Consider the following 56,771-nt stretch of genomic DNA (forward strand, 5'->3'; position numbering starts at 1 on the left):
GCGTGGCCGGAATGTTGGGCGATCTCCTGCGCCAACGCCATCGCGGCCGGCAGCAGCGCCTCCTGGCTGAGCACCTGCGAAACCAGTCCCATATCGAGCGCCTGGGCGGCATCGACGCTGCGGCCGGTAAACGCCAGTTCGCAGGCGCGCGACATGCCGACCACCCGCGGCAGCAGCCAGGCGCCGCCGTCTCCCGGCGTCAGGCCCAGCTTGACGAAGCTCTCGGCAAAACGCGCTTCTTCGGCGGCCAGGCGCATATCGCACATGCACGCCAGATCGCAGCCCGCGCCGATGGCCGGTCCATTGACCGCCGCGATCGTCGGCACTTCCAGATTGCACAGGGCCAACGGCACGCGCTGAATGCCGTCGCGGTAGGCCTGACGGCTGCGCACCGGCTCCCCCAGCCCGGCGCCGACCGCCGCCGACAAGGTCTTGAGATTGCCGCCGGAAGAGAACACGCCGTGTGCGCCGGTAAGCACCACGGCGCGCACCGACATGTCCGCATTGATCTCGGCGCAGACATCCACCAGCGCGTCGATCGCATCGGGATCGGACAGCGCGTTGCGCGTGGCTGCGCGGCTCATGGTCAGGAGCAGCACGGCGCCATGACGCTCGCGTTTCAGGAAATCAGTCATGGGCAGCTCCGATCACTGCGGCAGCGTCGGCCGCCATCGAGGTCACACCATCCCGCAGCAGCGCGGCAATGGTCTCATCCGGGTAGCCCGCCTCCTTCAGCACTTCGACACTGTGCTCACCCAGCCGCGGCGCGGGCCGCGACGGAGCGGGCGGCGTGCCGGACCAGCGCGACGGCACCGCCATGGTGCGCAGCTTGCCCTCGCTGGGATGCTCGACGGTGTTGAAGAATCCGACGGCCTCCAGCTGCGGATCGCGCAGCAGCGACTCCACGGTGTGCATGGGCATGGCCGGAATATCCGCCGCCTCGAACGCTTCCAGCCATTCCTCGGTGGTGCGCTTGGCGATCTCATCCGACACCAGGCGGTAGATCGCATGGATGTGCTGGGTGCGGGTGCCGATGTCGCGGAATCTGGGGTCGGCGGACTCGCGCCCAGGCTGCCCGATCAGTTCAAAAAATGCCGCCCATTGCTTGTCCGCATAGATCAGCACGCAGATGTGGCCGTTCAGCGTCGCATAGGGGCGCCGGTCCGCGTTCAGGATCCGCGGATATCCGGCAGGCCCCAGCGGCGGCTCGAAGGACTGGCCCGCCATGTGGTCGCCCAGGATCAGTTGCGCCATGGTCTCGAACATGGGCACGTCGATGGCCTGGCCCTGGCCCGTCCGCGCCCGGTGGTACAAGCCGGCGCTGACCGCATTGGCCGCGCTGATGCCCACGATGCGGTCGGCGATGGCGCTGGGCGCGTAGCGCGGCGTTTCGCCGCCAGCCTGGACCGACAGCGCCGGTATGCCCACCGCGCCCTGGATCAGGTCGTCGTATGCGGCGCGCGCTGCATAGGGGCCGCGCTGATCGTAGCCATACACGCCCACGTACAGGATGGCGGGGTTGACCTGCGCCAGTTCCTGGTACGACAGCCCCAGCCGCGCCATCGCCTGGGGCCGCACGTTGTAGATCAGGACGTCGCAGGTGGCCGCCAATTTCAGCAGCGCGTCGCGGCCCGCTGGCTGCTTCAGGTCCAGCACCACGCTGCGCTTGCTGCGGTTGGCATGCAGAAAGATGCCGCCCATGCCTGGATGGCGCGCCGGGCCGATGCCGCGCACGTTATCGCCGGCCGGGGGCTCGACCTTGATCACATCCGCGCCCAGGTCTCCCAGTATCTGCGTGGCATAGGGACCCATCAGCACCGTCGTGACATCGAGGATGCGCACGCCTTCCAACGGGCCGCTCATGCGCCGCTCCCCGAACGCCCTGCCAGGACACGCGGCCCGGATATCCTGCAAGCACCACTTTCAAACATGACAGCTCCCATTCCAGAATGCCTTGCCGGACATCCTAGGTAAGAACCGCGCACGCCGGAAATACTATATTTGGGTCAGCCGATACATCGAAAATATTGGTGCGGATCCCTCCCCGGGCCGCGTCGCGACGCCCGCAAGCATCAGGGCGAGCCGCCGCCGACCAGGCGCGCCAGTTCCCCATATCGCACCGCCTCGGCCTGTATCGTCCGCGTAAACTCCTTGCTCCCGGCGCCCACCACCTCGCCGCCGCTCTGCTGGGCAAGCTGCGCGCGTAGCGCCGGATCGTCCATGACCTGCCGCATCATGTCTTCAAGCTTGCCTGCCACGGCAGGGGGCGTTTTGGCATGAATGGCGAAGCCTATGAAAATGTATAGGGAGTAGCCCGGATAGCCGGCTTCCTGCACCGTCGCCACCTCGGGCAACAGCGGATGACGCTGGTCCCCCGCCACCGCCAGCGCACGGATTTTTCCCGAAGCGACCAAGGGCGCGGCGCCGGCAATGTCGATCAACGCCAGGTCCACCGATCCCCCCACCACATCCGCCACCGCCTGCGCAGCACCCTTGTACGGCACCTGATTGAAGTCCACACCCGCGCGTCTGGCCAGGTCGAGCGCGCCTAGGCGATAGCTGTTGCCGTAGGTAGCCAGGCTGACACCGCCCTTGTCGCGACGGGCTGCAGCCACCACGTCGCCCAGGCTCTTGTAGGGCGAGCTCTCGGACGCGACCAGCACGGCCACGTGACGGGTCACGTTAAGCACGGGCAGCAGATCCTCGGGCCGGTACGGCAAGTCCTTCACGAACAAGGGGTTGATCACCGTCGCGCTGGGGCTGATCAACACCACCGTATAGCCGTCGGCCGGCGCGCTCAGCGCCACCTGGGTGCCTAGCGAGAGCTCGGCGCCGGGCCGGTTCTCCACCAGCGTGGACTGGCCCGCCACCTTGCGCAGGTGCTCGGCGAAGGTACGCGTCATCGTGTCGCCGCTGCTGCCGGGACCGATGGGCACGATGAAACGTATGGGACGCGAAGGATAGGCATCGGCGGCTACGGCGGACATCGAAGCGAGCAGTGCGACGCAGGCGAGCACGGCTGCGCGCCACGCGGTTCTGGCAACGGACATGGTTTCGTCTCCTGGGGTTCTTGTGGCCTGTCACGATAGCGACAAGAACTCCGCCGTGCCATGCGGGAACCGACGATCAGCTATGCACGGTCTGGACAGCCGTCTGCCATGCCTTGGCCCAGCGCGCTTCACGCATCTGCGCGGCCTGCTGCAATCGGACGAAGTGCTCTCCCAGCACCGCAACCAGGCAGCGCTCGACCGCGAGGCTGGCGCGATTGATGCGGTGCTTGGCGCCGGTGGCGCAGAAGGTATGCAGCGTGAGCGCCGGTTCGACGATGCGGGAAATCGCCAGGTCGCCCTCGTCCAGGTAGTCCTCGATGCGATGCACCTGGGTGATGGCATGGCGACCGCAACGGCGCACTACCTCGCGGATCATCGCGCCAGAGTTGATCTCCAGTTCCGCGCGCAGCTCCAGCTGCATGTCGCGGGTGCGTTCGCGCACCACGGCCTCCACCGGATTGGGCGAAGGCGGCATCACGATGGACAGGCCGTTCAATGCGGCCAGCGGCACGGTGGGATCGCGCAGCAGCGGCGAGTCGCGCCGGCCCAGCAGCACCAGGTCGGACGAGAACAGGCGCTGCGCCTGGGCGGGCGGCTCGGCTTGATAGCTGTTGAAAACGCCGATATCGAGCTTGCCCGCCGCCAGCCTGTCCATCACGTCGCGGCTGTAGCTCTCGTGTATGACCAGGTGGATGCGGGGAAACTGCGACGAGATGCGGTTCACCAGCATCGACACGGGACCTTCCGCGGCCCAGCGCGGCAGCGCGATCTCGACAGTGCCGGAGGGCTGCTCGTTGGTGGAGGACGCCAGTTCCAGGAAGCCGGTGGCGCCGTCCAGCAGCCCCCGCGCCACGGGCAGCAGCGCCATGCCCAGTTCGGTCAACAGCACGCCGCGGCCGGTGCGGTTGAACAGACGCCCGCCCAGCAGTTCTTCCAGTTCCAACACGCGCCGGCTCAGCATGGACTGCGAGCATCCCCGCAGAACCGCCGCCTGCGAAAAACTGCCCGACTCCGCCGTCGCGACGAAAGCGGACACGTTCTCTATCTTCAGCTCATCGGCTGCGCGGACCACCAGTTTCACTTTCTGTCTCCTGCCAGGACGGGACAGCCTGCGTTCACTTTTTTTGATCATATCAGGGCGTCTCGCGGCCGCTCGCCCTGGCGCGGCGCCGGGCTGCGGGTGCTGCGGCGCGCCATGGCGGGCACGCCCTTGCGCTCAGCCATGGCGGATCGGGATCAACCCGGAGCCGGTCCGGGATCGTTCTTGCTGCCGCGCAACACGGACCGGATCGCGAAGGATATGCCTCAGCGTTGCCGATCCTGCATACCTGCCATCCGCTGCGCGTGCTTACCCGGTTTGCCTGCCATGCCTACAGTTGGCGCATCCCGATTCCGGGTGGATGCATCAACCTGCCGAGGAGATGAAATGGCTGGAGTTCTTGAAGGGAAAGTCGTGCTTGTGACTGGCGCCGGCCGCGGCGTCGGCCGCGAAATTGCCTTGCTGGCGGCGCGCGAAGGCGCGGCGGTCGTGGTCAACGACCTGGGCGGCAGTCCGAACGGCGAAGGCGCGGGAACGCTGGATCCGGCCTCCGAAGTGGTCGCGGAAATCCGCCAGGCAGGCGGCCGCGCCGTCGCCAACGGCGACAGCGTGTCCGATCCGGAGGCGGCGGCGCGCATGGTGCAAGCCGCTGTCGATAACTTCGGACGCCTGGACGGCGTGGTCAACAACGCCGGCATCCTGCGCGACCGGATGTTCCACAAGATGAGCAGCGTGGACTGGCAGCAGGTCATCGACGTGCATCTGCAAGGCGCCTACAACGTCAGCCGCGCCGCTGCGGCGATGTTCCGCGAACAGCAATCCGGCGCTTACGTGCACATGACCTCGGCGGCCGGTCTGGTAGGCAACATCGGCCAGGCCAACTACTCGGCGGCGAAGCTCGGCATCGTCGGCATCTCGCGTTCCATTGCGCTGGAAATGGAGCGTTGCAACGTACGTTCCAACTGCGTGTCGCCGTGGGCCTGGAGCCGCCTCATCGGCACCCTGCCCGATGAGACCGAAGAGCAGAAGCGCCGGCTGGAACGCTTCAAGCAGATGACCGCCGACAAGATCGCGCCCATGGTTGTGTACCTGCTGTCGGACCTGGCCGCCGGCGTGAGCGGCCAGATCTTCGGCGTGCGCAAGAACGAAATCATGCTGTTCAGCCAGCCGCGGCCGGTGCGCAGCGTGCATCGCTCGGAAGGCTGGACCGTCGAGACCATCGCCGAACATGCGATTCCGGCGATGCAGCCCAGCCTGGTGCCGCTGGAAAGCGCGCGCGAGGCTTTTGCCTGGACTCCGGTATGAGGCCCGCCATGAGAATCGACCCCGACCAGCTGATGCAGCGCCGCTTCGAACCGGTGGAGCAGACCTATACCTCCAAGGACTCCATCCTGTACGCGCTGGGATTGGGCCTGGGCCGCGACCCGCTGGACGCGCGCGAACTGCCTTTCGTCTACGAGGATCGCCAATTGGCGGTGCCGACCCAGGCCGCGGTGCTGGGATACCCCGGCTTCTGGATGAAGGAGCCGGATACCGGCATAGACTGGCGCCGCGTGCTGCACGCCAGCCAATCGGTGCAATTGCATCGTCCGTTGGCGCCGGCCGGCACCGTCATCGGCCGCACCCGGATCAAGGACATCCTCGACAAAGGACCGGACGTGGGCGCGCTGTTCTTCGTGGAGCGCACGCTGGAAACGCGCGACGGCGCCCTGCTGGCCACCGTGGAACAAGCGGTGATGGCGCGCGGCAATGGCGGCTTCGGCGGCGCCAGCGGCCCATCGCCGGCGGCGGTCAAGCTGCCTGAAAACACACCCGAGCATGTCTGCGACCTGCCCACGCTGACGTCCCAGGCCTTGCTCTACCGCCTGTCGGGCGACTTCAATCCCCTGCACGCGGATCCCGAAGTCGCCCGTGCGGGCGGCTTCGACCGGCCCATCCTGCACGGCCTCTGCTCTTACGGCATTGCCTGTCACGGGCTGCTGCGCATGCTGTGCGATTACGAGCCGGCCCGGCTGAAGCGCATCGACGTGCGCTTCAGCGCGCCGGTCTATCCCGGCGAGACCATCCGCGTCGAGGCCTGGGGCGCCAGCGGCGAGGTGCGTTTCCGCGCCACGGCATTGGAGCGCCAGAAGGTAGTGCTCAACAATGGACTGGCCATCATCGACCCGCCGCAAGGAGCCCGCGCATGAGGGGCATACTTTCCTTCGGCGCCTACATCCCGCGCCTGCGCCTGCAGCGCGAGGCGATCGTGCGCAGCCATTCCTGGTACGACGCGTCGCTGGCGGCGCATCGCGCCGGCCAACGCGCCATGTGCGGCTTCGATGAGGACGCCGTCACCATGGCGGTGGAAGCGGCGCGCGACTGCCTGAGCGGGACCGAAGCACGCGAGGTCGACGACCTGCTGCTGGCCTCGACCTCTCTGCCCTATGCCAGCCGGCTGAACGCCAGCATCGTGGCGCAGGCCTTGAATCTGGCCGAGGACGTCGGCGCCATCGACGTCGCGTCCTCGCAGCGCGGCGGCACCTCTGCCTTGATGCAGGCGCTGCGCGGCGGCAGCGGACGCAATGCGCTGGTCGTGGCCAGCGATCGCCGCAAGGCCAAGGTGGCCAGCGCGCAGGAGCTCCTGTATGGCGATGCCGCCGGCGCGGTACTGGTGGGCGACGGCGCAGCCATCGCCGAGCCCCTGGCGCTGGAGAGCCGCACCATCGACATGGCCGACCACTATCGCGGCGCCGGCGCGGCCACCGATACCTATTGGGAAGAGCGCTGGATACGCGAGGAAGGCCACGGCGCGCAGATTCCGCAGGCCATTTCGGCGGCGCTACGCCGGGCCGGCCTGGAGCCCGGCCAGGTGGATACGCTGTGCGTGGCGCTGCCGCAAAAGGGCGCGGCGCAGCGGATCGCCAAGCTGGCCGGCATCGCCCCCGAACGTGTGCACGACACGCTGGCGGCCACGGTGGGCAACGCCGGCTGTGCCCATCCGTTGCTGATGCTGGCGCATGCGCTGGGCGCGGCGGAACCAGGCCAGGTGCTGGTGCTGGTCGCATTCGGCCAGGGGGTCGACGTGCTGGTGCTGCGCACCACCCCGGCCCTGGCCGACCTGCCCCGCCGCCTGGGCGCGCAAGGCTGGCTGGCGCGTGGCAAGGTCGAGGACAACTACATGAAGTTCCTGGTGTTCAACGACCTGCTTCCTCTGGAGCGCGGCATGCGCGCCGACAACGACAAGCTCACCCCGCTGTCGGTCGAGTACCGCAACCGCAAGGCGGTGCACGGTTTCCTCGGCGGACGCTGCGGCGCTTGCGGCACGGCCCAGTGGCCGCGCACCGACGTATGCGTCAACCCCGCCTGCGGAGCCATCGGCACTCAGGAGGATCTGCCGTTTGCCGACACGCCGGCCCGGATCATGAGCTACACCGCGGACCGGCTGGCCTATACGCCCAATCCGCCGGCTTGCTACGGCATGGTGCAGTTCGAAGGCGGAGGCCGTCTGATGATGGACTACACCGACATGGACGAAGACGAACTGGCGGTAGGGCTGGCGCTGCGCATGAGCTTTCGCATCAAGGCGCAAGACGCCGCACGCGGCTACACCCGCTATTTCTGGAAGGCGATGGTCGCCGACCTTACGGAGAACAGGCATGGCAACAGGCATTCGTGACAAGGTGGTGATCCTGGGGATGGGCTGCTCGCACTTCGGCGAGCGCTGGGACCGCAGCGCGGAGAACCTGGCGGTCGAAGCCTTCGACGAATGCCTGCAGGACGCCGGGATCGGCAAGGAGCAGATCCAGGCGGCGTGGCTGGGCACCGGCATCGAAACCCAGCACCTGGGCAGCGGCGGCGTGCCGCTGGGCGTCGCCCTGAGACTGCCGAACATCCCCGTCTCGCGGGTCGAGAACTTCTGCGCGTCCGGATCGGAGGCGCTGCGCGGCGCCGCCTATGCGGTGGCGTCCGGCGCCTGCGACTTCGCGCTCGCCTTCGGCGTGGAGAAGCTCAAGGACACCGGCTATGGCGGCCTGCCCCAACGTCCGCGCGGTCCGCTCAACGATATCGTGTGGCCGAACATCAGCGCGCCCGGCTCGTTCGCGCAGCTTGCCAGCGCCTACCGCGCCAAGCACGGCGTCGATGCGCGGGACCTGAAGCGCGCCATCGCCCACATCTCGGTGAAAAGCCACGCCAACGCCGGCCGCAATCCCAAGGCCCATCTGCGCAACCCGATCAGCATGGAAGACGCGATCAACGCGCCGATGATCGCCGAGCCGCTGGGCCTGTATGACTGCTGCGGTGTTTCCGACGGCGCCGCCTGCGCCATCCTGACCACCCCGGACATCGCACGCGGCCTGGGCAAGCATGACCTGGTGGCGATCAAGGCGCTCCAACTCGCCGTATCCAGCGGCAGCGAAGCCGGCCACGACAGCTGGGACGGCAGCTACTTCCAGACCACGCGGGTGGCATCGGCCCGCGCCTATGAGGAGGCCGGGATAGGACGGCCGCGCGAACAGATCGACCTGCTGGAGGTGCACGACTGCTTCTCCATCACCGAACTGGTAACGATGGAGGACATGCACATCTCGGCCGAAGGCCGCGGCGCCCACGACGTGCTGGACGGGTTCTACGACGCCGACGGCACCATCCCCTGCCAGATCGACGGCGGTCTCAAGTGCTTCGGCCACCCCATCGGCGCGACCGGACTGCGCATGGCCTATGAGATGTACCTGCAGATGCTGGGGCGCGCCGGCGCCCGCCAGCGCGCCGACGACCCCGCCATCGGCGTGATCCACAACCTGGGCGGCTTTCCCTGGCAGAACGTATGCAGCGTCTCTGTGCTGGGCAAGTACGGCGCCTGAACAGCGCCGCAACGGACGACAAGGAGACACAACATGTTGATGGACGACTACCAATCACCCTGGCGCACGCCCGAGATCGAACAATTCCAGCAAACCGCCCGCCGCTACTGGAACGCCGAACTGCTGCCGCGCCAGCCGGCCTGGGAAGCACAAGGCGGCATCGACCGCGAGGTCTGGAACCAGCTCGGCGCAATGGGCTTCCTGCTGGCGGACCTGCCGTCGGAATACGGCGGCGGCGACGGCGACTACGCCCATCTGGCGGCGCTGGTCGAGGTCAGCGCGGAATGCGGCTTCGGCCCCGGCTTCGGCCCGCATTACATCGTCGCCCACTATCTGCATCATTACGGCAGCGAGGAGCAGAAGCGGCGCTGGCTGCCGGGCATGGCCAGCGGCGACATCGTCGCGTCCATCGGCATGACCGAGCCCGGCGCCGGTTCCGACCTGCAAGGCATCAAGACCCGCGCACGGCGCGATGGCGACAGCTATGTGATCACCGGGTCCAAGACCTTCAACACCAACGGCCACCACGCCGACCTGGTAATGCTGGCGGTGAAGACGGACGCCAGCCTCGGCGCCAAGGGCGTGTCGCTGCTGATGGTGGAAACCCGCGACCTGGCAGGTTTTCGGCGCGGCGAGCCGCTGGACAAGATCGGGCTCAAGGCGCAGGACACCGTCGAGCTCTTCTTCGACGAAGCCAGAGTGCCTGCCGCCAACCTGCTGGGCGCCGCGGAGGGCCAGGGATTCTCCCAGATGATGGCGCAACTGCCCTATGAGCGGCTGCTGATCGGCATACGCGCCGTCGGCAGCATCGAGCGGGCCTTGCGCCTCACGCTGGAACACGTGCACCAGCGGCAGGCTTTCGGCCAGCCGCTGTTCAAGCTGCAGAACACGCGCTTCGAGTTTGCCGAGATGAAGACCGAGGCCGCGCTGGCGCGGGTCTTCATCGACCAGTGCATCGCCTGGCAGCAGCAGGGGCGGCTGGACGCGGCCACCGCCGCGATGGCGAAATGGTGGGGCACGCAGAAAGAATGCGAGACGGTCGACCGCTGCCTGCAGCTCTTCGGCGGATATGGATTCATGCGCGAATACCCGATAGCGCGCATGTACATGGACTCGCGCGGCCAGAAGATCTATGGCGGCGCCAACGAGGTGATGAAGGAGATCATCGCCCGTCAACTGGCGCCGCGATGATGAACGCAAGCGACGCCAAGACAGGCCCCCTGGCCGGGCTCCGGGTACTGGACATCGCCACGGTGCTGGCCGGCCCCTTCGCCGCCACCTTGCTCGCCGACTACGGCGCCGACGTGCTCAAGCTGGAGTTGCCGCGCAAGGGCGACGGCATGCGCGCCTTTCCGCCATTCAAGGATGGCAGGAGCATCTGGTGGAAGACCGCCCAGCGCGGCAAGCTCTTCGCCACGCTGGACCTGCGCACGCCCGAGGGCGCCGGCATCTTCAAGCAGCTATTGCCGCAATTCGACGTGCTGATCGAGAACTTCCGGCCAGGCACGCTGGACCGCTGGGGCCTGACCAAGGAAGTGCTGTGGTCGCTGAAGCCGAACCTGGTGATCCTGCGGGTCACGGGATTCGGCCAGTCCGGCCCCTACGCAGAGCGGCCGGGTTTCGCGCGGATCTTCGAAGCCATGGGCGGATTGACCACCATCACAGGCCATGCCGATGACGAGCCCATGCACGCAGGCATGCCGCTGGGTGATTCCATAGGCGGGCTATTCGGCGCCATCGGCATCCTGACGGCGCTATGGCCGCGGGCGCGCGACCCCGACCGGCCCGGCGAGGAAATAGACCTGGCGCTGACGGAGTGCATTACCCGGCTGCTGGACTTCATGCCCGGGGTCTACCAGCAGCTCGGCACGGTGCCCGCCCGTAACGGCAACCGCAGCCCCTACTCCGCGCCTTCCGCGGTCTACCGGACGCGCGACAACCACTGGGTATCCATGGCGGGCTCGATCGATTCCATGTTCGCCAACAACTGCCGCGCCATCGGCCGCCCGGACCTCGCGCAAGACCCGCGTTTCGCCGACAACGCCAGCCGGGTCCGACATGAACAGGAATTGAACCGCGTCTTCATCGACTGGTGCGCCGGGCACGACCTGGAGCAGGTCCTGGCCGCCTTCGAACAGGCCAACGGCACGCTGGCGCCGATCTATGGCATCGACCAGGTGGTCAAGGATCCCCACGTGGTGGCGCGCCGTTCCATCGTCGACGTCCCCGACCGCGACTTCGGCATGCTGCAGATGCCCGGCGTCGTGCCGCGCTTCACGCGCGATCCGACGGAGCCCACACACGCCGGCGCGGAGCTGGGACAGGACAACGACGCCGTCTACGCCGATCTGCTGGGGCTGACGCCGGACAGCATTGCCCGGCTGCGCGCGGCAGGCGTGATCTGAGCGTTCTACATGCACAAGGGAGACAAGGAATGCAAAAAGCCATCCGCCTGACCGCGTTTATGATCGCCGCGCTGGCGGCGTCCGGCGCCCGGCCCACCACCGCGGCCGCGGCCGCCCCCTACCCCGACCAGCCGGTGCGGTTGATCGTGCCGTATCCGGCGGGCGGCGCGGTCGACGGCGCCGCCCGCATCCTGGCCGAACGCTTGAGCTCGCTATGGAGCCAGACCGTGATCGTCGAGAACCGCCCCGGCGCGTCCGGCCGCATCGGCCTGGCCTTGGCCGCCAAAAGTCCGCCCAGCTACACCTTGGTCGCGGCCACCAATTCCACGTTGAACGAACAACTGGCCCGCGGCCAGGAAGGCGCAGCGCCTGCGGCCGCGACCCTGCTGCCCGTCTCCACCCTCTTCACCACGCCGGTCGCGTTGCTGGTCAACCGACAGGCGGTTCCGGCGGAAAGCCTGGCGCAGTACATTGCGCTGGCCCGCGAAAAGCCGGGTTCGGTGAGCTTCGGCTCCAGCGGCGAAGGCACGAGCACCCACTTCTTCGGCGAACTCCTCAAACGCGACAAAAGCATCGACATCACCCACATTCCCTTTGCGGGAGAAGGCCCCAATCTCAGCGGCCTGATAGGGGGGCACGTCGGCAGCGCCTTCCTCAGCGCATCCGGCGCCACCAAGGCGGCCCAGACCGGCAAAACCCGCGTGCTGGCCGTCACCACGCCCGCGGGTTCCGCGCTGCTGCCCGGCGTGCCCAGCTTCGCCCAGCTGGGCATCGCCGGCCTGGACCGGGACACCTGGGTCGGCCTCTACGCGCCTCCCGGCACACCGCAGCCCGTGGTCGATCAAATCACGAAAGATGTTGCAACCGTGCTTGCGTCGAGCCAGGTGCGCGAACGCTATGCGCAGCTGGGGTTGATCGCCGAAGGCGGCTCGTCCGGCGATCTCGCCGCGCGGATGGAAGACGACAGCCAGTATTGGGCCCGGGTTGTGCAGCAGACGGGGATCACCCTGAGGTAGCCATCCCGGCCGCCTCCATCTTCCGTAAGGCTCTGAATAAATTGGCGAAAGTAGTACTCTGGACATAGCAGCAGCGCCGCCCTGCCGTCCGGCGCCGCGCGTCGGAGGAAACCTGCTCATGGCCGCCCCGATCCTGAGCCTGCTGTCCCGAAGCTGTGCCATGCTACGCAAGCTGCGCCGCGTGGCGGTGCTGTTGGCGGCGGCGGCAATCTGTTCGGGCGGCGCGGGCGCGCAGCCTGCCGGCGGCCCGCAAACCGCTGTGGTGCTGTCCCTGGACGGCATCGTCGGCCCCGCCACGGCGGACTACGTCATCCGCGGCCTGGAGGCGGCGCGGCAGCAGAATGCGGCGGCGGTCGTGCTGCGCATCGACACGCCGGGCGGACTGGACGCCTCCATGCGCGACATCATCCGCGCGATTCTCGCGTCGCCGGTTCCCGTGATTTCCTACGTGGCGCCCAACGGCGCGCGCGCCGCCAGCGCCGGCACCTACATTCTTTACGCCAGCCACGTCGCTGCCATGGCCCCCGCCACGAATCTGGGCGCGGCCACGCCCATCGCCCTGGGCGGCAGCCCGCCCCGGCCGGCCGACAGTCCTTCCGGACCGGCTGACCCGGCAGACAAGAAGCCCCCCGCGGACAAGACCGCACCCGCCGCGCCGAAGGACGCAGGCGAAGCCAAGGCCATCAACGACGCCGTGGCCTATATCCGCTCGCTCGCCGCGCTGCGCGGCCGCAATGCCGACTGGGCTGAACAGGCCGTGCGCGCCGCAGCAAGCCTCACGGCCGGCGAAGCGCGCGCGCAGAACGTGATCGACCTGATCGCGGACGACGTGCCCGACTTGCTGGCCAAAGCCGACGGACGCCGCGTCCGGGTCGGCAGCGCCGAGACCACCCTGCACACCCGCGACTTGCGCCTGCTCGCCCGCGAGCCCGACTGGCGCACCCAGGTGCTCAGCGTGATTACGAATCCCAATCTGGCGCTACTGCTGTTGATGGCGGGCGTGTACGGCTTGATCTTCGAGTTCATGAGCCCTGGCGCCCTGTTTCCGGGCATCTTCGGCGCCATCTGCCTGCTGGTCGGCCTGTACGCCCTGGCGGCGCTGCCGCTGACTTATGCCGGAATCGCGCTGGTCCTGCTAGGCACGTCGCTCATGGTGGCGGAGATATTCGCGCCTACGCTGGGCGTGCTGGGCGTGGGCGGCGCGGTCTCCTTCGTGCTCGGCGCCATTCTGCTCATCGACACGGACACGCCGGCCTTTGGCGTGTCCGTGCCGCTGATGGCGGGAATCGCCGCAGCCAGCCTGGGGATGACCTTCCTGATCGGCCGGCTGGCCTTGCGCTCGCGCCGCGCGCCGGTCGTCAGCGGCGCCGAAGCGCTGATCGGACTGCGGATCAAGGTGCTGAGCTGGACGGACGGGCAAGGCTACGTGGCGGCGGTGGGAGAACGCTGGCGCGCGGTGGGACCGGCCGGACTCGCGGCTGGCGATAGCGTGGTGATCACGGCCGTCCGGGGGGTGACCTTGCATGTGCAGCCAGACACCGGCCTGCCGCCGTCCCAGCGGTGACGCCCTCCCGTCGGGCCATGCCGATACCCTACTCAAGCGGAGTCAGCCATGTTGATGAACCTCGCCTTCTACGCCCCCATCCTGGCGCTGGCCGTCGCGCTATTCGCCCTGTCGGTCCGCATCCTGCGCGAGTACGAGCGGGGCGTGATCTTTACGCTGGGCCGCTATACCGGGGTCAAGGGTCCGGGGCTGATCCTGCTGATTCCCGTGGTGCAACAGATGGTGCGCGTGGACCAGCGCATGACCGTGTTCGACGTGCCCAGCCAGGACGCGATCTCGCGCGACAACGTGTCGGTCAAGGTGAATGCCGTCATCTACTTCCGCGTGATCGATCCGGAGCGCTCGGTGATCCAGGTGGAGAACTTCCGGCAGGCCACCAGCGAACTGGCGCAGACCACACTGCGCTCCGTGCTGGGCAAGCATGATCTGGACGAGCTGCTCTCGGAACGCGACAAGGTGAACAATGCGGTGCAGAGCATTCTGGACGCGCAGACCGACGCCTGGGGCATCAAGGTGGCGAATGTGGAAATCAAGCACATCGACCTGAACGAAGGCATGATCCGCGTCATCGCCCGGCAAGCCGAGGCGGAGCGCGAGCGACGCGCCAAGATCATCCACGCCGAAGGCGAGGAGCAGGCCGCACAGATGCTGCTGAACGCGGCGCGCACGCTCTCGGAACAGCCCGAAGCGATGCAGCTGCGCTATCTGAGCACGCTCGCCATGATCGGTGCGCAAAACAGCTCGACCATCGTCTTTCCCTTTCCGGTCGAGTTCAGCCGCCTGCTCAAAGGGCTGGCGGGGAAGGACCAGGAGCCACCTGCCGGCCCCTGACCTTGCGCTAGGCCGCCGCCTTGCCCGCCTCCTGCAACTGCCGCCACTGGATCTTGCCAGTGCTGGACTTGGGTAAGGCATCCACGAATTCCACGATGCGTGGCGCCTTGTAGGCCGCCATGCGGGTCCGGGCCCACGCGATCACGTCTGCTTCGCGCACGCTGCCGCGCGCCTCGTCGCGCAATACCAGCAGGGCCTTCACCGTTTCACCGCGGCAGGCGTCCGGCACCCCGATCACGCAAGCCTCGTGCACTGCCGGGTGCTCGTACAGGGCGTTCTCCACTTCCGCCGGCCAGACCTTGTAGCCGGATGCGTTGATCATGCGCTTCAGGCGGTCGGTCACGTAAAAATAGCCGTCTTCGTCCACCCGGCCGAGGTCGCCGGTGCGGAAGTAGCGTTGACCATCCAGCACGAAGAAGGCATCGGCGTCGGCCTGCGGGTTGTTCCAGTAGCCCAGCATGACCTGCGCGCCGCGCGTCACGAGTTCACCGGTCTCGCCTTGGGGCAGCTCGGCCAGCGTGGCCGGATCCACGATCCGCGTGTCCACGCCGAAGGTGGGCACGCCTATGCATTGGCGCTTGTTGCGGTCCAGTGGATTGCAATGCAAGAACGAGGCGGTTTCCGTCAGGCCATAGGCCTCGTTGTAGGTGATGCCATAGCGCTTGGCCAGCATGGCCGAGACCGCTTCGGGCATGGGCGCGCCGCCGCCGCACAGCTGCGCCAGGCCGGACAGGTCCAGTTCTTCGATGCCCGGCTGCGCGAAGAAGTCCACGATCATCGCGGGCGGCGCGGCCCAGACGCTGACGCGATGGCGCGCCATCAACCGGGCGGCCACCTGGCGGTCCCAGCGCGGCAACACCACCACCGTGGCGCCCAGCAGGATGGGCGTGTTCATGCAACTCTGCATGCCCAGCAGGTGGAACATCGGCGCCACGCCCATGATGACCGCCTCGGACGTCAGGCCGCGCCATAGCTGCGAACCGGCCAGGGACGCGCCCATGGTGCCGTGGGTATGGCGGCAGCCCTTGGGCCGGCCGGTGGTGCCGGATGTGTAGGGCAGCAGGCAAAGATCTTTCGCCCGCGCCCGGTGCGGCAAGGGCTGGGCATTGACCGCCAGCGCGCCGTACCAGGGCACGCCAGCACGCACATCGGGCGCGCGCCGGGGCGCGGCGACCCAGTCCGGCGCGTCGGGAACCGGGCCATCCAGATAGTCCGAATAGGTGTGGACGATGACACGATCCAAACGCTTATCCTCGACAAAGCCGTTCAGCCGCGCGCACAGTTCCTGCGCGGCGAAAGCCACCTGGGCACCGCTGTCGTCCAGGTAATGCGCCAACTCCTCCGGCGTGCTCATGGCGTTGACCGGTACGACCACGGCATCGGCGCGGAGGATGGCGTAGTACGCGATGACGAACTGCGGGCAGTTCTGACTCAGCAGCAGGACACGGTCGCCCGCCTTTACCCCCGCACTGTGCTGCAGGTATCCGGCCATGGCGTCGACCTCGCGCCTAAGTCGCGCGTAGTCGATCACGGTTTCGTAGAACACGATGGCCGGCTTGTCCGGATAGCGCGTGGCGGATGCCTCCAGGTTGAAGTAAAGGCTGGACTGCGGCGGGGTGATTTCCTTCGGCAGGCCCTTGGGCCAAAACCGATAGTGCGCTTGCTGCATCTTGTCTCCTCGTGCTTGTTCTGGTTCCTTCCCATGCGCCTCAGGCGGTCATGGCGCGCGCGATGATTTCCTTCATGATTTCGTTGGAACCGCCGTAGATCTTGCCTACCCGCGCATCCGCGTACATCCTGGCTATCGGGTATTCCAGCATGTAGCCGTAGCCGCCGTGCAACTGCAAGCATTCATCGATCACCTGGCAGTTCATCTGCGTGGTCCACCACTTGGCCATGGCCGCCGTGGACAGGTCCAATGTGCCCGCCAGTTGACGTTCGATGCAATCGTCGACGAAGCGCGCCGCGATGGTGGCGACCGTCTCGCACTCGGCCAGCTTGAAGCGCGTGTTCTGCAGCTCGATGAGCGCTTGGCCGAAGACTTGACGGGTACTGGCGTAGGCGACGGTTTCCTCGATGGCGCGCCGCATGGTGGCTACCGCCCCCACCGCGATCAGCAGCCGTTCGCGCGGCAGCTGCTGCATGAGCTGGGCAAAGCCGCGGCCCTCGATGCCACCCAAGAGGCAGTCCTGGCCCACGCGCGCGCCATCGAAGAACAGTTCCGCCGTGTCCAGGCTTTTCTGGCCCAGTTTCTCCAGCAGCCGCCCGCGCCTGAAGCCGGCCAAGTCCTGGGTTTCCACCATGATCAGCGAAACGCCCCGCGCACCCGCTTGCGCGTCGGTCTTGGCCACCACGCAGACCAAGTCCGCATGCAGGCCGTTGGTGATGAAGGTCTTGGAGCCGTTGAGCACGTACTCGCCGCCGTCCTTGGTAGCGGTAGTGCGCACGCTCTTCAGGTCGGACCCCGCACCCGGTTCGCTCATGGCGATGGCGCCCACGAGTTCACCCGTGGCCATGCGCGGCAGCCAGCGTTGCTTTTGCGCTTCGGTGCCGTAGTTCAGGATGTAGTGCGCCAGGATGGCGCTATGCACGTTGTTGCTGAAGCCATGGACCATGGCGCGCGCCTGCTCCGCCCCCACGATGGCCTCGTGAGCGAAGCTGCCCCCGCCGCCGCCATAGGCCTCGGGCATGCTCACGCACAACAATCCCAGGCGGCCCGCCTTGTTCCAGACCTCGCGGTCCGCGTGCTGCTGCTTGCGCCAGCGCTCTTCGTCGGGCACGAACTCCTTTTCGAAGAGGCGCCGCGTCGAATCCTGGAACAGCGTCAGGTCCGCGTCCATCCAGCCTTGCCGTGGCGTGTCCATGCTCTTTCCTCCTGTCCTCAAGGACGGCCGCCGCCCACGACCAGGACCTGGCCGCTGACGTAGTTGGACTCGGGCAGGCAGAACAGGTACACCGCCCCCGCGGCTTCCGCCGGCGTGCCGGCCCGGCCGATGGGGATCAGGCTCTCGGCGTTCTTCAGCACCTGCGGATTGACGCCCACCTTGATCTGCCGGCCTTCGATATCCAGCGTGGCGTCGCCGTCGGCGGACGCTTCCGTCAGGCGCGTCTTGATCAGCCCGAAAGCCACGCTGTTGACGTTGACCTTATAGCGGCCCCATTCCTTGGCCAGCGCGCGCGTCAGGCCGTTGATGCCGGCCTTGGCGGCGGAATAATTCGCCTGGCCGGCATTACCCATCACGCCGGAAGTGGACGAGATGTTCACGACCTTGCGGAACACCTCCTTGCCTTGTTCCGCTTCGGCCTTGGCGGCCACGCGGATGAAGCCGGACGCGGCGCGCAGGATGCGGAACGGCGCGGACAGGTGCACGGCCAGGATCGCGTCCCATTGTTCGTCCGTCATCTTCTGGATCACGTTGTCCCAGGTGTAGCCAGCGTTGTTGACGATGATGTCCAGGCCGCCGTAGGTGTCCACGGCGGTGCCGACGAAACGCTCGGCGAAGCCTGTTTCGATCACGCTGCCGGCGCAGGCCTGCGCCTGGCCGCCCAGCTTGCGGATCAACGCGACGGTTTCCTCCGCCGGCCCCGCATCCAGATCATTCACCACCACGCTGGCGCCTTCGCGCGCCAGCTTCAGCGCAATCTCCTGGCCGATGCCGCGTCCTGCGCCCGACACCAGCGCCACCTTGCCTTCCAATGTACCCATCGCACTCTCCTTCTTTTGATTTACCGGACCGCCAGTACCGCCACGCCGCTCAGGCGCAGTTCTCCGGTCTGGCTGCGCGCATGCAGTTCCACCCGCAGGCGGGCTTCTCCCTGCGCTTCAAAGCGTTCCACCACGCGGCCCGTGCAGCGGACCTCGTCGCCCACATGCGTGATCGCCACGAAACGCACTGCGTACTCGCGCAGCGCCGATTGCGGCGCCCAGTTCGTCAGCAGGCGGGCCAGATAGGCGGCTGACAGCATGCCGTGGGCGAAGACGTCGTCCATGCCGGCGGCGCGGGCGAAATCCAGGTCTACGTGTATCGGGTTGTGGTCGCCCGAGGCGCCGCAGTACAGCGCCAGCGCCAGCCGGCTGACCGGCCCGGCGGTAAAGCCGGGCAGCTCGTCGCCGGCCCGGGCGTCATGGTTCATGGCTGTGCTCATCGCGCGCTCCTCAGGCATTGCGCACGACCGTGGTCGCGCGCAGTTCGGCGACCAGGCGCCCGGCGGCGTCGGTAACCCGGGTTTCACGCACGACGAACTCCAGCGCGCCGCCCTTCTTGGCGTAGATGTCGGCAATGCGCGGTTCGAAATGCAATTCGTCGCCGGCATGCGCCATGGTGTGGTAAACGAAAGCCTGCTCGCCGTGCAGCACCCGGGCGATGTCGATGCCCAATAGTTCACGCATGGCGGCAGGACGGGGACTGGCCATCTCCAGGCAGAAGAGGAAGGTCGGCGGCACCGGCAATCCCGGGTGTCCGGCGGCGCGCGCGGCGGCCTCGTCGATGTAGACCGGGTCGTCCTGTCCGGTTGCCTGGGCGAAAAAGCGCAGACGGCCCGCCTCCACGGTCGCGTTGAACACCGGCAAAGCGGCGCCAATATGACTGGTATCCAGCATGACGCTCTCCTCAAGCGGCCTGGTACAGCGTCACCACGCAGGCGCCGCCCAGTCCCAGGTTGTGCTGCAGCGCCAGCCTGGCGCCCTCGACCTGGCGCAGATCCGCCTGGCCGCGCAGCTGCCACACCAGTTCGGTGCATTGCGCCAGGCCGGTAGCGCCCAGCGGATGGCCCTTGGACAGCAAACCGCCGGACGGATTGGTCACGACCTTGCCGCCATAGGTGTTGTCGCCCTCCAGGATGAACTTCTCGGCGGTGCCCTCCGGCGTCAGGCGCAGGCCCTCGTAGGTGATCAGCTCGTTGGCGGTGAAGCAGTCGTGCAGTTCCACCACGTCCACATCGCCGGGGCCGATGCCTGCGGCTTCATAAACCTGGTCGGCCGCGGCCCGAGTCATGTCAAAGCCCACGACTTTGCGCATGTCGCCAGCGCCAAAGGTGGACGGCGTGTCTGTCGTCATGGCTTGCGCGGCGATGCTGACGATGGGAGCAAGGCCGTGGCGGCGGGCGAACTCGTCCGAGCACAGGATGGCGGCCGCCGCGCCGCAAGTGGGCGGGCAGCATTGCAGGCGCGTCAGGGGATCGAAGATCATGGGCGCGGCCAGCACCTCGTCCAGCGTGACCGTCTGGCGGAACACCGCATAGGGATTGCGTGCGGCATGCTGGCGCGCCTTGACCGCGATGCGCGCGAAGATGTCGGCGCCGATGCCGTGTTCCTTCATGTAGTCGCGGCCCGCGCCGCCGAAGAACTGGGCCGCGCGCGGCTTGGCCGTGTCATAACCTTGCATTTCGCTCATCGCCGAGACGAAATCCAGCAACGGCGAAGGACGGTCTTCATACACGCCCTTCAACGCGCCGGGCACCATCTGCTCGAAGCCCACCGCCAGCGCGCACTCCACCGCGCCGCTTTCCACGGCCTGGCGCGCCAGGAACAGGGCCGAGGAACCGCTGGCGCAATTGTTGTTGACGTTGAACACAGGAATGCCGCTCAGCCCCACGCCGTAGACCACCGCCTGGCCGGCGGTCGAATCGCCGTAGACGTAACCCGCGTAGGCCTGCTGGACCGCGTCGTATTGCAGCCCGGCATCTTGCAATGCCTCGCGCACGGCGCGCGCGCCCATCACCGTATACGCCTCGCTGGCGCCGGGCTTGCTGAACGGGATCATGCCTACCCCTGCCACCCATACTTTCCGATTCATGCCTGATTCTCCTGATGAGCGGGCGCGGCCACAGCCGCGCTCCTGGATTCATGGTTCTGTCGCAGCGCGGACTTCAGCACCTTGCCCGCGGCCGACATGGGCAACTCGTTGAGGAACTCATAGGTCTTGGGACACTTGAAGGCGGCCAGCAGCTGGCGGCAATGCCTGTCCAGGGAGTCCGCATCCACCACCGTGCCGAGACGCGGCACGATCACCGCGTGCACCGCCTCGCCCCAGCGCGCATGCGCCACGCCGATGACCGCGCAACGCGCCACCAGCGGATGCCGGGCCAGTGCGCCTTCCACTTCAGCGCCATAGACGTTTTCGCCGCCGCTGACGATCATGTCCTTGAGCCGGTCCACAATGTACAGATAGCCGTCTTCGTCCTGCCGGGCCGCGTCGCCCGTCAGCAGCCAGCCCTGCTCGAATGCGCAACGCGTTTCTTCGGGCCGGTTCCAGTAGCCCTGCATCACCATGGGTCCGCGCACCGCCAGTTCGCCGACGACGCCTGGCGCCGCCTCGCTTCCGTCGGGCGCGAGAATGCGCGTTTCCACGCCCACGGCTGGCCGTCCCGCCGATTCGGCGCGCGTGCCGCCCTGGCGCACCTCGGCATTGATGGCCACGGTGGCGGCGGTTTCCGTCATGCCGTAGGCGTGCACGAATTCCGCTTGGGGGAAGGCCGTCAGCGCGCGGTCGAGCAATGCCCGGGAAATCGGCGACGCGCCCCAGATCACGCGCTGCACGCCGCCCAGCCGGTATTGCGCGAACCCGGGCTCATCCAGCAGCATCTGGATCATGCTGGGTACCAGCAGCACCTCGGTTACGCCATCGTCCTGCAGAGCCTGCAGCACCGCGCGGGGCTGGAAGCCGCGCGGTATCGCCACCGATGCGCCCGCGACAAATTGTCCGATCAGCCGCCCCAAGCCGGCCACATGAAAAAGCGGCGCGACCAGCAAGGTATGGCTGTCGGGCGACGTCGGGACGGTGGCCATCCTGGCCACCGCGGCGCTCCACAGGTTTGCGTGGGTCAGCATGGCGCCCTTGGGCGCGCCGGTCGTGCCGCCGGTAAAGAGAATCGCGGCCAGCGTGTCGCCGCCCGCGCGGACGTCCTCCTGCGCCACCGCCGCGGTGGCGTGGGCTTCCAGGACCTCGGCAGATAGCGGTTCCGCGCCGGCGGGCATGTCGATGGCGGCCATGCGCGGCGCCATCGTCTCGTCCACCAGCAGCAGGCGCGGGCTGCAATCGGCCAGCGCTTGCGCAAGCTCTGCGCCGCTCCAGCGCGTGTTCAGCGGCACCACCGCCGCGCCCAGCCACCAGCACGCCAGGATCCACGACACATAGTCCGCGCCGTTGGCGCTCCAGAAGGCCACGCGATCGCCCGGCAGCACGCCATGGTCGCGCAGCACGGCAGCCTTGCGCGCGGCCCAATCGATCAACCCTGCGTAGGTCCAACGCCTCGCGTCTTCGCGCAGCGCGATCTTTGCGGGGTGCAGCCGGCCTGCGCGATGCAGACCTTGTGTCAGATACATGGTGCTTGTCTCCTGCGGCACGCGTGGGCTTGGGCGGTTTCCGGTCCGGCATCGCATGCCTTCGTCGCGATGTCCCTAGCTTCTCCCTTGAGGCCGGATCGCGGCAATGGCCGCAGGCGTCAAACCGATAGGCGAAAAGTGTCAGCGGCCCGCGGGACCGCAGACCAGGCGGTTGCGGCGGTACTCGCCCGGCGATACGCCGGTCCATTTCTTGAAGGCGCGGTGGAAGGTGCTGGGTTCGGAAAAGCCCAGGCGCTCGGCGATTTCCATCAGGGAAAGATCGTGCCGTGCCAGGTATTCGACGGCGGCATCGCGTCGCAGATCGTCCTTCAAGGCTTGAAAGCCCTGGCCCTCCTCACGCAGATGCCGCCGCAGCGTCTGCGGCGTCATCGCGAGCTGCGCGCTGACCTGGGCCAACGACGGCAATTCCTTGGAAAGATCGTTGCGCAGCAGGCGTCGGATGCGGTCGGTCAGGGTGGTGCGGTCGTGGTACTTCACCAGCAGGTCGAACGGAGCATTGGCCAGGAATGGCTTGAGCGTCTGTCCGTTCTGCACGACAGGCAGGGCCAGCCAGCGCGACTCCAGCCACAGGCCGGTCACGGGCTGGCCATAGCGCACGGGCGCATAGAACAGCCTGTGCGCATCGACGCTGCGGGCGCCGCTGCTGTAGTCCACGCCCAGGATGGGAATGCGCCGCGCGGCCAGCCAGTTGGCCACGCCCAGCGTGAAAAACAGAAAGCTGCGCTCGCCATACCAGCGCGTACAGCTGCTGGGGCCGCGCGAGTCGAGCACGATGCGCGCGCGCTCGCCGCTGACGCACAAGCGGGCGGTGAAGTCGGGCAGCACGCCGTGGTAGTAGCGGAATGCCACGCGCAAGGCCTGCCCCACCGTGCCTTCGTGCAGCGCGAGCCGGCAGGCATGATCGAACGCCCCCATGGGAACGGGATGCTGGCCCATGCCGAGGAAGTCGTCCCGGGTGGCGCGGCGCAACACCCGCATTATCTGCGCCAGCTGCGCCTGCGAAACCCGCGCCATCGGCGCCTGCAGCAGGGTCGGCGGCACGCCGGCGCGCATCAGCACCCGTTCCACGTCCACGCCCCGGCTGCGCGCGCCTTGCAGGATCTGGGCGATATGCCCCACGGCGATGGTGTGATGGGTCATGAGCGAATCCTGCGGCTGGCGTACGCCGATGGATCGATGGTAGCCAAAGCCCGCGCGCGCAGGAATGGCTGGCATGAGCATTCCCGCCAAGCGGAATCAGCGAATTCGCCATTGGTGAGCCGCAAAGCCGCGCCTAGACTGGGCCGAGCCCCTGGCGGGCATGCCACTTCGTATTTACGGGAGTCCCTCTTTGGATACGCCGAACACCGCTCCGCTCGCAGGCGTCAGGATCCTGGACCTGTCGCGGCTCCTGCCCGGCCCGCTGGGTGCGCAGTACCTGGCCGACCTCGGCGCCGATGTGATCAAGATCGAAGACACGCAGGCGGGCGACTATGCGCCCGCGCCGCTGCGCGCCCTCTGCAACCGCAACAAGCGCGGGCTGCGGCTGGATCTCAAGCATCCCGAAGGACAGGCGGCGCTGGCCGCGCTGGCGCGCGGCGCCGACGTGGTGATCGAGAGCTTCCGGCCCGGCGTGACCGCGCGGCTGCAGGCCGACTACCCCACCCTGGCGCGGCACAACCCCCGGCTGGTCTACTGCAGCATCACCGGCTACGGACAGGACGGCCCGCAGCGCGACGCCGCCGGCCATGACCTGAACTATGCCGCCTGCGCCGGCGTCGCCGACCAGATGGGCTGCGGGCCCGATCTGCCGGCGTTGTCCAACCTGCCGGTGGCCGACATTCTTGGAGGCTCGCTCACCGCGGTGATGGGCATATTGGCCGCGCTGTACGACGCCCAGCGCAGCGGGCGCGGACGTTATATCGATATCGCCATCGCCGACGGCCTGCTGGCCGCCGCCGTGGTGCCGCTGGCCACGCTCAACGCCCGCGGCGACACGCGCCCGGCGGGCGCCGATACCTTGTCGGGCGGACTGGCCTGCTATGGCCAGTACCGCGCGGCGGACGGGCGCTACCTGGCGGTCGCCGCGCTGGAGCCCAAGTTCTGGGAAACGCTGTGCCGGCGGCTGGAACGCCCCGACCTGGCGCCGCTGCACCGCAACGGCGACGCGACGCAGCAGGCGCACGTGCGCAGCGAGCTGCAACAGCTGTTCGGCACGCGGCCGCTGGCGCACTGGCTGGAGTTGCTGGAAGACGCCGACTGCTGCGTGTCGCCCGTGCTCAAGCTGGCGGAAAGCCTGGAGCATCCACAGTTCGTCGCCCGCGGCCTGCCGTTGCAGACCGAGCATCCGATCTATGGCCGCCATGCCCAGGTCGCCAGCCCGGTGAGGATGTCGGGCTTCCAGTTCGCCATCCACCGCCAGGCCCCGCTGCCGGGCGAACACAGCCATCAGATCCTGCGCGAGGCCGGCTACAGCGAGCCGGACGTCGCCAGCCTGATCGGACGTGGCGTTGCGCTGTAGGCACATACGGCCAGCCCACCCGACACCTGCAGTACCCATAACCAGGACGGAGACATCCATGAACGATCCTCATCGCAGCCCTCTTTCGCCCCGGCGCCGCAGCCTGCTCAAGCTGAGCGCGGCCCTGCCCGCCGCGCTGGCCTTGCAGCGGCCGGCCCGCGCCGCGGGCTTTCCCACCCGGCCCGTCACGCTGATCGTGCCGTTTCCCGCAGGCGGCGCGACGGACACCCAGATGCGCGCGCTGGCGGTCGCGGCCTCGCGCGAACTGGGCCAGACGGTCGTCATCGCCAACCGGCCGGGCGCCGGCGGCACGCTCGGTCCCGCAGCCATGGCGCATACCGCCGCGCCGGACGGCTACACGGTGTCGGTGGTGGTGGGCACGCTGTTCCGCTATCCCTTTCTGCAGCAGGTCAACTATGACCCGCTGAAGGACTTCACCTACGTCGCCTGCATGACGGCCTACTCCTATGCCATCGTGGTGCGCGAGGACGCGCCCTGGCGCACGCTGGATGAACTGATCGCCGACGCGCGCGCCCATCCCGACAAGATCAGCTACGGTGGCACCGGCACGGGCGGATCGGGACGCATCGCGATCGAGCGCCTGTCGCGGCTGACGAACACGCGCTTCAACTTCATCCCGTACAAGGGCGCGGCCGAGGAAACCACCGCGCTGCTGGGCGGCCATATCCAGATGGTGTCGGACGCCGGCTGGGGTCCCATGATAGACACCGGCAAGGCCCGCTTGCTGGCGGTTCTAGGCGAGGCCCGCGCCAAGCGCGTGCCAGACGTGCCCACGCTGACGGAACTGGGCTACCCCATCGTCACGGCCAACCCGGTCGGCATCGCCGGTCCGAAGGGCATGGATCCCGAGGTGACGCGCGTCTTGCAGCAGGCCTTTCATCGCGCGTCCAGCGATCCGGAGTACAACCGCGCGTTGGAAACCGCCGACCAGCCCCACATGCTGATGGACAGCGCCGCGTACACCGACTTCGCGATCCGGCAGGTGGCGGAAGAGAAAAAGTTCGTGGCCGAGCTGGGCCTGAAGATGCAGTGACGGCTTGGAGCGCGCGCTGCCGTCGGCGTCCTCAGGCGGCGGGGTGCAGCATGCAGTCGCGCAAGCGCAGCACCGATGCGCAGGAAGTGTCGCGATGCGTCACCAGCGACAGGGACAGAGCATCGTGCGCATCGGCGTCGGTCAGCGGCACGAAGGCCACATGCGGGGTCGAGTACGCCCGCGTCACGCCGGGCACCAGCGCCAGCCCCATGCCGCTGGCCACCAGGCTGATGAGCGTCTGCACCTGTATTGCCTCCTGGCTGATGCGCGGCGAGAAGCCCGCCTTCAGGCATAGCGCCTGCGCCACGCCGTGCAGGCCCGGCACCTTCAGCGGCGAGTACAGCACGAAGCTTTCGGCGCGGGCCCGCTGCAGGCTGACCGGCCCGCCCGCGGCCAGCGGATGTCCCGCCGGCACGGCCAGGATGAGGTCGTCGCGCTCCACCACCCAGGAATCCAGCGCCGCGTCTTCCGCCAGGGGGCCGCGCACCAGGCCGGCGTCGATATCGTTGGCGCGCAGCATCGCCACCAGGCCGACCGTGCTGTCCTCGCGCAGGTCCAGCTGCACGTCCGGATACTGCGCGCGGAAGGCTGGCAAGTGACGCGGCAGCAGCATGTAGGTGGCCGAGCCGACGAAGCCCAGCCGCAGCGTGCCCCATTCGCCCAGCGCCACGCGGCGGGCGGCCTGGCGCGCCTGGTCGGCGTGGAACAGCGCGCGGCGGGCGTCCGCCATCAGCGCCTGGCCCGCAGGCGTAGTCGTCACGCCCTTGGCGCCGCGCACCAGCAGCGGCACGCCCACCGCATGTTCCAGTTTCTGGATCGAGACCGACAGCGCCGGTTGCGCGATATGCAGCGTGTCGGCGGCCCGCCGGTAGCTGCCCAGCTCCGCGATGGTGACGAACTGCCGGAGCTGCCGCAAATCGATAGTCATAACAAATTCCATATCACCCAATACCTACGCCATATTAGACGTGTATGCGGCTGGCCGATAGGATTCCTGCCATGACAGCCTCTCCTCTATCCGGAACCCGCGCACTGGGCGGCGTGCGCATCCTGGACCTGACGTCCGTGGTGTTTGGCCCTTACGCATCGCAGATACTGGCCGACTATGGCGCCGACGTGATCAAGGTGGAAGCGCCCGCGGGCGATTCCACCCGCCATACCGGTCCCGCTCAAGAACCTGGACTGGCCGCCATCTTCCTGGGCTTGAACCGCAATAAGCGCAGCATCGTCCTGGACCTGAAGCAGGCCGCGGCGCGGCAAGCGCTCTTGACGATGGTGGACCAGGCCGACGTGCTGATGCACAGCATGCGCCCGGCCAAGATGGCGGCGCTGGGACTGGACCCGGACACGCTGTGCGCGCGCAATCCACGCCTGATCTATGCCGGCCTGTACGGCTTCGGCGCGGGCGGCGCCTACGACGGCCGGCCTGCGTACGACGACATCATCCAGGGCCTGTCGGGCCTGGCCGACCTGGTCGATCGACAGACCGGCGCGCCGCGTTACCTGCCTACCGTGGCCGCCGACAAGACCTGCGGCCTGATCGCGGCGCACGCCATCCTGGCCGCCCTGTTCCAGCGCGAGCGCAGCGGCGCGGGGCAGCAGTTGGAGGTACCCATGTTCGAGAGCATGGCGTCCTATGCACTGGTCGAGCATTACTACGGCAGGCACCTGGCCGACCAGCCCGGCGAGGCGGGCTATCCGCGCGTGCTCACGCCCTGGCGCAGGCCGTGCCAGACCGCGGACGGCCATGCCTGCCTGATGCCCTACACCGACGCCCACTGGCGCGACTTCTTCATTGCGGCGGAGCGCCCCGATCTGGCGGCAGACGCGCGCTTTGCCGACATCGCGTCGCGCACGCGGCATATCGAGACGCTGTACGAACTGCAGGCCGGCATCGTGGCCGCACGCGATACCGCCTACTGGCTGGCGCTGTGCGAACGGTTGGAAATCCCCGCCGCGCGCGTCAACCGCCTGCAGGACCTGGAGGCCGATCCGCACCTGCAAAGTGTGGACTTCTTCGAGCCGCTCGAAAGCGCCTCGGGCAGCCGCTACCGCTTTCCGCGCAACCCCGTGCGCCTGCAGCACTCCCACGTGCCGGCCGCCATGCCGCCGCGCCTGGGCGAGCACACGCTGGACGTGCTGCGCCAGGCCGGCCTGGACGAAACCCTGATCTCCACGCTTCTGGAATCGGGCGCCGCCCGCGACGCGCTTTTCTCAACCCAGACCCACAGCAAGGACCCCGCATGACCGCAGACCGCAACGCCGTCGATATCAAGCAGCTAGGCCACGGCTACTACTGGCAGGACCTGGCCGTGGGCCAGCGCTTCCACACATTCCGCCGCACGGTGACCGAAACCGACATCGTGAATTTCATCAGCGTGACCGGCATGCTGGAAACGATCTTCATCGACGCCACCTATGCGCATGGCGCCATCCAGGGACGCCCCGCCCCCGGCGCGCTGACCTACGGCCTGATCGAAGGCCTGATCATGCAGGGCATGGTGCAAGGCACCGGGCTGGCGCTGCTGGAGGTCCACAAGAAAATGCTGGCGCCGGTGGTCGCGGGCGACACCATCTGGGCCGAGATCGAAGTCACGGGCATACGCCCCACCTCGCAGCACAACCGGGCGGTGGTCGCGTCCGCCATCGAGGTCCGCAATCAGCACGGCAAGCCGGTGATGGCCTACACGGCCACGCGCATGCTGGCCGGCAGGCCCTGAAAGTTCATCAGACGGCCAAGCCTCCCCGCAGAGGGAGCAGGCGGCTGGACGCGGTTCGCGTCGCCAAAACAGCACAAGGAGACAAAAGATGAAGAAAGCACTGCTGGCAGGCAGCCTCGCCATCCTGGCGCTGGCAGGCGCCGCAACCGCCCAGGCCGCCTGGCCCGAGCGCCCCATCACCATGGTGGTGCCCTTCCCGCCCGGCGGGCCGACCGACCTGGTGGCGCGGGTGCTGGCCAAGCAGTTGACGGACCAGCTGGGCCAGACCGTCGTGGTCGAGAACAAAGGCGGCGCCAACGGCAATATCGGCATGCAGTACGCGGCAGCCGCCAAGCCCGATGGCTATACCGTGCTGTACAACACGTCCTCCATCGCGCTCAGTCCCAATCTGTATCGGTCGCTGGCCTTCGACCCGGTCAAGGACTTCGCGCCGGTATCGTCCACGGCAGTGATCCCGCTGGTGCTGCTGGTGCATCCGTCCGTGCCGGCGCCAGACACCCGCGCGTTCGTGCAGTACGCGCGCGAGCATCCCGGCAAGCTGTCGTATGGTTCGGCCGGCGCCGGCAACGTCACGCACCTGGGCGCCCTTTTACTGCTGCGTTCGCTCGAGATCGACGCGGTGCATGTGCCGTACCGCGGCAGCGCACCGGCCATGACGGACCTGGTCGGCGGGCAGGTGCAGCTCATGACCAATACGCTGAACGATTCGCTGGGCTTCATCCGCGAAGGCAAGCTGCGCGCGCTGGCCGTGACCAGCGGCACGCGCAGCGAGCAGTTGCCCGAGGTGCCGACGGTGGCCGAAACGGTGGTGCCGGGGTTCGAGATGGGCGCCTGGCAAGGCGTGGTGGTGCCGGCAGGCACGCCGGCGCCGATCATAGACAAGCTGAACGCGGAAATCCGCCGCGCGCTGCAATCGGCCGAAATGACCAAACAGCTGAAGGCGCAGGGCGCGCAGGCGCTGGGCTCCACGCCGCAGGAATATGCCGCCTACATCAAGAGCGAAATCGGGCGGTGGGGAGAAGTGGTGAAGGCAGCCAACGTGAAGCTGGACTGAAAGGCGCCGGAGGCAAGTGCAAACGCCCGCGACTCGCGGGCGTTTTGCCGGGACTGCGAAGCCGGCTGGAAAACTCAGCGGCCGTTGGCCTTGGCCGTGATGCCGTTGGCCGCGCCCATGTCGGTATTGGGTACGTCGCGCAACAGCACGCGCACGTCCTGGCCCGAGATGCCGATGCTGGCGCACACGGCCTGGTTCAGGGCCGCGATCAGCGCGGCCTTCTTGGCCTCGTCGCGGCCGGAGATCAGCGCCACGTCGACGCGGGCCATGGCCTTGCCGATTTCGCCGCCCACGATCACGTGTTCCGCCGCCACTTCCTGCAGCACGATGCGCACGCTGGGCAACGGCGCCGCGATGCTTTCGACGACCGCGTTGGACGCGGCCTGCAACAGTGCGGTCTTCTGTGCGGCCGTGTGGCCTGCCATGATCTGGACATTCAAAATAGGCATGACGGATTCCGATGTTCCGAAAAAGGAGAAACCGGCCCAGGCGGCCGGCAAACCATCATATCCGGATCGGGGACGCGCAAACGGCCGCGGGACCACGATCCGGATTAGGGTTTCTCCCTGTCAGGCCGCCTGATCGCGGCGCTCGAGCTCGGGCTGCTCTTGCGCGTCGGGGGCTGCGGCAGCTTCCGCCGGGGCCGCGGTTTCCGCCAGCGCCGGGGTCACCAGTTCCACGACCTTCTTGCGCGACAGCATGCCGATGAACTCGTCGTCCTCGCCGGTCACCGCGACCGGCTGGTCGCTGTGCACCAGCTGGGCCAGCACCTCGCCCAAGCCAGCCGTGGCCGGCACCGAAGCCAGGTCCTCGACGTAGCGGGAGATATCGCGCGCGCCTTCCTCGATGGCGCGCGTGGCGGCCTCCGCGGTCAGCACGCCCGCCAGCCGCTTGCCGTCCAGCACCGGCGCATATTCGTAGCTCAGGGCGCGCATGCGGTCCATGGCGTGGGCGGGACGCGAACGCATGGTCAAAGTCAGGCGCGCCGGGTTCACGGCATGCGTGGCGTTGAGCACCTTGGTGCGGTTCACGTCCTGCAGGAACGACTGCACGTAGTCGTTGGCCGGGTTCAACAGGATGTCTTCCGGCGTGCCTTCCTGCACCAGTTCGCCGTCCTTGAGAATGGCGATGCGGTTGCCCAGGCGCAGGGCTTCGTCCAGGTCATGCGTGATGAAGACGATGGTCTTGTTGAGCTTGGCCTGCAATTGCAGCAACTGGTCCTGCATCTCGCGGCGGATCAGCGGATCCAGCGCCGAGAAGGCTTCGTCCATCAGCAGGATTTCGGCATCGGTAGCCAGCGCCCGGGCCAGGCCGACGCGCTGCTGCATGCCGCCCGACAACTGGTGGGGATACTGGTTCTCGAAGCCCGACAGGCCCACCTGGTCCAGCCATTCGCGGGCGCGCTTTTCGCGTTCGGCACGGCCCACGCCCTGCACGGTGAGGCCGTAGGCGGCATTGTCCAGCACGGTGCGGTGCGGGAACAGGCCGAAGCGCTGAAACACCATGCTCATCTTCTTCTGGCGGAAGATTTCCAGGTCGCGCTTGTTCAGGCTGACCACGTCCACGCCGTCGACCAGGATGTGGCCGGCGCTGGGTTCGATCAGGCGGTTGAAGTGGCGGATCAAGGTGGACTTGCCGGAACCCGACAGGCCCATGATGACGTAGATGCTGCCTTCTTCGATCGACAGGCTGATGTCGCGCAGGCCCAGCGTGTGGCCGCTTTCGGCCAGCAGCTGTTCCTTGCTCATGCCGCCCTGGGCAGCTTCCAGCCATTTCTTCGGATGCGGCCCGAAGACCTTGTAGATGTTCTTGACCTCGATCTTGCTCATCGCTGGCCTCCCATGCGCATGCGCTGTCCATACGATTGCGTGATCCGGTCGAACAGCACGGCCAACACCACGATACCCAAGCCCGCCAGCAGGCCGCGGCCCACTTCCAGGCGGTTGATGCCGAGCAGCACTTCATAGCCCAGGCCGCGCGCGCCGATCATCGAAGCGATCACCACCATCGACAGCGCCATCATCGTGGTCTGGTTGATGCCGGCCATGATGTTGGGCAGGGCCAGCGGCAACTGCACGCCGAACAGCTGCTGGCGCGGGTTGGCGCCGAAGGCGCGCGAAGCTTCCAGCACTTCGCGGTCGACCAGGCGGATGCCCAGGTCGGTCAGGCGGATCAGCGGCGGCACGGCGTAGATCACGGTGGCGATGATGGCGGGGATCTTGCCCAGGCCGAACAGCATGACCACGGGGATCAGGTACACGAAGCTGGGCATGGTCTGCATCACGTCCAGCACCGGCAGCATGATGGAACGCAGCCAGTTGATCCGCGCCATCAGCACGCCCAGCGGGATGCCGATGATCACCGACAGGCCGGCCGCCATGATCATCAGCGCCAGCGTCTGCATGCCGGCATCCCACAGGCCCAGCACGCCGATCACGCACAGCAGCGCGCCCATCGCCAGGCTCAGGCCGATGCGACGGCTGACGCCCCAGGCGATCGCGACCGTGACCGCGACCACCGCCCACCAGGGCGAATTGCGCAGTAGCTGCTCCAGCCACACCAGGGCATGCAGCACGGGCTGGGACAGGGTCTCCAGCGTGTCGGCATAGTTGGTGACCAGGTGATCGACAAAGCCGTCGATCGCCCCCCGGACCTGCCGGGCGGGAATAATTTCAGGAAACATTCGTTCTACTCCATTCTGGCGCACTCACCGCGCGGACCGCCCGCGCCTGCCCCGGAATCGGGAATGCGGCGCAAGCTTGCGGCTTCCAGCTAGAAAACGGCCGGCCATCCCGGCAGCGCCAGCGCATCCCGGTCCGGGCGCGCACGCCCGGCCGGCGGTCGTCCCGGCAAAGGAATCCGGCCACAAGGCTGGGCCGGAGCGCGCCGCGGAGGCGCGCAGCCAGGCTCATGGCGGGTTACAGCGCGCCTTGGACGCGCCCGGCGACGTCGGCCGGGACCCACTTGGTCCAGACGTCGGGCTTGTTCTTCAGGAACCACTTGGCCACGGCGCTGGCTTCGTCGCCGGACTCTTCCATGTGGGCCAGGGTTTCGTTGATCACCGGCAGCGGCACCGAGACCTTGGACAGGAATTCGGTGAGCTTGGGGGCTTCCTCGGAGAACTTGGTGTTCACCGCCGTGAAGACGGGATTGTCAGGATAGGCGCTGGGCTCGGGCTTGGCGCACTTGGGCGACGTCAGGCACTTGTGCTTTTCGGCGTCGTAGGGCGGCATGTCGAGCTTGACCAGGTCCATCGCGCCGACCAGCGGCGTGGGCGACCAGTAGTAGAAAACCACATTCTGCTTGCGCTTGTAGGCCGACATCAGGGCCGCCTTCTGCGCCGCGCCCGTGCCGGGCGAGTACAGCGTGTAGGAGTCGTCCAGCTTCAGGGCATGGAACAGGTTGTTGCTGGTGATTTCGCAGCCCCAGCCTGCCGGGCAGCCATAGAAGCGGCCCTTGCCGGGCTCTTCCGGATCCTTGAACTTGTCCTTGAACTTCGGCAGATCGGCCGCCGACTTCAGTTCGGGCAGGCGTTCGGCCGTGTAGCGCGGGATGTACCAGCCCTCGGCGCCCATATAGAGGTCGCCGATGCGCTTGACCTTGCCGGTCTTCTCGGCGCGGTCCCAGGGATCGGCGACACTGTTCAGCCAGATCTCGGTGTTGATATCCAGATCGCCGCGCTCCAGCGCGGCCAGGGCGGGCAGGGTCTCGGTGGGCAGGGTTTCGGTCTTGCAACCGTAGCCCTTTTCCATGATGAAACGTTCGACGTCAACCAGGACCAGGTTGGATTCCCAGTTCATCGCGCCGAAATTGACCGGGCGCTTGATTTCGCACTGAACGGCATCGGCGGCTTGGGCCGCACCAGCGAAGGCGAACAACACAGCCGCGGCGGCCAGGGTCTTGACAGGGGTAAAACGCATTGGCTTTTGCCTCCATAGGTTCAGGCACACACGCCAGGCTTGGGCCCGGAGGTGCCATGGAGCTAAGGGGGTTGTGCGGAAGACGGGCAGAACCGCCAATACAAACCGACACTAGCAACAAGACGGTCCGCGAGGGTGCGTCGTCTTGCAAGACAGGAGCTTCAAAAACGCAGTTTTTGAAAACCCACAGAAAGTGAACAAACTGAACGAAGAAGCGAGCATCTTAAACGAAATTGATGCTCAACCCAACCCCACGCCGGAATGAATCAGATACATTTCGGGAATTAATGGTCCGGGAATACCCGCATCCACAGGGGGTGAAATGGCAAATTCCCCTAAGGGATTTTGATTCAAGGGCAAAGATACATTCAGTTAAAACAAGATTCGTATCTACACACTTTAGTGGTTTCAAAACGGCCGGAATTGTCTGATCCGGCCGTTGCGCGGACACCTTCCGAGGGGGTTCAGCCGCCTAAAACGGCCACTCCGTGGACGCTTGCCGGCCGCTATCCGTTCTTGCCGTACATATAGTCCCGGCGCCACGGATAGGCCTGGTCCGGCGGATTGTCCAACTCGTCGGCGCGTCCCGTCGCCGGGTGCTGGCCCAGGATCTGATGCAGCGCGATCCAGCCATGCTCGAACCCCATGGCGCAGCCGGCCAGGTAGAGGCGGTAGGCCCGCAGCGAGCGCCCGCCCTGCTCGCCGCCCAGGATCCGCGCCGCGTCGGAAAGGCGCGCCTCCAGCGCATCGCTCCAGGCCCACAGGGTGCGCGCGTAATGCGGCCGCAGGTTTTCCACGTCCACCTCTTCCAGGCCGCCGTTGGTCAGGGTTTCCAGCACCACGCTGACGTGGGTCAACTCGCCGCCCGGGAAGATGTATTTCTCGATGAATTCGCCCATGCCGTTGCCGAGCTCGGCGTTGTAGACGCCGGCCGCGGTAATGCCATGGTTCATGATCAGCCCGCCCGGTTTGAGCAGGCGGCGCAGCTTGGCGAAATAGCCTTCGAGCTGGGCGCGGCCCACGTGCTCGAACATGCCGACCGAGGCGATCTTGTCATAGGGAGCGGACTCGTCCAGCTTGCGGTAATCGAGCAGCTCCATGCGGACCCGGCCGGCGAGCCCCTTCTCCTGGATCAGCTTGCTGACGTGCGCGTGCTGGTTGCGCGACAGCGTGATGCCGGTGGCGTCCACGCCGTAGTTCTCGGCCGCCCACAGCAGCAGTCCGCCCCAGCCCGCGCCCACGTCCAGGAAGCGCTCGCCTTCGCGCAGGCGCAGCTTGCGGCAGATGTGGTCCAGCTTGGCTTCCTGGGCCTGCGCCAGCGTCATGCCCGGCTCACGGTAGTAAGCGCAGGAATAGACCCGGCGGGGATCCAGCCAGAGCGCGTAGAAATCGTCCGACAGGTCGTAGTGGAACTCGATCTGCTTGGCGTCGCGCTCGACCGAGTGGCGCCAGACCGACACCACCTTGCGCACCAGTTCCGTCAGCCAGCCGCCACGGGCCGCGTCCACCGGCGAACCGGGCAACAGCGCCGATGCCGCGGCCATGACATCGCGCATATTGCCTTCGATGTCGATGCGGCCTTCCACGTAATCCTGGCCCAGCACGCCCACCGCGCCTTCGGCCAGGTGCGCCAGGGCGGTCTTGTCGTGCGTGACGAAACGGACGCGGGGCTCGGGCGGCCCCAGCACGGCGCCGTCGGGCAAAACCAGCTGGACCGGGACCGGCAGGGCCTGAAGTTTGCGTTCCACAACAGACAACAAAGGATTCACGGCTATTCCTCTGGAATACGTACGGACCGCGATGACTTTATCGGAAAAAACCTGAAATTTGCTTGTAAGGTTGCCCGTGATACAGTCGTCTACTTGGCCCAAAACGTGCAACAAACCGCATCGGGGCCCTGTCACTGCGCACCCCGCAATCCACATGCCCCCATCACAGTCTTTTCGCAGCGGCCTGCCCGGCTGGCTGATACTCATGGGCGCGCTGACCGCAATCGGTCCGTTCGCCATCGACATGTACCTGCCCGCGTTCCCCACGATCGCGGCAAACCTGGGCGTATCCCGCGGCGATGTCGAACGTACGCTGGCCGCCTACCTGATCGGGCTGGCGATGGCGCAGGTGTTCTACGGCCCGATGGCCGACCGCTACGGCCGCAAGCCGCCGCTGCTGGTGGGCCTGACGCTGTTCATGATCGCCTCCCTGGGCTGCGCACTGTCCGGGTCGGTCGAAGCGCTGACCGGCTGGCGCGTAGTGCAGGCCATGGGCGGCGCCGCGGGCATCGTGATCCCGCGCGCCGTCATCCGCGACCACTACGAGACCCACGAAGCCGCGCGCGCCATGTCGCTGCTGATGCTCATCATGGGCCTCGCCCCCATCCTCGCGCCGCTGGCAGGCGGCCAACTGCTGGCCATCACCTCGTGGCGCAGCCTGTTCTGGGTGATGCTGGCCGGCGGCGCGATGCTGATGGCCGCCGTCATACTCATCATGAAGGAATCGCTGGCGCCCGAGCGCGTGGTGCCGCTGCGTTGGGAAACCATACTGCGGAACTACCGCGACCTGTTCGCCCATCGCGGCTTCATGGCGCACAGCCTGGCCGGCGGCTTCGGCCAGGCGGGCATGTTCGCCTACATCATTGGCTCGCCGCGCGTCTTCATCGAACTCTACGGCGTGGCTCCCCAGTACTACGGCCTGCTGTTCGGTACCAATGCGCTGTCGCTGATCGTCTGCTCGCAGATCAGCGCCCGCCTGCTGCGCACCTATACGCCGCGCCAGTTGCAGCGCCGCGCCCTGACCGCACTGGCATGCGCCAGCCTGGCGGCGGTCGCGCTGACGCTGGCCGGCTGGATGACGCTGCCGCTGCTGATGCTGTGCCTGATCTGCTACATGGGCAGCCAGGGCTTCGTGAACCCCAACTCGGCGGCGCTGGCATTGTCGGACCAGGGCAAGCGCCTCGGCGCGGCGTCCGCGCTTTTGGGGACGCTTCAGTTGTCCTGCGGCGCGCTGGCCGGTTTCGCCGTGAGCGCCTGGCAGACCGACAGCGCCCTGCCTCTGACGACCACGCTGGCGACCTGCGCCTGCCTGTCCTGGATCTCGGGCCGCGTGGCGCGATCGCACGCCAGCTAGCCTGGTCGCTTGATTTAATTACGCTTTTCGTATTAGAATTTAAGTCTTCACATGAAGTTTCCCGTGCCGGACTACTATGCTTTGTAGTTCAGCACTCTGACCCCAACCGCGCAACGTCTGGCGATTCCCCAGGAATTCCAGAGATTCTTCCAAGAATTTTGCGGGTGGCAGGCAGCGGGTATAAGCACTGGGGCGGACCAGACTGGGCTTTAACGGCCATTCCGATCCCCCCTCATCCACTAAGACTGGGTGGCCGGCAAAGGCAGCGCAAGCGCCTGTACAGCCCGGCGGCTGAAACCCTGTCTACCCCCCAAGCGATGCGCGACAAAAGAATGACCTAAAGAGGTGCATCCATGGCACGCGTATGCCAAGTGACCGGCAAAGGCCCGATGGTGGGCAACAATGTTTCGCACGCAAACAACAAGACCAAGCGTCGCTTCCTGCCCAACCTGCAATCGCGCCGGTTCTGGGTTGAAAGCGAAAACCGCTGGGTCCGCCTGCGTGTTTCGGCCAAGGCCATCCGCACGATCGACAAGAACGGCATCGACGCCGTGCTGGCCGAAATGCGTGCCCGCGGCGAAATGGCCTAATCGGCCTCCCCGCCAATCTACATACTAGGAGCACGACATGGCCAAAGGTATCCGCGAAAAGATCAAGCTCGAGTCGACTGCCGGCACGGGTCATTTCTACACGACCACCAAGAACAAGCGCAACATGCCCGAGAAGATGCTGATCAAGAAATTTGATCCGGTCGCTCGCAAGCACGTTGACTACAAGGAAACCAAGCTGAAGTAATTCAGCCGGTTTTCCCGCAAGACAAAGAGGCCCTGCATCGCAGGGCCTTTTTCATTTCCGCGCGGACGCCGCGTGGGGCGCCTGTCTATTGCCCCGGGGCGAAGGCCCATGTTCCAATTGGGCCGCTGTCATCCGCCGCGCCTGCTGGCGCCAGATTCCCTCTCCACGCGATACCTGACATGTTCCGTCCCTGCCTTACCCTGTTGCGCCGCGCCGTGGCGCCGGCACTCCTGGCCCTGGCGCTGACTCCCGCCGCCTCGGCCAAGGACAAGGAGCCGCCCATCCGCATCGGCGAGATCAACAGCTACAAGGCGATCCCCGCCTTCCTCGGCCCGTACAAGAAGGGCTGGCAGCTGGCGCTGGAAGAGGTCAACGCCGGCGGCGGCGTGCTGGGCAGGAAGCTGGAAGTGATTTCGCGCGACGACAACGGCAACCCCGGCGATTCGGTGCGCGCGGCCCAGGAATTGCTGGCCCGCGAAAAGGTTGAGCTGCTGTTCGGCGGCTTCCTGTCCAATACCGGCCTGGCGCTGACGGACTTCGCCAAGCAGCAGCAGGTGTTCTTCCTGGCGGCCGAGCCGCTCACCGACAAGATCACCTGGCAGGACGGCAACCGCTACACCTACCGCCTGCGTCCGTCCACCTGGATGCACGTGGCGGCGCTGGCCCCCAAGGCGCTGGCCTTGCGCAAAAAGCGTTGGGCCATCGTCTACCCCAACTATGAATACGGCCAGTCCGCCGTGGCCACTTTCAAGGCCATGATGACCTCGTTCCAGTCCGACGTGGAATTTGTCGCCGAGCAGGCCGTGCCGCTGGGCAAGGTCGATGCGGGCGCCGTGGTGCAGGCACTGGCCGATGCCAAGCCCGACGCGATCTTCAACGTGCTGTTCGCCGCCGACCTGACCCGTTTCGTGCGCGAAGGCAATACCCGCGGCCTGTTCGAGAACCGCGCCGTGGTGTCGGTACTGTCCGGCGAACCCGAATACCTGGAGCCGCTGGGCGCCGATACGCCCACCGGCTGGATCGTCACCGGCTACCCCTGGTACGCCATCGACACGCCGGCCAACAACGCCTTCGTCGAGGCCTACAAGAAGCGCTACAACGAAACGCCCAAGGTCGGCTCGGTCGTGGGCTACGCGTCCCTCATGTCCATCGCCCAGGGCCTGAAGGCCGCTGGCGAAGTGGACACCGAAAAACTGGTCGACGCCTTTGCCGGCCTGAAGGTCGACACGCCCTACGGCCCGATCCAGTACCGCAAGATCGACCACCAGTCGACCATGGGCGTATACGTCGGCGTGACCGCGGTGGAAGACGGCAAGGGCGTGATGAAGGATTTCGCCTACATCGACGGCGCCCGCCTGCAGCCGCCTGACGAGCAAGTGCGCAAGATGCGTCCGGCGCACTGATGAGCCTGTCCGGGCTGCTGCTGCAGCTGCTCAATGGGCTGGCGGACGCCAGCGCGCTGTTCCTGGTGGCCGCCGGCCTGTCGCTGATCTTCGGCGTCACGCGCGTGGTCAACTTCGCGCACGGTTCGTTCTACATGCTGGGCATCTACCTGGCCTGGACCTTCACCGGCTATTTCGGCGACGGCGCGGGCTATTGGGCCGGACTGCTGCTGGCGGCGCTGGCCACGGGACTCATCGGCGCGGCCGCCGAATGGCTGGTGCTGCGGCGCCTGTACCAGGCCCCCGAACTGTTCCAGCTGCTGGCCACCTTTGCGCTGGTGCTCATCATCGGCGACGCGGCGCTGGCCATCTGGGGGCCGGAAGACCTGTTCGCGGCGCGCGCCCCCGGCCTGTCCGGCGCCGTGCAGATCCTGGGCCGCCGCTATCCCGAATACGACCTGCTGCTGATCGCCGCCGGCCCCGTGGTGCTGGGCCTGCTGTGGCTGCTGCTGATGCGCACCCGCTGGGGCCGCCTGCTGCGCGCCGCGGCTGAAAACCGCAAGATGCTGGCCGCGCTGGGCGTGAACCAGGCCTGGCTGTTCACCTCCGCATTCACCCTGGGCGCCTTCCTGGCCGGCCTGGGCGGCGCGCTGGCGGCGCCGCGCGTGCCCGCCACGCTCGGGCTGGACCTGGAAATCATTGCCAGCGCCTTCGTGGTGGTAGTGGTGGGCGGCCTGGGCTCGATTCCCGGCGCCTTCCTGGCCGCCTTGCTGATCTGCTCCGTCAAGGCTTTGTTCGTGTTCCTGGGACAGGTGCAGATCGGCCCCTGGCTCTTCAACCTGTCCAAGCTCACGCTGCTGGCCGAGTTCGCCGTGATGGCCGTGGTGCTGGTGGTGCGGCCCTGGGGCCTGCTGGGGAAGCCGCCAGAGCCCGCCTCCCACGCCGCCGCGCCCGAGCGTCCCATCGCCCCGGCGGGCCGCCGCCTGCGGCTGGCCTACGGCCTGCTGCTGGCGCTGCTGGCGCTGGCGCCCGTGGCGGCCGCGTACAGCCCCTACCTGGGCATCCTGCTGACCGAAATCCTGATCGCCGCGCTGTTTGCCGCCAGCCTGCACTTCCTGACCGGACTGGCCGGCATGACCTCGTTCGGCCACGCGGCCTGGTTCGGCCTGGGCGCCTACGGCGCCGCGCTGCTCTTGAAACTGGCGGCCGTGCCGATGGAAGCGGCGCTGCTGCTGGGTCCTTTCGCCGCGGCGCTGGGCGCGCTGCTGTTCGGCTGGTTCTGCGTGCGCTTGTCGGGCGTGTACCTGGCCATGCTGACCCTGGCGGTGGCGCAGATCCTCTGGGCGCTGGCCTATCAGTGGGACGACGTGACCGGCGGCAGCAACGGCCTGATCGGACTGTGGCCGTCGGCCTGGCTCACCCAGGGCCCCTGGTTCTATTACCTCACGCTGGCGCTGTGCGTGGCCGGCATCGCCTGGCTGCGCCGCCTGGCGTTCTCGCCGCTGGGCTACGCCCTGCGCGGCGTGCGCGACTCGTCCTTGCGCGCCGAAGCCCTGGGCATGGACACGCGGCGCGTGCAATGGGCGGGCTTCGTGGCCGCCTCCTTTGCCGCGGGCCTGGCCGGGTCGCTCTACGCGTTCTCCAAGGGCAGCATCGCGCCCGACACGCTGGCCGTGAGCCGGTCCGTGGACGGGCTGGTCATGGTGCTGCTGGGCGGTTTGCAGACCCTGGCCGGCCCGTTGGTCGGCGCGGCATCCTACACCTGGCTGCAGGATGCGGCCGCGCGCAGCACCGAGTACTGGCACGCCGTGCTGGGGCTGGCCATCCTGGCCCTGGTCATGGCCTTTCCCGAGGGCTTGGCCGGCGCCGCCGCGCGCATCGCCGCAAGCTGGAACAGGAGGCGCGCATGACCGCCGCCCCGCTGCTGCAAGTCCGCGAACTGCGCAAATCGTTCGGCGGCATCGACACGCTGGCCGGCGTGTCGTTCACGCTGGAAGCGGGCCGGATGCTGGCACTGATCGGCCCCAACGGCGCCGGCAAATCCACCTGCTTCAATGCGCTGGGCGGCCAATTGCGGCCCGACTCCGGCTCGGTCCTGCTGGACGGCCGCGAGCTGGTGGGCCTGTCGGCCGGCAAGATCTGCCGGCTGGGCGTGGGACGCACCTTCCAGACCGCCGCCACCTTCCGCTCCATGACAGTGCGCGAGAACGTGCAGACGGCGCTGCTGTCGCGCGACGGGCTGCTGCTGAACCCGTGGCGCCGGGCCACCCGCTACGCGGCAGAGGAAGCCATGTCGCTGCTGTCGCAGGTGCAGATGGCCGACAAGTCGGAGGATCATTGCGGCACGCTGGCCTATGGCGACGTCAAGCGGGTCGAACTGGCCATGGCGCTGGCGCACCAGCCGCGGCTATTGCTGATGGACGAGCCCACCGCGGGCATGGCCACCAATGAACGCCATGCGCTGATGCGGTTGACGCGCACGCTGGCCGACACGCAGCGCATCGCGGTCCTCTTCACCGAGCACAGCCTGGACGTGGTCTTCAAACACGCCGACCGCATCGCGGTGCTGGTGCGCGGCAGTCTGCTGGCCGAGGGCGAACCGGCGCAGATTGCGGCCGACGAGCGGGTCCGCGCCGCCTACCTGGGCACGGAAACGCCACAGCCGGCCTGAATCCCGGCGCGCCCGGCCTCAGTCATCCCTCAGCCCGTTGGGCTGGCATTCCCAGAAAATCTTGGCCTGGCACCCCTCGCAGATGCCGCGGTCCAGCTTGGCATAGATCGTGTGCAGCGCCGTCGCCTTGTCGGGAAAAATGTGATCTTCGCCCAAACGCTGCAGGAATCCCGTGCGGCGCCACATGTCCAACACTTCCGGCCGGGGGCGGTGGAAATACAGGTCGCCGCCCATGGCCCGTCGGGCGGCCAGCTCGTCTTCCCAGACCTGCGCGCCGGCCATGTCGATGAAATTCATGCTCTTGGCCATGACCAGCAGGTGGCGCGGCGCGTCGGGCCCGGCGCGCAGTTCATGCAGCCGCTGCGCCACGTGCGTGGCGGCGCCGAAATAGACCGAACCTTCCATGCGCAGCAGCTTCAGTTGCGGGCATTCAGGCAAGGCGTCGGGCTGATGCTCCAGCACCACGAAACGCCGCTCCAGTCCGCGCGAATCGAAGCCCATGGTACGCATCGCGGGCCGCGAGGTGCGGTGCAGATAGACCATCAGCGACAGCACCGTGCCCAGCAGGATCGCCACTTCCATGCGTATGGTGATGGTGGCGGCCAGGGTGGCGGCGGCGATGACGGCTTCGCCGCGCTGGGTGCGGATAAGCTGGCGCCAGCGCGGAATGTCGAACAGGGTCCAGGCCACCAGCAGCAGCAGCCCGGAGATCGCGGCATGCGGAATCATGGCCAGCAGCGGCGCCGACAAGGCCACCAGCGCCACCAGCAGCAAGGCCGAAAACACGGACGCCAGCGGCGTCTTGGCGCCGGCCTCGTAATTGGGAATGGAACGGTTGAGCGATCCACACGACAGATAGCAGGAGAAAAAGCCGCCCACGATGTTGGACAGCCCCTGCCCCACGAATTCGCGGTTGGCGTCGATGCGCTGGCCTGAACGCGTGGCCACGGCCTTGGCGATGGAAATGGACTGCGCCAGCGCCACGATGGTCAGCGCGAAGGCCACGCTCAGCAGTTCGGGCAGCGCGCGCCAGTCCACGCTGGGAATATGGAAAGGCGGCCAGGGTTGCGCCAGCGCGCCCAGCACGGACACCGGCGCGCCCTCGGTCATCGCGTTGAACCCGGCGGCCGCCAGCGCCCCTGCGGCCAATCCCGCCAGCATATAGGGCTTGCGCTTGTCCAGCCGCCGCAGCAGCAGCGCCACCGCCAGCGTCGTGAGCGTCACCAGCAAGGCGCCCCAGTGCACCTGCGCGATGTTCGTGGCCAGGCTTGCCAGCAAAGCTCCCGCGCCGTGCACGTCCGGCGCGGGCATGCCCAGAGCGTCCTTCAGCGCATGCACGGCAATCAGCAGGGCCGCGCCGCTGGTGAAGCCGAACAGCGCCGAAGGCGAAATGAAATGCGCCAGCGATCCCAGCCTGAGCGTCCCCACCAGCCATTGCATCAAGCCGACCAGCACGGTCACGGCCAGCGCCAACTGGATGTAACCCTGGCTGCCGGCGACCGCCAGCGGCGTCAGCACCGCATAGAGCGCCAGCGAGTTGGCGTTGGTCGGGCCTGACATGACGTGGCGGCTGGAGCCGAAAAGCGCCGCGACGATACAGGGCACGATGGCGGAATACAGGCCGTACTCGGGCGGCAGGCCCGCCAGCATGGCGAACGCCACGCCCTGCGGCAGCACCAGCAGCGCGCCCAGCAGGCCCGCCGTCGCATCCGCGCGCAAGGTCCGCGCATTGACCTCGTCCACCCACGAGCCGAACAACCGGCGCGCGACGCTCATCCCCCCCTGCATCATTCTTTCCTGTCCCTTGGCATCTGCTTTCTGATCGGCCCGCCTGCGGCGCACAGAGCCTGCGGCGGGTCGTCTAGCGTAAACGCTAGCGCCCCCCGCGCGCAACGCGTCCCGGCTACTTCAGGTAGCGGCTTTCGAGTTCCCGCATGCGGGCATCGCCCTGCAACGCGATGATTTCCTTGACCGTCGGCAGGCTGGCGCCCACTTGGTGGATGCCGCCATCGCGGCGGATGCGGGCGAATACGTCCCGCATCGCCCCCACCGCGGCGCGAATGGCGTGGTTGCCATAGATCACCAGGCCCACTTTGCCCAGCGCCTGGATATCGGATTCGCGCAACTGGGGATAGGCGGTAGGCACCAACACCAGCGGCGCGCGGCCTTGCCATGCGGCCACGAACGACAGGATCTCGTCAGGCGTGCTCTGCTTGGAATGGATCAGGATGGCATCCGCGCCGGCGGCTTCATAGGCATGGGCGCGGGCCAGCGCCTCCTGCTCGCCGGCGCCGGCGATCAGGGCCTCGGTCCGGGCAATAACGCAGAAATCCGCATCGCGGCGGGCGCCGCAGGCGGCTTCGATCTTGCCCTGGAACTCCTCGATACGCACCAATTCCTGCCTGCCGGAGGCGCGCAGGCTGGTGTCCTTGGGAAAGGTCTTGTCCTCCATCACCACCGCCGACACGCCCGCCGCTTCGTACTGCGGCACCATGTAGGAGACGTTGATTGCATTGCCGAATCCCGTGTCGATATCGGCGATGACGGGCGCGTCCACCACGGCGGCGATCGCCCGCATCATTTCCAGGTGCTGCGATGGCGAAAGAATATTGGCGTCGGGCACCGCGTAGCTGGCCGACAGTTCGAAGCCGCTGCCCCAGATGGCGTCGAACCCAGCCTCGGCCGCCAGCCTGGCGGACAGCGGGTTATGCGCCGACATGGCATGCATCAAGACGGGGTCCTGCAATTTCTGGCGGAAACAGGCGTTTCTGTTCATGGCGGGAGCGTAGGCGCAAACCCGGCGCGCCGCGCGCCGGCTGCGGCCATCGTAGCGCCAATCCCGGCGCGGCCGGAACCTCAGCCGGCTTCGCCGCCGCGCCGCGCCTTCATGGCCTGCCCGATGGCGGCCAGCGCGTCGTCCGGAATCAGCCGCGCCGCCATCGGCAGCAACTCGCTCTCTTCACGCTGGATATGCGCGGCGTAGGCCTCGGTGAAATCCTGGATCTGGCGCGCGGGCAGTTCGGCCTGGCGGCCCGCCGCGATCTCGGCAAGCGCCTGGCGCAAGGGCTCCCAGCGCTGCGCCAGTTGCCGGTGCTCGGCAACCAGGCCGTCCACCAGCGCATGCAGGCAGACGGCGTCGGAGCCGGCCATGGACTCGATCAGGGCCGGGAACAGGTCCTCTTCCTCGTCCTCGTGATGGTGCGCGGCCGCGGTATCGAAATAGCGCAGGACGCTGGCCGCCGCGGTCTGTGCCGCCGCGTCGCTGCCGTGCACGGGTAGGTGCCCGGCCAGGCGCCCCAGCGTGGCGCACTGGCGGGAAATGCGTCCATGGCAGGCCGACAGCAGGGCCAGCGGATCATCGGCTCCCGGCGCCGGGGCCGGACCTCCAGGAAAGCTCACCGCCATCACACACCTCCGTTATCCGGCGTGGCCACGCCACCACAAGCGGACGGAATCCCACGCGCGCCCCGCGAATCCCGCCTCTGCCACTGGTTCCAGCGCCACCACGGGAAACTGCATGGCGGGCTTGCCGTCCACCAACACGCGCACCGCGCCCACCGGGGACTGGGCCGCGATCGGCGCGATCAGCGGGTCCTGCGGCGTCCACACCGGCTCGACCTTGGCGCCCGCAGGCACCGTCACGTACGCATCGCGCGCGAATCCGGCTTTCAGGCTGTCCTGCTCGCCCTTCCAGACCTCGGGCGTGGCGACGGCCTGGCCGCGCGCGTACAACTTGATGGTATTGAACCCCTGAAAGCCCCACTCCAGCAACTCGCGGCTTTCCTGCGTGCGCAGCTTGTCCGAGGCCGTGCCCACCACCACCGTGATCAGACGGCGTTGATCGGCGCCATTGGGCCGCTGCGCGGTGGCGACGATGCAGTAGCCGGCCGACTCCGTGTGCCCGGTCTTCAGGCCGTCCACGCTGGGATCCAGCCAAAGCAGGCGGTTGCGGTTGGGCTGCGTGATCTTGTTGAAGGTGAACTGCTTGGCCGAGTCGTAGGTCTTGTAGAGCTGCGGATAGTCGCGGATGAAGCGCGTGGCCAGGATGGAGAGATCGCTGGCGGTGGAGTAGGTCTCCGGATCCGGCAGGCCGTGCGGGCTGGCGAAACGCGTGGCGTGCAGGCCCAACTTCGCGGCAGTGTCGTTCATCCGCGCCACGAAGGCCTCGACGCTGCCCGACACCGCCTCGGCCAGCGCGATGGCGGCGTCGTTGCCCGACTGGATCATCAGTCCGCGCAGCAGGTCATCCACCGACACCTTCGAGCCAGGCTCCAGGAACATCTTCGAGCTGCCCGCCGGCACCTTCCAGGCGCGGGTCGACACCGTGACCAGCTGCGTGGCCGACAGCTCTTTCTTGCTGAGAGCCTCGAACACCACGTAGGCCGTCATGATCTTGGTCAGGGACGCGGGCTCGATCCGGGTCGTCGCCGCGTGCGACGCGATCACCTGTCCGCTGGTCTCGTCCAGCAGCAGCCAGGCCTTGGCCGACAAGGCCGGAGCAGGCACCGTCTGCGCCATGGCTCCCGACATGCACGCGGCCGCGACGATCAGGCTCGCCGCCAACTTCTTCATCAACATATGGCTTGCTTCACTTCCATGCTTGGGTTTTTCCCGCGCGGGCCTCGCGCAGGGCACGCAATTGGAACACGCGCGGCGCAGTTGGTTCAGTGCCGCAGACATCTGAAAAAAAGCGCTATGAATGTCACGACATCTTGCGAGGCCCCTTCTACAAAGCACTTTCTGTGTCGAAAACAACAAACAAGGGTCAAAAACCCGCTAGAAAACCGCATTAACCGCCACTCTTCCGCTATCATCGGCCGCGTAGCGTTAAACGCCGATATCCGGCGCGCGCGCTGCTCCATGTCCTCAACATACGGATTTTGACCATGGCCACGAAAGCAAAAGCTCCTGCCAAGAAAGTCACCAAGCCCGCCGTCAAGGCGCCCGCAAAGAAGGCAACCGCCGCAAAAACCGCTGTGAAGCCCGCTGCCAAGCCGGCCGTCAAGAAGGTCGTCGCCGCCAAGAAGGTCGCTGCTGCCCCCAAGGCCATCAAGGCTGCTCTGAACAAGACCCAGCTGATCGCCTACATCGTTGAGCAATCCGGCGTTGAAGCCAAGTCGGTCAAGGCCGTCCTGGCCAGCCTGGAAACCTCGGTGCTGAGCTCCGTGGACAAGAAGGGCGCCGGCGAATTCACGCTGCCCGGCCTGTTCAAGGTTGCCGTGCAGAAGGTTCCCGCCAAGGCCAAGCGCTTCGGCAAGGATCCGTTCACCGGCGAAGAGCGCTGGTTCCCCGCCAAGCCGGCTTCGGTCAAGGTGAAGGTTCGCCCGCTCAAGAAGCTGAAGGACGCCGCGCAGTAATTCGCGCGTAGTTCCGGTCAAGCCGGAAGGGTCCGCCTCGCGAGAGGCGGGCCCTTCTTTTTTGCCGCGGCGCTTGCCGCACGCATGGCGTCCTCATCCTAATTTATCTTCATGTTAAGATACTTCACGTAAAAATAAACGCCGTCTATCCATGAATGACCTTGTCGATCTGGTGATCTCGCAATGGACCCGCGAATGCCCAGCCCAGGACTTCGCCGCCATGTCCGTCGTCACCCGCGTGTTCCGCCTGAACGCGCTGGCCGCGCGCAACGTGAACCGCAGCTTCCGCAATTACGACCTGCATCAGGGCGAATTCGACGTGCTGGCTACGCTGTACCGCAGCGGCGCCCCCTATGCGCTGAATCCGCAGAAGCTGGTGGAGGCCCTGCTGCTGACCTCCGGCGCGATGACCAACCGGCTCGATCGCCTGGAGCAGGCCGGCCTGCTCACGCGCAGCCCCAACCCGGAAGACCGGCGCGGCGTCATCGTGTCGCTCACGGCCGAGGGCCTGCGCACCATCAAGCTGGTGTTGAAGGACTACCTGAAAGACCTCAATGAACTGCTCGAGCCCCTGTCCGCCAGCGAGCGCAAGCAGCTGGCCGGCCTGCTCAAGAAGCTGCTGATCAAGCAAGACCAGGACACGCCCGGCGGCATCGGCACCTGAACCGAGCCCCTTTTCCGCAGCCGCCCTCCCCTATCCAGATCCATGACTTCCGCTTCCCAGTCCTCCCAGACGCCCGCACTGACCGCGCCCATCATCCTGCTGATGTCGGTGGCCACCGGCCTCGCCGTCGCCAGCAACTACTACGCCCAACCGCTGCTGCACACCATCAGCGAGCAATTCTCGCTGTCCACCGCCACGGCCGGCACTATCGTCACCACCGCGCAACTGAGCTACGCCCTGGGCTTGATGCTGCTGGTGCCGCTGGGCGACATGTTCGAGCGCCGCGGCCTGGTCGTGCTGATGAGTCTGCTGTCTTCGGTCGGCCTGCTGATTTCCGCCTTCGCCCCCAACATTACCGTGCTGATCCTGGGCACCGCGCTGACCGGCATGCTGTCCGTGGTGGCGCAGATCCTGGTGCCCTTCGCCGCGACGCTGGCCGCGCCCCACGAACGGGGCAAGGCCGTGGGCACGGTCATGAGCGGCCTGCTGCTGGGCATCCTGCTGGCCCGCACCGTCGCGGGCGCGCTCGCCGACGTGGGCAGCTGGCGAACGGTGTACTGGGTCGCGGCCATCCTGACGCTGGGCATGTCCGCCGCCCTGTGGCGCCTGCTGCCGCGCCACCAGAGTCCGGCCGGACTGAGCTACCCGCGCCTCCTGGGCTCGATCCTGCGCATGTTCATCGAGGAACCGCTGTTCCGCGCCCGTTCGCTGCTGGGCGGACTGCTGTTCGCGGCCTTCAGCATGTTGTGGACGCCCCTGACCTTCCTCCTGGCCAGCCCGCCGTACCAATACAGCAACACCACCATAGGCCTGTTCGGCCTGGCGGGCGCCGCCGGCGCCTACGCCGCCAACCGCTTCGGCCGTATGGCAGACCGGGGCATGGGTAACCTGGCCACCCGCGTCGGGCTGCTGTTGCTGCTGGGCTCCTGGGGACTGATGGCGTTCGGCCAGATGTCGGTGCTGGCCCTGCTGGCCGGCATCCTGGTGCAGGATCTGGCGATCCAGGGCGTGCACGTCACCAACACCAGCTCCCTCTACCGGCTGCGCCCCGAGGCGCGCAGCCGGCTGACCGCGGGCTACATGACCAGCTACTTCATCGGCGGCGCATCCGGTTCGCTGGTATCGTCCTGGCTGTACGCCCATTTTGGCTGGCCCGGCGTGGTCACGGCGGGCGCCGTCCTCGGGGTGATTACACTGGCTTACGGCGCCCTGGCGCCCAGTGCGCGCATCCCGGAAATGGCTCCGTCCCCTGCCCGCGCCTAGCACCTCCTATAATCAGGGGTTTTGACCGCCTCCGCGCCCACGCGGCGAGGCGGCTCACCCTTTTTTGCCACCGTGCACGAGCCCATGCAGGAACGTTACCTTCCCACTACCGTCGAAGCAGCCGCCCACCAAGACTGGCAGGCCCGCGACGTCTATCTGGTCCATGAACAAGCCAAGAACGCCGACGGCTCCGAAAAGCCGAAGTTCTACGCCTGCTCCATGCTGCCCTACCCCAGCGGCAAGCTGCACATGGGCCACGTGCGCAACTACACCATCAACGACATGATGGCGCGCCAGCTGCGCATGCGCGGCTACAACGTCCTGATGCCCATGGGCTGGGATGCCTTCGGCATGCCGGCGGAAAACGCCGCCATCAAGTCCAAGGTGCCGCCGGCGAAGTGGACGTACGACAACATCGCCTACATGAAGAAGCAGATGAAGGCGATGGGCCTGGCGATCGACTGGTCGCGCGAAATGTGCGCCTGCGATCCCCAGTACTACAAGTGGAACCAGTGGCTGTTCCTCAAGATGCTGGAAAAGGGCGTGGCCTACCGCAAGACCCAGGTCGTCAACTGGGATCCGGTGGACCAGACCGTACTGGCCAATGAACAGGTCATCGACGGCCGCGGCTGGCGTTCGGGCGCGCTGGTCGAGAAGCGCGAAATCCCCGGCTACTACCTGCGCATCACCGATTACGCCGACGAACTGCTGGGCGCGGTCCAGAACGACCTGCCCGGCTGGCCCGAGCGGGTGCGCCTGATGCAGGAAAACTGGATAGGCAAATCCGAGGGCCTGCGCTTCGCCTTCCCGCACCAGATCACCGGCCAGGACGGCCAGCTGATCCAGGACGGCAAGCTGTACGTCTTCACCACCCGCGCCGACACCATCATGGGCGTGACCTTCTGCGCCGTGGCGCCGGAGCACCCCCTGGCCACGCAAGCCGCCTTGTCCAACCCGCAACTGGCCGCGTTCATCGAACAATGCAAGCTGGGCGGCACGACCGAGGCCGAAATGGCCACGCGCGAAAAGGAAGGCATGCCCACGGGCCTCTTCGTCACGCACCCGGTCACGGGCGCCGAGGTCGAGGTCTGGGTCGGCAACTACGTGCTCATGAGCTACGGCGACGGCGCCGTCATGGGCGTGCCGGCGCATGACGAGCGCGATTTCGCCTTCGCCAGGAAGTACGACCTGCCCATCGTCCAGGTCGTAGACGTGGCCGGCAAGGAATACTCCACCGACGCCTGGCAGGAGTGGTACGGCGACAAGCAGGCCGGCCGCACCATCAATTCGGGCAAGTACGACGGCCTCTCGCACAAGGAAGCGGTCGACGCCATCGCCGCCGACCTGGGCGCGCAAGGCCTGGGCGAAAAGCAGACCACCTGGCGCCTGCGCGACTGGGGCATCTCGCGCCAGCGCTATTGGGGCACCCCGATACCCATCATCCATTGCGCGGATTGCGGTCCGGTCCCGGTTCCGGAAAAAGACCTGCCGGTGGTCCTGCCCGACGACCTCATTCCGGACGGCAGCGGCAACCCGCTGACCAAGAACGAGGCCTTCCTGTCCTGCGCCTGCCCCAATTGCGGCAAGCCGGCGCGCCGCGAGACGGACACGATGGACACCTTCGTGGACTCGTCCTGGTATTTCATGCGCTACACCTCGCCGGGCAACGACCGCGCCATGGTCGACGCGCGCAATGACTACTGGATGCCGATGGACCAGTACATCGGCGGCATCGAACACGCGGTGCTCCACCTGCTGTACGCCCGCTTCTGGACCAAGGTCATGCGCGACATGGGCTTGCTCAACTTCGACGAACCCTTCACCAAGCTGCTGTGCCAGGGCATGGTGCTGAACCATATCTACTCGCGCAAGACGCCCCAGGGCGGCATCGAGTATTTCTGGCCGGAAGACGTCGAAAACGTCTACGACGACCGCGGCGCCATTGTCGGCGCCAAGCTGAAGTCGGACGGTTCCGCCATCACCTACGGCGGCGTGGGCACCATGTCCAAGTCCAAGAACAACGGCGTCGATCCGCAATCGCTGATCGACACTCTGGGTGCGGACACGGCCCGCCTGTTCGTCATGTTCGCCAGCCCGCCGGAACAGACCCTCGAATGGTCCGACTCCGGCGTCGAAGGCTCCAACCGCTTCCTGCGCCGCCTCTGGTCCATCAGCTACGGCCAGCGCGAAGCCATCGCGCGCGGCCTGGCCCATGGCGCCGACTGGTCGCAGGCGCCGGCCCCGGTCAAGGATCTGCGCCGCGAAGTCTACGGCCTGCTCAAGCAAGCCGACTACGACTACCAGCGCATCCAGTACAACACCGTCGTGTCCGCGTGCATGAAGATGCTCAACGCCATCGACGACGCCAAGCTGCCCGAAGGAGCGCCCGCGGACGCCGCCTACGCCGAAACGCTGGGCGTGCTGCTGCGCGTGCTGTACCCCGTGGTGCCGCACATCACCTGGCACCTGTGGCGCGACCTGGGCTATGCGCACGAGCTGGGCGACCTGCTCGACGCGCCCTGGCCGCACGTGGACGAGGCGGCGCTGGTCGCCGACGAGATCGAGCTGATGCTCCAGGTCAATGGCAAGCTGCGCGGCTCCATCCGCGTGGCCGCCAAGGCCGCCAAGGAAGACATCGAAAAGCTCGCGGCATCCCAGGAAGAGGTCGCCCGCTTCCTGGAAGGCCGTCCGCCCAAGCGCGTCATCGTGGTTCCGGGCAAACTGGTCAACGTCGTAGGCTGATGAGGTCAAGCATGCACTTCGCCGGGCAACAAACGCATTCCCCCCGCCAGTCCTGGCTGCTGCGCGGCGCCTGCCTGGCGCTGTTCATGCTGCTTTCCGCTTGCGGCTTCGCCTTGCGGGGAGTCACGCCGATGCCGTTCGAGACGCTGTACGTGGGCATTTCTGACACCACGCAGTTCGGCGCCGACGTGCGCCGCGCGCTGCGCGCAGCCTCGCCGGACACCAAGCTCGTGTCCTCTCCCAAGGAGGCCCAGGCCATCCTGCAGCAGGTCAACGAGGTCCGTACCCTGCGGGAAGTCTCGCTGAACGCCCAGGGCCGCGTCGAGGAGTACGAACTCGGCATCAACTACACCTTCCGCCTCATCGACGCCAAGGGCCGCGCCCTGATCCCCGATACGACACTGTCGATCTATCGCGAAATGCCTTACGACGACCAGGTCGTGCAAGCCAAGCAAGGCCAGATCGAAACGCTGTACAAGGCCATGCAGCGCGACCTCGTGTCCCGCCTGCTGCGCCGCATGACCGCGCCGGAAATACGCAAGGCGTTCGAGAACGCAGAACAGCGTGCCGAAGACGGCGAGACCCCGCTATACGACCCGACCGCGCCGGATCAGAAGCGCACGCCCGCGCCGTGGCAGACGCCGTCCACCACAGATCCGGCCATCCTGCGCTAAATGGCACAACCCCTGGACGCGGATCGCCTGGCCGAGCATTTGCAGCGGCCAGGCAACCGCCTGGCGCCGCTCTATACGGTGTCCGGCGACGAACCCCTGCTCGTGACCGAGGCCGTGGACGCCCTGCGCGCCGCGGCCCGCAACGCGGGCTACAGCGAGCGCCTGTCCATGGTGATGGACGCGCGCAGCGACTGGAGTTCGGTCACCGCCGCCACCCAGAGCGTGTCGCTGTTCGGCGACCGCCGCATTCTTGAAATCAAGATCCCGACCGGCAAGCCCGGCAAGTCCGGGGCCGACACCCTGGCCAAGCTGGCCGAACAGGCTGAAAAGCAGGCCGATCCCGACACGCTCGTCCTGATCGCCCTGCCCCGCCTGGACAAGGCCACCCGCGAAAGCCGCTGGGTGCAGGCGCTGAACCGCGGCGGCATGATGGTCGACATCGCCAACATCGAGCGCGGCCGCCTGCCCGCCTGGGTCGGCATGCGCCTGGCGCGCCAGAACCAGCGCGCCGACAGCGCCACGCTGCAATGGATGGCCGACAAGGTGGAAGGCAATCTGCTGGCCGCCCACCAGGAAATCCAGAAACTCGGCCTGCTCTACCCCGAAGGCCAACTGGCCGCGGAGGACGTGGAACGCGCGGTGCTGAACGTGGCGCGCTACGACGTCTTCGGCCTGCGTGACGCCATGCTCGCCGGCGACATCGGCCGCACCATCCGCATGATCGACGGTCTGCGCGCCGAAGGCGAAGCCCTGCCGCTGGTGCTGTGGGCGGTCGGCGAGGAAATCCGCCTGCTGGCCCGCGTCGCGGAAGCCCGGGCCTTGGGCCAGGACGTCAACGGCCTGATGCGCCGCCTGCGCATCTTTGGCGCGCATGAGCGCCTGGCGTTGCAGGCGCTCGGCCGGGTGCAGCCGAACGTGTGGCCCGCCGCCGTGCAGCACGCCCATGAGGTCGACCGCCTGATCAAGGGCCTGTCCGTGCCTGGGCGCCTGTCCGATCCCTGGGAAGAAATGACGCGGCTCGCGTTGCGCGTCGCCGCCGCCGGCGGACGACCGTGAAGGCGGCATAGCCGCCGCCTTCGCCTTCCCTTCCGGCCCTCCCGCTGGAACTCGCCCGGTCTGACGCCCGGATATAAACTGAATCTCCAGGCGGCGCCCGCGCCGCCCCACTTTCATGATCGACGCCGCCATGTCCTCGTCCTCCATCGAACACGCCATGCTCACCCTGGGCGAAAACGCCCGCCGCGCCTCGCGCGCCATGATGCGCGCCAATGGCGCCGCCAAGAACCAGGCGCTGCTGGCCATGGCCGACGCCCTGGCCGCCAGCCACGACGAACTCAAGGCCGCCAACGAGAAAGACCTGGCGGCGGCGCGCAGCAACGGCCTGGAACCGGCCCTGCTGGACCGTCTGACCCTCTCAGACAAGACCCTGGCGCACATGGCCGAGGGCCTGCGCCAGATCGCCGCCCTGCCCGACCCCATCGGCAGCATTACCGCCACCAGCGTGCGCCCCAACGGCATGCGCGTGGCGCAGATGCGCGTGCCGCTGGGCGTGATCGGCATCATTTACGAATCCCGCCCCAACGTGACCATAGACGCCGCTGCGCTATGCCTGAAATCCGGCAACGCCGCCATCCTGCGCGGCGGCAGCGAGGCCCTGCATTCCAATATCGCGCTGGGCCGCGTGGTGCAGGCCGGCCTGGCCGCCGCGGGCCTGCCGCAGGACGCGGTGCAGGTCGTCGCCACGGCCGACCGGGCTGCGGTCGGCAAGCTCATCACCATGACCGAGCATATCGACGTCATCGTGCCGCGCGGCGGCAAGGGCCTGATCGCCCGCCTGTCGCAGGAAGCGCGCGTGCCGCTCATCAAGCACCTGGACGGCAACTGCCACATCTATATCGATGCGGCAGCGGACCCGGACAAGGCGCATGCCATCGCCTTCAACGCCAAGACCTACCGCTATGGCATCTGCGGCGCCATGGAAACCTTGCTGGTCGACGCCGTGGCCGCCGTTTCCATCCTGCCCAGCCTGGCTGCGGCGCTCACCGAGTACGGCGTCGAATTGCGCGGCTGCCCGCGCACGCTGGCTCTGCTGCCGCACGCCAAGCCGGCCACCGAAGAAGATTGGGCCACGGAATACCTCGGCCCCATCCTGGCGGTGCGCATCGTCGATACGCTGGACGACGCGATCGAGCACATCGCGCGCTGGGGCTCTGGCCATACCGACGCCATCGTCACCGAAGATCTGTCCGCCGCGCAGCGCTTCCAGCGCGAGGTCGACTCCAGCTCGGTCTACGTCAACCTGCCGACCTGCTTTGCCGACGGCTTCGAGTACGGCCTGGGCGCCGAGATCGGCATCTCGACCAACCGCCTGCATGCGCGTGGTCCCGTCGGCCTGGAAGGCCTGACCACGCTGAAATGGGTGCTAAGCGGCGAAGGCCAGGTACGCGGCTGACCCTGGGCGCGGCGGCGCGCGAAGACTGACGCGGCCCTGAACACGGGGCCGCGGCAAGCCTTTTACAATACGGTCGGCAATTTTTCGCAGGCTTTCCCATCATCCGAACGCGGCACACCGCGTCTTCCCGAGATCCCCCATGTACTCACCCGCCATGGCCATGGCCTTCAGCCTCTTCCTGCTTTGCTTCTTCACCTGCACGCTTTGCGGCATCGTGCTGTTCTTCAAGCGCAAGCAGATCAACGCCAAGCTGAAGCACCCGTATCTGCAGCACCGCCCGTTCAATCAGTATCCGCTCGCGATCCAGGCGTCCATCATGCTGGATTATTTCTTCCGCTTGATGTTTCCCGACACGCGTTTCTGGCTGATCGGCAACGCCAACGATCTGCTCCCGCACGTTGACCCGAAGAAGACGCCGCTGGCTCTGAAATGGCCCATCGTCGGCTTCTGGGGCTCCTGCTGGCTCGGCCTGATCGCCATGATCGTCCTCTGGATCATGCTGTTTGTAGGAGCTTGAACACATGCAGATCAAGATCGAAGACTACCCAGGCAGCCTCGATGCTGCACGCTACCTGATCGCCGCGCGCGAATCCGGCGTGGCCGGCCCGCGCCTGCCCGCCGACTGCCGGCCGCAATCGCTGAACCAGGCCTTCGCCGTGCAGCAACGCACCGCGCAACTGCTGCTTGAAAAGCATCAGGACGACATCGGCGCCTGGAAGAGTGCGTTGCCCACGCCCGAGAAAAGCGTGGTCGCGCCCATCTACGCCTCGACCGTCGCCTATGCCGAAGCCGGCCCGGTCGCGGCCCGGACCGCAACGGTGCGCATCGAACCCGAGATCGCGTTCGAAATCGCACGGGATCTGCCTGCCCGCCCCCAGCCCTACAGCGAAGCCGAAGTAGACGCGGCCATCGGCGGCGCGCGCCTGGCCCTGGAAGTACTGGGTTGCCGCTATGCCGCTCCGGAACACGCCAGCCTGCCGGAACTGCTGGCCGACCACATGTTCAACCAGGGCTTGGTGCTAGGTCCACGCATCGCCTCGCCGCACGATGCGCCCGGTAGCATGAGCATCACGCTGGCCGTGGACGGCGCCGAAACCGAGCAGCATGCGGGCATCCACCCGAACGACCGCCCCAAGGCGGGGCTGTACTGGCTGGCCAACTTCCTGCGCGAACAAGGCCTGGGGCTGCGCGCCGGCCAGCACGTCATCACCGGTTCCTATGCCGGATTCCTGGACGTGCCCGCCAGCCGCGACCTGGAACTCGCCTACGGCGACCTCGGCATCCTACGCCTGCGCTTCAGCAACCAGGCAGGCAACCAATAACGCCCGGGAACCCTCGCCATGCTCGCCTTGCGCCCCTTTGTCCTCACGGATTTTCCGCTCTTGGCCAGTTGGTTTTCCAGCCTGCCCGAGGTGGTGCAATGGGGCGGCTCGCACCTGTCGTTTCCGCTGGCGCAGGCCGACGCGACCGCCATGCTGGCGGAAGGGCTCAGCACGCCGCCCAGCCGCCGCTGCTGGATGGTCTGCCGCGACGGCTCTCCCATCGGCCATGCACAGCTGGCCTACGACTGGCGCGACGGCAACGCCCGCCTGGGCCGCGTCGCCATTGCGCCGGCCGAGCGCGGCCTGGGCCTGGCCCGTCCCATGGTCGCTCTGCTGATAGACGAAGCGTTTCAGACGCCCGGCATCGAGCGGCTGGAGCTTAATGTCTACATGTTCAATGAACGCGCCATCCGCACTTACGAAGCGCTGGGTTTCACCCTCGAAGGCGTCAGGCGCTCGTCGACGCGGGCGGGCGCGGAACGCTGGGACACCGGCATGATGGGACTGCTGCGCTCGGAATGGCGCAGCGCGCAGCCGGCGTCGCCAGCTGCCTGACTCCGCCCGCCGCAGGCGCGCGGCACGCTAGCGGGCTGGGGGCTCGGCGATGTCGATGGGGGCTGCGGCCGCTTCGATGATTGCACCCACGTCCAGGCACAAATCCTCGCGGTAGCGCCCCGCCACCACCTGCACGCCGACCGGGCTGGCGCCCGCGCCGCTCATGGCGCTGCCCATCGCCACCGACAGGCCCGGCAAGCCCATGAACGGCACGCCGATCTGCGTCATCTGCGCGCGCCAGACGCGCGCGTACGCAGCATCGCCTTGCAGGTCCAGCTTGTCCGGAAACGGCAGTTCGGCCGACACCGGCAGCAGCAGCACGGGATATTCGGCGAAGAACAGCTCCCACAGGCGTGTCAAGGTGGCGCGCCGCGTCAACGTGGCCGAAAAACTGGCGAGGTCGGCGCCAGCTGCCTTGTCGCGCTGGCC

General features: G+C 67.2%; 53 protein-coding genes (2 of these 53 cut by a window edge). 30 read left to right on the forward strand and 23 right to left on the reverse strand.

Annotated features, from left to right (window positions below; all coding sequences use genetic code 11):
- From IPU70_RS24995 to IPU70_RS25010, 4 genes are all read right to left on the reverse strand, one after another.
- Window positions 1-635, reverse strand: partial view of a crotonase/enoyl-CoA hydratase family protein gene (locus IPU70_RS24995; protein WP_207471483.1) — the 5' portion only. The gene continues 151 nt to the left of window position 1, outside the view; only the first 635 of its 786 coding nucleotides appear in the window; the start codon lies at window positions 633-635; its stop codon lies off the left edge, out of view.
- Complete coding sequence (locus IPU70_RS25000) at window positions 628-1,863, reverse strand: CaiB/BaiF CoA-transferase family protein (RefSeq protein ID WP_207471485.1); 1,236 nt, start codon at window positions 1,861-1,863, stop codon at window positions 628-630. The genes IPU70_RS24995 and IPU70_RS25000 overlap by 8 nt, the downstream gene beginning before the upstream one ends.
- Window positions 1,864-2,072: 209 nt before the next feature.
- Window positions 2,073-3,050: a tripartite tricarboxylate transporter substrate binding protein gene (locus IPU70_RS25005; RefSeq protein ID WP_013395393.1), complete on the reverse strand. Its 978-nt coding sequence runs from the start codon at window positions 3,048-3,050 to the stop codon at window positions 2,073-2,075.
- A 76-nt stretch (window positions 3,051-3,126) separates the two neighbouring features.
- Window positions 3,127-4,131, reverse strand: a complete 1,005-nt coding sequence (locus IPU70_RS25010) for a LysR family transcriptional regulator (RefSeq protein ID WP_207471486.1) — start codon at window positions 4,129-4,131, stop codon at window positions 3,127-3,129.
- A gap of 345 nt (window positions 4,132-4,476) precedes the next feature.
- Between IPU70_RS25010 and IPU70_RS25015 the strand changes: the two genes are divergently transcribed.
- The 9 genes from IPU70_RS25015 (at window position 4,477) to IPU70_RS25055 (ending at window position 14,749) form a co-directional block, all read left to right on the forward strand.
- Window positions 4,477-5,394, forward strand: coding sequence for an SDR family NAD(P)-dependent oxidoreductase (locus tag IPU70_RS25015; protein ID WP_013395395.1), 918 nt, complete (start codon window positions 4,477-4,479; stop codon window positions 5,392-5,394).
- 8 nt (window positions 5,395-5,402) lie between these two features.
- Window positions 5,403-6,278 (forward strand): MaoC family dehydratase, encoded by an 876-nt coding sequence (locus IPU70_RS25020; protein WP_207471490.1) that lies wholly within the window; start codon window positions 5,403-5,405, stop codon window positions 6,276-6,278.
- Window positions 6,275-7,747, forward strand: coding sequence for a 3-oxoacyl-[acyl-carrier-protein] synthase III C-terminal domain-containing protein (locus tag IPU70_RS25025; RefSeq protein WP_207471492.1), 1,473 nt, complete (start codon window positions 6,275-6,277; stop codon window positions 7,745-7,747). The genes IPU70_RS25020 and IPU70_RS25025 overlap by 4 nt, the downstream gene beginning before the upstream one ends.
- Entirely contained in the window at window positions 7,728-8,933 is a 1,206-nt protein-coding gene (locus IPU70_RS25030) for an acetyl-CoA acetyltransferase (RefSeq protein WP_207471493.1), read from the forward strand. Before IPU70_RS25025 ends, IPU70_RS25030 begins: the two co-directional genes overlap by 20 nt.
- Window positions 8,934-8,966: 33 nt before the next feature.
- Entirely contained in the window at window positions 8,967-10,124 is a 1,158-nt protein-coding gene (locus tag IPU70_RS25035; protein ID WP_207471494.1) for an acyl-CoA dehydrogenase family protein, read from the forward strand.
- Window positions 10,121-11,338: a CaiB/BaiF CoA-transferase family protein gene (locus tag IPU70_RS25040; protein WP_207471495.1), complete on the forward strand. Its 1,218-nt coding sequence runs from the start codon at window positions 10,121-10,123 to the stop codon at window positions 11,336-11,338. Before IPU70_RS25035 ends, IPU70_RS25040 begins: the two co-directional genes overlap by 4 nt.
- A gap of 29 nt (window positions 11,339-11,367) precedes the next feature.
- Complete coding sequence (locus IPU70_RS25045) at window positions 11,368-12,354, forward strand: tripartite tricarboxylate transporter substrate binding protein (RefSeq protein WP_207471496.1); 987 nt, start codon at window positions 11,368-11,370, stop codon at window positions 12,352-12,354.
- A gap of 118 nt (window positions 12,355-12,472) precedes the next feature.
- Entirely contained in the window at window positions 12,473-13,918 is a 1,446-nt protein-coding gene (locus IPU70_RS25050; RefSeq protein ID WP_207471498.1) for a nodulation protein NfeD, read from the forward strand.
- 48 nt (window positions 13,919-13,966) lie between these two features.
- Window positions 13,967-14,749, forward strand: a complete 783-nt coding sequence (locus tag IPU70_RS25055) for a slipin family protein (protein ID WP_013395403.1) — start codon at window positions 13,967-13,969, stop codon at window positions 14,747-14,749.
- A gap of 7 nt (window positions 14,750-14,756) precedes the next feature.
- On the opposite strand, the gene IPU70_RS25060 is transcribed toward IPU70_RS25055, so the two are convergent.
- From IPU70_RS25060 to IPU70_RS25095, 8 genes are all read right to left on the reverse strand, one after another.
- A complete protein-coding gene (locus IPU70_RS25060; RefSeq protein WP_207471499.1) occupies window positions 14,757-16,418 on the reverse strand; it encodes a long-chain-fatty-acid--CoA ligase in 1,662 nt (553 codons plus the stop codon).
- 40 nt (window positions 16,419-16,458) lie between these two features.
- Window positions 16,459-17,613: an acyl-CoA dehydrogenase family protein gene (locus IPU70_RS25065; protein WP_207471501.1), complete on the reverse strand. Its 1,155-nt coding sequence runs from the start codon at window positions 17,611-17,613 to the stop codon at window positions 16,459-16,461.
- Between the two features lie 17 nt (window positions 17,614-17,630).
- Window positions 17,631-18,455 (reverse strand): SDR family NAD(P)-dependent oxidoreductase, encoded by an 825-nt coding sequence (locus IPU70_RS25070; RefSeq protein WP_207471503.1) that lies wholly within the window; start codon window positions 18,453-18,455, stop codon window positions 17,631-17,633.
- 20 nt (window positions 18,456-18,475) lie between these two features.
- Entirely contained in the window at window positions 18,476-18,895 is a 420-nt protein-coding gene (locus IPU70_RS25075) for a MaoC family dehydratase (RefSeq protein ID WP_207471511.1), read from the reverse strand.
- Window positions 18,896-18,905: 10 nt separating this feature from the next.
- Window positions 18,906-19,349, reverse strand: coding sequence for a MaoC family dehydratase N-terminal domain-containing protein (locus tag IPU70_RS25080; RefSeq protein WP_207471513.1), 444 nt, complete (start codon window positions 19,347-19,349; stop codon window positions 18,906-18,908).
- A gap of 10 nt (window positions 19,350-19,359) precedes the next feature.
- A complete protein-coding gene (locus tag IPU70_RS25085; protein WP_207471515.1) occupies window positions 19,360-20,544 on the reverse strand; it encodes a lipid-transfer protein in 1,185 nt (394 codons plus the stop codon).
- The gene (locus tag IPU70_RS25090) at window positions 20,541-22,073 is read right to left on the reverse strand and encodes a class I adenylate-forming enzyme family protein (protein WP_207471517.1); all 1,533 of its coding nucleotides are present in this window, start codon (window positions 22,071-22,073) and stop codon (window positions 20,541-20,543) included. Before IPU70_RS25090 ends, IPU70_RS25085 begins: the two co-directional genes overlap by 4 nt.
- A 141-nt stretch (window positions 22,074-22,214) precedes the next feature.
- On the reverse strand, window positions 22,215-23,315 hold the full coding sequence (locus IPU70_RS25095) for an AraC family transcriptional regulator (RefSeq protein ID WP_242702691.1): 1,101 nt from the start codon (window positions 23,313-23,315) through the stop codon (window positions 22,215-22,217).
- A gap of 109 nt (window positions 23,316-23,424) precedes the next feature.
- Between IPU70_RS25095 and IPU70_RS25100 the strand changes: the two genes are divergently transcribed.
- Entirely contained in the window at window positions 23,425-24,594 is a 1,170-nt protein-coding gene (locus tag IPU70_RS25100; RefSeq protein ID WP_207471519.1) for a CaiB/BaiF CoA-transferase family protein, read from the forward strand.
- A 58-nt stretch (window positions 24,595-24,652) separates the two neighbouring features.
- Window positions 24,653-25,648, forward strand: coding sequence for a tripartite tricarboxylate transporter substrate binding protein (locus tag IPU70_RS25105; RefSeq protein ID WP_207471521.1), 996 nt, complete (start codon window positions 24,653-24,655; stop codon window positions 25,646-25,648).
- A 31-nt stretch (window positions 25,649-25,679) separates the two neighbouring features.
- Here IPU70_RS25105 and IPU70_RS25110 read toward each other — a convergent pair whose 3' ends face one another.
- Entirely contained in the window at window positions 25,680-26,576 is an 897-nt protein-coding gene (locus IPU70_RS25110; RefSeq protein ID WP_242702692.1) for a LysR family transcriptional regulator, read from the reverse strand.
- Window positions 26,577-26,647: 71 nt separating this feature from the next.
- Here IPU70_RS25110 and IPU70_RS25115 point away from each other — a divergent pair, with 71 nt between their 5' ends.
- The 3 genes from IPU70_RS25115 (at window position 26,648) to IPU70_RS25125 (ending at window position 29,422) form a co-directional block, all read left to right on the forward strand.
- Window positions 26,648-27,895, forward strand: coding sequence for a CaiB/BaiF CoA-transferase family protein (locus IPU70_RS25115; RefSeq protein ID WP_207471525.1), 1,248 nt, complete (start codon window positions 26,648-26,650; stop codon window positions 27,893-27,895).
- On the forward strand, window positions 27,892-28,368 hold the full coding sequence (locus IPU70_RS25120; RefSeq protein WP_013395416.1) for a MaoC family dehydratase: 477 nt from the start codon (window positions 27,892-27,894) through the stop codon (window positions 28,366-28,368). Before IPU70_RS25115 ends, IPU70_RS25120 begins: the two co-directional genes overlap by 4 nt.
- A gap of 88 nt (window positions 28,369-28,456) precedes the next feature.
- Entirely contained in the window at window positions 28,457-29,422 is a 966-nt protein-coding gene (locus IPU70_RS25125; RefSeq protein ID WP_207471527.1) for a tripartite tricarboxylate transporter substrate binding protein, read from the forward strand.
- A 74-nt stretch (window positions 29,423-29,496) separates the two neighbouring features.
- Here IPU70_RS25125 and IPU70_RS25130 read toward each other — a convergent pair whose 3' ends face one another.
- The 5 genes from IPU70_RS25130 to IPU70_RS25150 all read right to left on the reverse strand — a co-directional run bounded on the left by IPU70_RS25130 (window position 29,497) and on the right by IPU70_RS25150 (window position 35,111).
- Entirely contained in the window at window positions 29,497-29,871 is a 375-nt protein-coding gene (locus IPU70_RS25130; RefSeq protein ID WP_207471529.1) for a tautomerase family protein, read from the reverse strand.
- Between the two features lie 120 nt (window positions 29,872-29,991).
- Window positions 29,992-31,251, reverse strand: coding sequence for a glycine betaine/L-proline ABC transporter ATP-binding protein (locus tag IPU70_RS25135; RefSeq protein ID WP_207471531.1), 1,260 nt, complete (start codon window positions 31,249-31,251; stop codon window positions 29,992-29,994).
- Complete coding sequence (locus IPU70_RS25140; protein WP_013395420.1) at window positions 31,248-32,105, reverse strand: proline/glycine betaine ABC transporter permease; 858 nt, start codon at window positions 32,103-32,105, stop codon at window positions 31,248-31,250. Before IPU70_RS25140 ends, IPU70_RS25135 begins: the two co-directional genes overlap by 4 nt.
- A 235-nt stretch (window positions 32,106-32,340) precedes the next feature.
- A complete protein-coding gene (locus IPU70_RS25145; protein WP_207471533.1) occupies window positions 32,341-33,342 on the reverse strand; it encodes an ABC transporter substrate-binding protein in 1,002 nt (333 codons plus the stop codon).
- Window positions 33,343-33,848: 506 nt separating this feature from the next.
- Window positions 33,849-35,111, reverse strand: coding sequence for a class I SAM-dependent methyltransferase (locus tag IPU70_RS25150; protein WP_207471542.1), 1,263 nt, complete (start codon window positions 35,109-35,111; stop codon window positions 33,849-33,851).
- 205 nt (window positions 35,112-35,316) lie between these two features.
- On the opposite strand from IPU70_RS25150, the gene IPU70_RS25155 reads away from it, so the two are divergent.
- The 6 genes from IPU70_RS25155 to IPU70_RS25180 all read left to right on the forward strand — a co-directional run bounded on the left by IPU70_RS25155 (window position 35,317) and on the right by IPU70_RS25180 (window position 41,313).
- Window positions 35,317-36,465, forward strand: a complete 1,149-nt coding sequence (locus IPU70_RS25155) for a Bcr/CflA family multidrug efflux MFS transporter (protein ID WP_207471606.1) — start codon at window positions 35,317-35,319, stop codon at window positions 36,463-36,465.
- A gap of 353 nt (window positions 36,466-36,818) precedes the next feature.
- The gene (rpmB, locus tag IPU70_RS25160) at window positions 36,819-37,055 is read left to right on the forward strand and encodes a 50S ribosomal protein L28 (protein ID WP_013395424.1); all 237 of its coding nucleotides are present in this window, start codon (window positions 36,819-36,821) and stop codon (window positions 37,053-37,055) included.
- Window positions 37,056-37,092: 37 nt separating this feature from the next.
- Window positions 37,093-37,260 carry a 50S ribosomal protein L33 gene (gene rpmG / locus IPU70_RS25165; protein ID WP_003810296.1) on the forward strand — a complete coding sequence of 56 codons (168 nt, stop codon included), beginning with the start codon at window positions 37,093-37,095 and terminating at the stop codon, window positions 37,258-37,260.
- A 179-nt stretch (window positions 37,261-37,439) separates the two neighbouring features.
- Window positions 37,440-38,663 (forward strand): ABC transporter substrate-binding protein, encoded by a 1,224-nt coding sequence (locus IPU70_RS25170; RefSeq protein WP_013395425.1) that lies wholly within the window; start codon window positions 37,440-37,442, stop codon window positions 38,661-38,663.
- Window positions 38,663-40,552, forward strand: coding sequence for an ABC transporter permease (locus IPU70_RS25175; protein ID WP_207471544.1), 1,890 nt, complete (start codon window positions 38,663-38,665; stop codon window positions 40,550-40,552). The genes IPU70_RS25170 and IPU70_RS25175 overlap by 1 nt, the downstream gene beginning before the upstream one ends.
- Window positions 40,549-41,313: an ABC transporter ATP-binding protein gene (locus IPU70_RS25180; protein ID WP_207471546.1), complete on the forward strand. Its 765-nt coding sequence runs from the start codon at window positions 40,549-40,551 to the stop codon at window positions 41,311-41,313. Before IPU70_RS25175 ends, IPU70_RS25180 begins: the two co-directional genes overlap by 4 nt.
- 18 nt (window positions 41,314-41,331) lie before the next feature.
- On the opposite strand, the gene IPU70_RS25185 is transcribed toward IPU70_RS25180, so the two are convergent.
- From IPU70_RS25185 to IPU70_RS25200, 4 genes are all read right to left on the reverse strand, one after another.
- The gene (locus IPU70_RS25185) at window positions 41,332-43,089 is read right to left on the reverse strand and encodes a SulP family inorganic anion transporter (RefSeq protein ID WP_207471548.1); all 1,758 of its coding nucleotides are present in this window, start codon (window positions 43,087-43,089) and stop codon (window positions 41,332-41,334) included.
- Between the two features lie 127 nt (window positions 43,090-43,216).
- The gene (locus tag IPU70_RS25190; protein ID WP_207471550.1) at window positions 43,217-44,089 is read right to left on the reverse strand and encodes a phosphonopyruvate hydrolase; all 873 of its coding nucleotides are present in this window, start codon (window positions 44,087-44,089) and stop codon (window positions 43,217-43,219) included.
- Between the two features lie 80 nt (window positions 44,090-44,169).
- Window positions 44,170-44,718 carry a hemerythrin domain-containing protein gene (locus IPU70_RS25195; protein ID WP_207471552.1) on the reverse strand — a complete coding sequence of 183 codons (549 nt, stop codon included), beginning with the start codon at window positions 44,716-44,718 and terminating at the stop codon, window positions 44,170-44,172.
- 12 nt (window positions 44,719-44,730) lie between these two features.
- A complete protein-coding gene (locus IPU70_RS25200) occupies window positions 44,731-45,891 on the reverse strand; it encodes a D-alanyl-D-alanine carboxypeptidase family protein (protein ID WP_207471554.1) in 1,161 nt (386 codons plus the stop codon).
- Window positions 45,892-46,199: 308 nt separating this feature from the next.
- Between IPU70_RS25200 and IPU70_RS25205 the strand changes: the two genes are divergently transcribed.
- The 10 genes from IPU70_RS25205 (at window position 46,200) to IPU70_RS25250 (ending at window position 56,342) form a co-directional block, all read left to right on the forward strand.
- Window positions 46,200-46,670 carry an HU family DNA-binding protein gene (locus IPU70_RS25205; RefSeq protein ID WP_013395432.1) on the forward strand — a complete coding sequence of 157 codons (471 nt, stop codon included), beginning with the start codon at window positions 46,200-46,202 and terminating at the stop codon, window positions 46,668-46,670.
- Between the two features lie 151 nt (window positions 46,671-46,821).
- Complete coding sequence (locus IPU70_RS25210) at window positions 46,822-47,334, forward strand: MarR family winged helix-turn-helix transcriptional regulator (RefSeq protein ID WP_207471561.1); 513 nt, start codon at window positions 46,822-46,824, stop codon at window positions 47,332-47,334.
- Between the two features lie 42 nt (window positions 47,335-47,376).
- The gene (locus IPU70_RS25215) at window positions 47,377-48,597 is read left to right on the forward strand and encodes an MFS transporter (RefSeq protein ID WP_207471563.1); all 1,221 of its coding nucleotides are present in this window, start codon (window positions 47,377-47,379) and stop codon (window positions 48,595-48,597) included.
- 84 nt (window positions 48,598-48,681) lie between these two features.
- Complete coding sequence (leuS, locus tag IPU70_RS25220) at window positions 48,682-51,339, forward strand: leucine--tRNA ligase (protein ID WP_207471569.1); 2,658 nt, start codon at window positions 48,682-48,684, stop codon at window positions 51,337-51,339.
- 11 nt (window positions 51,340-51,350) lie between these two features.
- A complete protein-coding gene (gene lptE / locus IPU70_RS25225) occupies window positions 51,351-52,013 on the forward strand; it encodes an LPS assembly lipoprotein LptE (protein ID WP_207471571.1) in 663 nt (220 codons plus the stop codon).
- Window positions 52,014-53,069 carry a DNA polymerase III subunit delta gene (gene holA, locus IPU70_RS25230; protein WP_207471573.1) on the forward strand — a complete coding sequence of 352 codons (1,056 nt, stop codon included), beginning with the start codon at window positions 52,014-52,016 and terminating at the stop codon, window positions 53,067-53,069.
- A gap of 115 nt (window positions 53,070-53,184) precedes the next feature.
- Window positions 53,185-54,465: a glutamate-5-semialdehyde dehydrogenase gene (locus IPU70_RS25235; RefSeq protein WP_207471575.1), complete on the forward strand. Its 1,281-nt coding sequence runs from the start codon at window positions 53,185-53,187 to the stop codon at window positions 54,463-54,465.
- 139 nt (window positions 54,466-54,604) lie between these two features.
- Window positions 54,605-54,982: a hypothetical protein gene (locus IPU70_RS25240; protein ID WP_207471577.1), complete on the forward strand. Its 378-nt coding sequence runs from the start codon at window positions 54,605-54,607 to the stop codon at window positions 54,980-54,982.
- A gap of 4 nt (window positions 54,983-54,986) precedes the next feature.
- Complete coding sequence (locus IPU70_RS25245) at window positions 54,987-55,787, forward strand: 2-keto-4-pentenoate hydratase (protein ID WP_207471584.1); 801 nt, start codon at window positions 54,987-54,989, stop codon at window positions 55,785-55,787.
- Between the two features lie 18 nt (window positions 55,788-55,805).
- On the forward strand, window positions 55,806-56,342 hold the full coding sequence (locus IPU70_RS25250) for a GNAT family N-acetyltransferase (RefSeq protein WP_207471587.1): 537 nt from the start codon (window positions 55,806-55,808) through the stop codon (window positions 56,340-56,342).
- 27 nt (window positions 56,343-56,369) lie between these two features.
- Here IPU70_RS25250 and IPU70_RS25255 read toward each other — a convergent pair whose 3' ends face one another.
- Window positions 56,370-56,771, reverse strand: the 3' end of a protein-coding gene (locus IPU70_RS25255; RefSeq protein WP_207471589.1) for an amidase family protein. Its footprint extends 1,014 nt past the window's final position; 402 of the gene's 1,416 nt are visible here — the last part of the coding sequence; its start codon lies off the right edge, out of view; its stop codon occupies window positions 56,370-56,372.

It is taken from the genome of Achromobacter sp. SD115, from assembly GCF_017355315.1.
In the GTDB taxonomy this organism is placed as follows: Bacteria; Pseudomonadota; Gammaproteobacteria; order Burkholderiales; family Burkholderiaceae_B; genus Achromobacter; species Achromobacter xylosoxidans_B.

Coding starts and splice junctions, on each gene's coding strand:
- IPU70_RS25005 (WP_013395393.1), bottom strand. CDS start 3,050: ATGTCCGTTGCCAGAACCGCGTGGCGCGCAGCCGTGCTCGCCTGCGTC.
- IPU70_RS25245 (WP_207471584.1), top strand. CDS start 54,987: ATGCAGATCAAGATCGAAGACTACCCAGGCAGCCTCGATGCTGCACGC.
- IPU70_RS25130 (WP_207471529.1), bottom strand. CDS start 29,871: ATGCCTATTTTGAATGTCCAGATCATGGCAGGCCACACGGCCGCACAG.
- IPU70_RS25205 (WP_013395432.1), top strand. CDS start 46,200: ATGGCCACGAAAGCAAAAGCTCCTGCCAAGAAAGTCACCAAGCCCGCC.
- IPU70_RS25045 (WP_207471496.1), top strand. CDS start 11,368: ATGCAAAAAGCCATCCGCCTGACCGCGTTTATGATCGCCGCGCTGGCG.
- IPU70_RS25030 (WP_207471493.1), top strand. CDS start 7,728: ATGGCAACAGGCATTCGTGACAAGGTGGTGATCCTGGGGATGGGCTGC.
- IPU70_RS25015 (WP_013395395.1), top strand. CDS start 4,477: ATGGCTGGAGTTCTTGAAGGGAAAGTCGTGCTTGTGACTGGCGCCGGC.
- IPU70_RS25185 (WP_207471548.1), bottom strand. CDS start 43,089: ATGAGCGTCGCGCGCCGGTTGTTCGGCTCGTGGGTGGACGAGGTCAAT.
- IPU70_RS25240 (WP_207471577.1), top strand. CDS start 54,605: ATGTACTCACCCGCCATGGCCATGGCCTTCAGCCTCTTCCTGCTTTGC.
- IPU70_RS25210 (WP_207471561.1), top strand. CDS start 46,822: ATGAATGACCTTGTCGATCTGGTGATCTCGCAATGGACCCGCGAATGC.
- IPU70_RS25075 (WP_207471511.1), bottom strand. CDS start 18,895: ATGAGCACAGCCATGAACCATGACGCCCGGGCCGGCGACGAGCTGCCC.
- IPU70_RS25080 (WP_207471513.1), bottom strand. CDS start 19,349: ATGCTGGATACCAGTCATATTGGCGCCGCTTTGCCGGTGTTCAACGCG.
- IPU70_RS25000 (WP_207471485.1), bottom strand. CDS start 1,863: ATGAGCGGCCCGTTGGAAGGCGTGCGCATCCTCGATGTCACGACGGTG.
- rpmB (WP_013395424.1), top strand. CDS start 36,819: ATGGCACGCGTATGCCAAGTGACCGGCAAAGGCCCGATGGTGGGCAAC.
- IPU70_RS25135 (WP_207471531.1), bottom strand. CDS start 31,251: ATGAGCAAGATCGAGGTCAAGAACATCTACAAGGTCTTCGGGCCGCAT.
- IPU70_RS25175 (WP_207471544.1), top strand. CDS start 38,663: ATGAGCCTGTCCGGGCTGCTGCTGCAGCTGCTCAATGGGCTGGCGGAC.
- holA (WP_207471573.1), top strand. CDS start 52,014: ATGGCACAACCCCTGGACGCGGATCGCCTGGCCGAGCATTTGCAGCGG.
- IPU70_RS25040 (WP_207471495.1), top strand. CDS start 10,121: ATGATGAACGCAAGCGACGCCAAGACAGGCCCCCTGGCCGGGCTCCGG.
- IPU70_RS25170 (WP_013395425.1), top strand. CDS start 37,440: ATGTTCCGTCCCTGCCTTACCCTGTTGCGCCGCGCCGTGGCGCCGGCA.
- IPU70_RS25020 (WP_207471490.1), top strand. CDS start 5,403: ATGAGAATCGACCCCGACCAGCTGATGCAGCGCCGCTTCGAACCGGTG.
- IPU70_RS25250 (WP_207471587.1), top strand. CDS start 55,806: ATGCTCGCCTTGCGCCCCTTTGTCCTCACGGATTTTCCGCTCTTGGCC.
- IPU70_RS25085 (WP_207471515.1), bottom strand. CDS start 20,544: ATGAATCGGAAAGTATGGGTGGCAGGGGTAGGCATGATCCCGTTCAGC.
- IPU70_RS25155 (WP_207471606.1), top strand. CDS start 35,317: ATGGGCGCGCTGACCGCAATCGGTCCGTTCGCCATCGACATGTACCTG.
- IPU70_RS25095 (WP_242702691.1), bottom strand. CDS start 23,315: ATGCTCATGCCAGCCATTCCTGCGCGCGCGGGCTTTGGCTACCATCGA.
- IPU70_RS25110 (WP_242702692.1), bottom strand. CDS start 26,576: ATGACTATCGATTTGCGGCAGCTCCGGCAGTTCGTCACCATCGCGGAG.
- IPU70_RS25115 (WP_207471525.1), top strand. CDS start 26,648: ATGACAGCCTCTCCTCTATCCGGAACCCGCGCACTGGGCGGCGTGCGC.
- rpmG (WP_003810296.1), top strand. CDS start 37,093: ATGGCCAAAGGTATCCGCGAAAAGATCAAGCTCGAGTCGACTGCCGGC.
- IPU70_RS25180 (WP_207471546.1), top strand. CDS start 40,549: ATGACCGCCGCCCCGCTGCTGCAAGTCCGCGAACTGCGCAAATCGTTC.
- IPU70_RS25035 (WP_207471494.1), top strand. CDS start 8,967: ATGTTGATGGACGACTACCAATCACCCTGGCGCACGCCCGAGATCGAA.
- lptE (WP_207471571.1), top strand. CDS start 51,351: ATGCACTTCGCCGGGCAACAAACGCATTCCCCCCGCCAGTCCTGGCTG.
- IPU70_RS25025 (WP_207471492.1), top strand. CDS start 6,275: ATGAGGGGCATACTTTCCTTCGGCGCCTACATCCCGCGCCTGCGCCTG.
- IPU70_RS25050 (WP_207471498.1), top strand. CDS start 12,473: ATGGCCGCCCCGATCCTGAGCCTGCTGTCCCGAAGCTGTGCCATGCTA.
- IPU70_RS25200 (WP_207471554.1), bottom strand. CDS start 45,891: ATGTTGATGAAGAAGTTGGCGGCGAGCCTGATCGTCGCGGCCGCGTGC.
- IPU70_RS25090 (WP_207471517.1), bottom strand. CDS start 22,073: ATGTATCTGACACAAGGTCTGCATCGCGCAGGCCGGCTGCACCCCGCA.
- leuS (WP_207471569.1), top strand. CDS start 48,682: ATGCAGGAACGTTACCTTCCCACTACCGTCGAAGCAGCCGCCCACCAA.
- IPU70_RS25105 (WP_207471521.1), top strand. CDS start 24,653: ATGAACGATCCTCATCGCAGCCCTCTTTCGCCCCGGCGCCGCAGCCTG.
- IPU70_RS25070 (WP_207471503.1), bottom strand. CDS start 18,455: ATGGGTACATTGGAAGGCAAGGTGGCGCTGGTGTCGGGCGCAGGACGC.
- IPU70_RS25055 (WP_013395403.1), top strand. CDS start 13,967: ATGTTGATGAACCTCGCCTTCTACGCCCCCATCCTGGCGCTGGCCGTC.
- IPU70_RS25125 (WP_207471527.1), top strand. CDS start 28,457: ATGAAGAAAGCACTGCTGGCAGGCAGCCTCGCCATCCTGGCGCTGGCA.
- IPU70_RS25060 (WP_207471499.1), bottom strand. CDS start 16,418: ATGCAGCAAGCGCACTATCGGTTTTGGCCCAAGGGCCTGCCGAAGGAA.
- IPU70_RS25065 (WP_207471501.1), bottom strand. CDS start 17,613: ATGGACACGCCACGGCAAGGCTGGATGGACGCGGACCTGACGCTGTTC.
- IPU70_RS25145 (WP_207471533.1), bottom strand. CDS start 33,342: ATGCGTTTTACCCCTGTCAAGACCCTGGCCGCCGCGGCTGTGTTGTTC.
- IPU70_RS25195 (WP_207471552.1), bottom strand. CDS start 44,718: ATGGCGGTGAGCTTTCCTGGAGGTCCGGCCCCGGCGCCGGGAGCCGAT.
- IPU70_RS25140 (WP_013395420.1), bottom strand. CDS start 32,105: ATGTTTCCTGAAATTATTCCCGCCCGGCAGGTCCGGGGGGCGATCGAC.
- IPU70_RS25215 (WP_207471563.1), top strand. CDS start 47,377: ATGACTTCCGCTTCCCAGTCCTCCCAGACGCCCGCACTGACCGCGCCC.
- IPU70_RS25120 (WP_013395416.1), top strand. CDS start 27,892: ATGACCGCAGACCGCAACGCCGTCGATATCAAGCAGCTAGGCCACGGC.
- IPU70_RS25190 (WP_207471550.1), bottom strand. CDS start 44,089: ATGAACAGAAACGCCTGTTTCCGCCAGAAATTGCAGGACCCCGTCTTG.
- IPU70_RS25235 (WP_207471575.1), top strand. CDS start 53,185: ATGATCGACGCCGCCATGTCCTCGTCCTCCATCGAACACGCCATGCTC.